Source organism: Mesorhizobium sp. W050 (genome assembly GCF_054719535.1).
In genome coordinates, this window is the sequence record NZ_JBTTIH010000001.1 from 4,840,415 (window position 1) to 4,897,754 (window position 57,340).

Consider the following 57,340-nt stretch of genomic DNA (forward strand, 5'->3'; position numbering starts at 1 on the left):
CGTCACCACAATGGCATTGGGCGTGCGGTCGGCCAGCGGTTCGAAGACGCTGCGCGACAGCACGTGGCCGATCAGCGCGGCATAAAAGAAAGCCGTGACGACGCCGAGCACCACTGCCGCCAGCAAGGTCAGCCACAATACCTGATAGCCGAAGGCCACGGTCAGGATCATCGTCTGGCCGCAAAAGGCGAACAGCGCGCCATAGGCGAGATTGGTCCGGTGCAGGATGCCGTTGGTCAGCACGTAGCCGAAGGCAAGCAGCGCATAGAGCGCGCCGGAATGCAGCCCGTTCAGCACCTGCTGGAAGAAATAGAGCATAGACAGCTTTCCGGGCGCCGGAGCCCGCGCCAAGGTTTGCATCGTAGAATCTAACTTGTCAAATGCGTTTTATGGGTTAGATTTCCGATATGACAGTATCTTGGACCCCACATCGCTTCACCGGCGGCATTCTTGCGCTCGATACGGCCAACACCGTGGTGTTGCGCAACGATCCGGAAAAGACCTTCGACCGTTTTGACGATCCGGCCGAGATCGCGCGCTTCGCCGATGCCGCAAGCGGCTTTCGCGGTGCCGAGCTTGGCGGCAGACCGCTGGAGGCGACCTCGCCGGACAGCATCGCCCCGGTGGTGCTGGCGATCCGCGAGACGACCGACCGCCTGTTTCGCGGCGCGGTGTCGAAAGGTGCGCTTGCCGCCGGCGATCTCGCCGCTTTTCTCAAGGCCTGCGCCAACGGCCTAGATCGGAGCCTGGCCGAAATCGGCGCACCGGGTAGACCGTTCGGCGACCCATCGACGCCGATCGCGTTCGAGGCGGCGCTGGCGGTTTCGGCCTTGTCGCTGCTGCGCGACGACACGGTCGCCAGGCTCAGGATCTGTCCCAATTGCAGCTGGCTGTTTCTCGACAGGAGCCGCAATTCCAGCCGCCTTTGGTGCGATATGGCTGTGTGCGGCAACCGCCAGAAAGCAAGCCGTCACTATCGCCGCCGCACGGCGGCACATGAGGTCAACAATGCCTAGGGTTGTTTTTCGTTCGATCCTTGTCGGTGCAGCGCTCATTGCAGCCGTTGCGCTTGGCGCCTGCCGCGACACCGGCGGCGACGGCAAGCTGTTCGAGGTTTCCGGCAAGGTCGTCGTCTTCAATTACCGTCTCGCCCGGGCGACCTATGTCGTGACGCTGCGGCCCCTGCAGCCGATGGGCGAAGGCCAGGTTGCGGTCGCCAGTTTCCAGAATCCGGCCGGCGGCCCTCCCCTGGTAGTCGAGCAGAAGGTGTGGCCGAAGCTCGACAAGGTCAGCCTGGAGAGCCCGGCGCTGACCTGTATCGTCAAGGACAAGCCCTATGCGATTTCGATCAGCATCAGGGGTCCTGACGGCACGTTCCTGCAGAAGATCGACACGACGCTGATGTCGAGCGAGGACCAGTCGATCCTTCCCGACCGGCCGCTGGTGGTCGACCAGCTCTATACGGCCAATCCCGATCTTGCCGGCCATCCCGACGGCAAGCTGCCGGGTGAGCCGAAGCCGGATTGCTCGAAAGGCTGACGCGTCTTAGCCCGGCGCGACTGCGTGGAAATTTTTGGTCGCCGGACAACCGCCGCGGACCGATTTCGTGCCGGATACGCGACGGCAGCGGATCGTTCGTTGCGCTTTGCCTGGCACTTTCGATTTCGTTTGACCTGCCTTGCAAGCGGAGAAAGACTGCGCCATCTCACTCCTACGTTGGCTGCGCGCCCCCGGTGCTGCCTCCGCAGAGGAAATGCCTGATGACGCTGCACGACGTCGCGCTCGACGACAAGTTCGATCTTGGTAAGGAGCGCATCTTCCTGTCCGGCGCACAGGCGGTCATCCGCATGCTTTTGATGCAGCGCGAGCGCGACCGCCGGGCCGGCCTCAACACGGCCGGCTTCGTGTCCGGTTATCGCGGCTCGCCGCTCGGCGGCCTCGATATGCAGCTGTGGCGGGCGAAAAAGCAGCTGGCGCAGGCCGACATCGTTTTCCAGCCCGGCCTCAACGAGGAGCTTGCCGCCACCGCCTGCTGGGGCTCTCAGCAGACGGAATTAATGGGCGAAGGCAAGCATGACGGGGTGTTTTCGGTCTGGTACGGCAAGGGACCGGGCGTCGACCGCTCCGGCGACGTTTTCCGCCACGCCAACCTCGCGGGATCGTCGAAGCATGGCGGCGTGCTTGCGCTGATGGGCGACGACCATATGGCCGAATCATCGACCAATGCGCACGCCACCGAATTCCTGTTCGTCGACACCATGGTGCCGATCCTCAATCCGGCCGGCGTCCAGGAGATCATCGACTACGGGCTCTACGGCTTTGCCATGTCGCGCTTCGCCGGCACCTGGGCGGCGATCAAATGCGTCAAGGACAACATCGAATCGACAGCCTCCGTCGATGCCGCGCTCGAGCGCCTGAACATCGTCGTGCCGGAGTTCGATATGCCGCCCGGCGGCCTCAACATCCGCGATGAGATCGACATGCTCGGCCAGGAGGAGCGGCTGCATGAATACAAGCGCGCCGCTGCGTCCGCCTTCATCCATGCCAACCGCCTGAACCGCATCGTCTATTCGGGTGGCCGGGCGCCGAAGCTCGGTATCATCACGCTCGGCAAGAGCTATCTCGATGTCCGCCAGGCGCTGGAAGATATCGGCATCGACGAGGCCGCCGCCGGCCGCATCGGCATCCGCCTGTTCAAGGTCGGTTGCCCATGGCCGCTCGACCTGCAGCATATCGCCGAATTCGCCCGCGGCCTCGACACCATCGTCGTCGTCGAGGAGAAGCGCTCGCTGATCGAGGTGCAGCTGCGCGAAAACCTCTACGGCACCGCCACCCAGCCGATGATCGTCGGCAAGAAGGACGAGCGCGGCGACTGGCTGTTCCCGGCCAAGGGCGCGCTCGACCCCAACGAGATCGCCATTGCGCTGGGCGAGCGCATCCTGCGCACAATCGGCCCTTCGGAAGAGATCACTGCCAAGGTGGCAAAGCTGCGCCAGTTCCAGGCGATGCTTGCCGACACCAGCGATATCGGTTCGCGCACGCCGTTCTTCTGCTCCGGCTGCCCGCACAATTCCTCGACCAAGGTGCCGGACGGCTCGATCGCCGCCGCCGGTATCGGCTGCCATTTCATGGCGCTGTGGATGGACCGCAACACGGTCGGCTTCACCGCCATGGGCGGCGAGGGCGCACAATGGGTCGGCCAGGCGCCATTCTCCAAGCGCGGCCACATTTTCCAGAATCTCGGCGACGGGACCTACAATCACTCCGGCACGCTGGCGATCCGCTTCGCGCTGTCGACCGATGCCAACATCACCTACAAGATCCTCTACAACGACGCCGTCGCCATGACCGGCGGCCAGCCGCATGAGGGCGGCCTGACTGTCGACATGATCGCCAGGCAGGTGCGCGCCGAAGGCGTCGAGCGCATCGCCATCGTCACCGACGAGCCGGACAAATATGCGGGGAAGGCCGAATTCCCCTCCGGCGCCACCATCCACCACCGCGACGACCTCGACCTCGTCCAGCGCGAGCTGCGCGACGTCAAGGGCGTCTCGGTGCTGCTCTACGACCAGACCTGCGCCGCCGAAAAGCGCCGCCGCCGCAAGCGTGGCACCTTCCCGGATCCCGACAAGCGGGTCTTCATCAACGAACTGGTCTGCGAGGGCTGCGGCGATTGCGGGGTGCAATCGAACTGCGTCTCGATCCAGCCGGTCGAAACCGAGTTCGGCCGCAAGCGCAGAATAGACCAGTCGAGCTGCAACAAGGACTTCTCCTGCGTCAACGGCTTCTGCCCGTCCTTCGTCACCGTGCACGGCGCCAAGATCAGGAAGGCCGAAGGCATTGCCGGGCGCTCCGACCCGCTTGACGGCGTGCCGGTGCCAGCCGAATTCCCGCTCGGTAGCGAGGGTTGGGCGGCGATCATCGACGGCGTCGGCGGCACCGGCGTCGTCACCATAGGTGCTGTGCTCGGCATGGCCGCCCATCTCGAGGACAAGGGCTGCGGCATGATTGACATGGCCGGCCTCGCCCAGAAGGGCGGTTCGGTGTTCACCCATGTCCGCATCGCCCGCACGCCGGACGACATCCACGCGATCCGCGTTTCGGCCGGCAAGGCCGACCTGGTACTCGGCTGCGACCTTGTCGTCTCCGGCGCCAAGAAGGTACTGGCCGCAGTGCGCGCAGGCCATACCATCTTCCTCGCCAACACTGCCGAGATCATGCCTGGCGAATTCGCCCGCTCGGCCGATTTCTCGCTGCCCATCGAGCGCCTGAAGAAGGCGATCCGCGCTGCCGCTGGCGACGACAAGACGCATTTCTTCGACGCCACGCGCACCGCCACCCAATTGTTCGGGAATTCGCTCGGCGCCAACATGTTCATGCTCGGCTTCGCTTTCCAGCATGGCGGGCTGCCGCTGTCCGCGCAAGCCGTTGAAAGAGCGATTGAATTGAATGGCGAGGCGGTGGCGATGAACATCGCCGCCTTCCGCTGGGGCCGGCGCGCCGCGCATCAGCCGGAGTTTGTGCGCGGCCTCATCGCGCAACCGAGCAAGGCCACTGAGATCGCCGAGACGCTGGACGATATCATCGCCCGCCGCGTCGCTTTCCTCTCTGCCTATCAGAACGCTGCCTATGGCAAGCGCTACGCCGAGAAGCTGGCGGTTTTGCGTGCTGCCGAGGCCAAGGCCTTACCTGGCTCGACCGCGGTGACCGAGGCCGCCGCCAGAAACCTGTTCAAGCTGATGGCGATCAAGGACGAATATGAGGTGGCGCGGCTCTACACCGACGGCTCCTTCGCTATGGAGCTGTCAAAACAGTTCCAGAGCTACGAAAAGCTCGAGTTTCATCTGGCGCCGCCGCTCGTGGGCAGGCGCGGCAATGACGGCAAGCCGAGGAAATCGAGCTTCGGCCCGTGGATGATGAAGGGTTTTCGCCTGCTGGCGGCGCTGAAAAGCCTGCGCGGCACGGCCTTCGACGTGTTCGGCTACAGCGCCGAGCGGCGCATGGAGCGGCAGCTTCTGGCCCGCTATGAGGCCGATCTGGAGCTTGTCGCCAAAGCACTTGCGCCAGGCAGGATCGAGGCCGCCATCGCCCTTGTCTCGGTGCCGGCGCTCATTCGCGGCTACGGCCATGTCAGGCAAGCCAGCGCCGAAAAGGCGGCGGATGAACGAAATCGCCTTCTTGAACGATTCAAGTTGCCGGTGCAGCCAAGCGCATTACAAGCCGCTGAGTAGCCAAAAGGGCCGGAAAAACAGGCCCTTCAGCGCGAGCTAAAGGTTTTTTAATGGGACTATGCCAAGGCTGTGGTTCAGTTGGGCGCCAGTAATGGGCAGAACAAAGACCGATAACATCCCTGTGGATGTTTATATCCAGTTTGTGCGCTCGTTGTTCGACAACGCGCATATGCTGGTCATTGGCGCGCTTTGCCACGCAACCGCCAGCCTTATGGTCTATTGGCGCAACGGCCAGCCTGTCTTCCTGGTTCTTGCCGGAGCACTGCTTGGCATCGGCGTTTGGCGGTATTTCAGCTTGCGGCGGTTCCATCGCCTGGGTGGTTCCATCCACGATGCCTTGGATGCGACACGATGGGAGCGCGAATATATCCTGAACGGCAGCATCCAGGGGCTGATGCTGGGCCTGTTCTGCTTCATTTCGATCTATGTCTACTCGGATGCGTATGCCGAGATCGCAGCGCTCGCCATAACGCTTGGCTCTCTGGTCACGGTCGTAGGCCGAAACTACGGCTCGCCCCGCATGGTCACGATCTTCGCGGTAACCTTCGTCGGGCCGATCGCAGCAGCCCTGATCCTCAGGTTTGACATCCCCAGTGTCGTGCTTGGGCTGCTCATCATCCCGTTCATGTTCATCATCAAGGGCAGTGCCGACCATGTGCGCAACGTGCTGTTCTCGGCCGTGGTCGGGCATAAGCAGGCGAGGCAAATCGCGCAGCGCTTCAACCGCGCACTCAACACCATGTCGCATGGCCTGGTTATGCTCGGACCCGACGGCAAGGTCGTGGTCGGCAATGCCGAAGCAGCGCATCTGATGTCGCTGCGCTCGCCCGACCAGCTGCTCGGGCGGTCGATCCATTCGCTGCTCCTGCGCGGCGTTGCGGGCGGCATGCTGGCGCCGAAAGACTGCCGCTATGTCGAAGCGCAGCTGACGCGCGCGTTGCGCGAAGGCCGTGACCGCAAGGTGCTGGTCTCCTTCTCCAATGGCCAGCACTACGAGTTCTCGGCCCGCGAGGGCAATCAGGATCTCGGCGTCATCACCTTCGAGGACGTCACCGCCCGCGTCGAGTCCGAAGAAAAGATCCGCTTCATGGCGCGCTATGACAGCCTCACCGGCCTGCCGAACCGCGCCTATTTCCATGAGCTCGTCGGCGAGGCCATGGCGTCGGGCAGCCGCGACCGGCTGTGCGCCCTGGCGGTGCTCGATCTCGACGATTTCAAGAGCGTCAACGACACACTTGGCCATCCGGTCGGCGATGGGCTGATCTATGCCGTTGCCGAGCGACTGGCGGCCGTCGCCGGGCAAGGCGTCAATGTCAGCCGCTTCGGCGGCGACGAGTTCATGATCTTCTTCGACCGCGTCGAGGATGAAAGCCATCTGACCGGCCTGCTCGACCAGATCTTTGCCGATCTGCAGGGCGAAGTCGATGTCGCTGGTCACAGCCTGCGCATCCAGGCAAGCGCGGGCACCGTGCTGTCCAGGGTCGAGGACACCGATGTCGACGCCATGATCGTCAAGGCGGATCTGGCGCTCTACAAGGCCAAGGAACTCGGCAAGAACAACTGGCGACTGTTCGAGGCGGCGATGGATGCGGCGTTCCGCAACCGCCAGATGATGAAGGCCGACCTGCGCACGGCGGTCGAAGGCAAGGCGCTGCGGGTGGTCTATCAGCCCATCGTGGCGATGAACACCATGCGCATCGCCAGCTGCGAGGCGCTGTGCCGCTGGGATCATCCCGACCTCGGGCCGGTTTCGCCCAGCGTCTTCATTCCGCTGGCCGAAGAAATGGGCATCATTTCCGAGATCAGCACCTTCGTGCTGGCGGCTGCCTGCGCCGAATGCGCCAAATGGCCCGCACAGACCAGCGTCTCGGTCAACCTTTCGGCCAAGGATTTCCGCAGCCGCGACGTCGTCCAGAAGGTTCGCGACGCGCTTGCCACTTCGGGGCTCGCCGCCGGCCGCCTCGAGATCGAAGTCACCGAAACCGCGCTGCTCGACGACAAATCGCTGACGCGCCAGTATATCGAGGAACTGAAGCAGCTTGGCGTGCGCATCGCGCTCGACGATTTCGGCACCGGCTATTCAAGCCTGAGCTACCTCCACAAGCTGCCGCTCGACAAGATCAAGATCGACCGTTCGTTCCTGATGGACGTGACCCAGAACAAGCGTTCGCTCGACTTGTTGAAGGGCATCGTGGACCTGACCCGCGTGCTCGGGCTGACCGTCACCATCGAAGGTGTGGAAACGTTCGAACAGCTGAAGATCCTGGTGCATTCGGTGAAACCCGACCTCGTCCAGGGCTTCCTCTTCGGCGCAGCTCTCAGCGCGTCCGGCATCGAAACGATGTCCAGTGTGACCTGGCCCTTCGCCGCGGAATTGCGGCCCGTCGCCAAACTCGCGACCACATGAAGCCCAACCTTTAAATCGCGCTTGGAAGCCGTCAAAAAAGCTGTGAATTGCCAAAACGTTAACCTATTGTTAACGTTAATATTCGGTAAACACAGACGATTAGAGTTTCATCTTCTTGTTCATTCGGTCGTCCGGTATGGTTTAGTTGCGACGGCACGAGGGTAACAATGGAAACTCAGCTAGCAGGTATGCCTCTGGTGGCTTCTAGGGCCACCGCTCAGTCTCCTTCGGTGTTTTCTCGTCATATCATGGACGTCCTGGAGCACGTCGAGTATCGCCTTTGCGACGGTGCCGAGGATTTGGAAGCCATCTATCGACTTCGCTACAAATCCTACCTTCATGCTGGCATGGTGAAGCCCGATGCCTCGCGTATGGTAAAGGACGACTTCGACGATCTGCGCAATTCCTACCGATTTGGCGTGTTCTTCGATGGTGTTCTGGTCAGCACCATCAGAATCCACTACGCCTGCGCGAAATACCCTGTTTCCCCCAGCACGGCCGTGTTCGGCGACACGCTGGCGCGGCGGCTGGCAGTTGGCGAGACGTTCGTCGATCCAAGCCGTTTCGCTGCCGATATCGAGTGGTCGACCAGCCTGCGCGTGCTGCCCTACGTGACGCTCAGGCTTGCGGTCGTAGCTTGCAGCCACTTCAAACCGACATATTGCCTGACGGCGGTCAAGGAAGAGCATGCCGGCTTCTATCATCGCATCTTCCGTTCCGAGCAGGCGGTGCCCCCCCGCATCTATCCCGGTCTCACCGTTCCCGTGCATCTGTTCCAGTCGAAGTGCTCCGAAAACATGCAGGCGACGCTGGATCGCTTCCCGTTCTTCAACTCCACGGCGTTCGAGCAGCGCATGCTCTTCCAACGCCCCAAGAGCGGCGAACTCGCACCGCTAACCATCCTGCCCACCGCCAAGTTTTTCCGCGAAGCCGCCTGACACCACTGAAGCCTGCGCAATTTGGCACGCGAGCTCTGGAGCTTTCCCGCCGCTTCCGCGTTCTGGATGACGCCGACGCGGCCATAGAAAGGAACCGACATGCATATTCCCGAGCTCGCGCTTACCCCGCTGATCTCGCTGATTGCCGGCGTGCTGATCCTGGTGATGCCGCGGCTGCTCAACTACATCGTCGCGCTCTATCTGATCGTCATTGGGCTGCTCGGGCTGTTTCCGCATCTGGCCGGTTGAAGCGCAAACCCTTAACGTTCGACGCCAGGCCGGCGACAAGAGCCCATACCGCCGGCTTTCAACATTCTTTGAGGCTGTTGTCGCTGGTCGTGCGGCAATAGCGCCATTGCTCTTGGCCTGGCTTTTCGCTATGTGCCTCAAAGATGTCTTCGAAGGGGTATTCCTATGGCTGATCACACGCCGACCGGTCCTGTCGAACTGGGCGCGAAGATGGACTATGCCGAACATGACCGCACCTATCATGGCTTTCTGGCGCTGGCCAAATACGGCTCGCTGTTCTGCGGCGCCCTGCTCCTGGCCATGGCTTTCGGCTTCTTCGCAGGCGGCTTCTTCTCCGCGACCATCCTGTTCGTGCTGATCCTCGCCCTCGGCGCCTTCATTCTCCGATAGTCTCTTCAGACCCTTGCCAAGGGCGTAGCCGGACATCCGGCCGCACTCTTTCGCAAAGCCGCACTCTTGCGCAAACAGGTTCCAGCCGAAAGGATCATGCGGTGGGACAGACGGTTTTCATCCCTCGCGAGCTCGATGCCAGCGAGCCTCGTGTCGCGGCCTCGCCCGATACCGTGAAGCGGCTGGCGGCGCTGGGCTTCGACGTCACCGTCGAGACGGGCGCCGGCACCAGGTCGCGCATTCCCGATGAGGAGTTCGCCAAGGCGGGCGCCGCGATCGGCAAGGCTTCGGATGCGAGCCGGGCGGATGTGGTGCTGAAGGTGCGCCGGCCGACCAACGCCGAGCTGAAGGGCTACAAATCGGGTGCGGCGGTCATCGCCATCATGGATCCCTACGGCAATGATGCCGCGGTCGCGGCGCTTGCCGAGGCTGGGGTCACCGCCTTCTCGATGGAATTCATGCCGCGCATCACCCGCGCCCAGTCGATGGACGTGCTGTCGTCGCAGGCCAATCTCGCCGGCTACCAGGCCGTGATCGACGGCGCATCGGAGTATGACCGCGCGCTGCCGATGATGATGACGGCGGCCGGCACCGTGCCGGCAGCGAAGATCTTCATTATGGGCGTCGGCGTTGCCGGCCTGCAGGCGATCGCCACGGCGCGCCGTCTCGGCGCCGTCGTCACCGCCACCGACGTTCGTCCCGCCGCCAAGGAACAGGTGGCGTCGCTCGGCGCAAAGTTCCTCGCCGTCGAGGACGAGGAGTTCAAGGCGGCCGAGACCGCCGGCGGCTACGCCAAGGAAATGTCGAAGGAGTATCAGGCCAAGCAGGCAGCGCTCACCGCTGAGCACATCGCCAAGCAGGACATCGTCATCACCACGGCGCTGATCCCCGGCCGTCCGGCGCCGAAGCTGGTGTCGGCGGCGATGGTCGCCTCGATGAAGCCGGGCTCGGTGATCGTCGACCTCGCCGTCGAGCGCGGCGGCAATGTCGAAGGCGCAGTTGCAGGCCAGGTGGTGACCACGGCCAATGGCGTGAAAATCGTCGGCCACCTCAACGTGCCCGGCCGCGTCGCCGCATCGGCCTCGCTGCTCTACGCCAGGAACCTGTTCGCCTTCCTCGAGACGCTGGTCGACAAGACCAGCAAGACGCTCGCCATCAACCGCGAAGACGATCTGGTCAAGGCGACGATGCTGACCGACGCTGGCCGCGTGGTGCATCCGGCCTTCGCCAAGGCGGCGGAACAGCCCCATGTCGAACCGGCGGCCATTCCGGCGGAGACCATGGTGGCTGATGCCACGCCGAAGAAGGCTGCACCGAAAAAGGCGTCCGACAAAGCCACTGCCGGCAAGTCCGCCGCCAAGCCGAAGGGGATCGCGTGATGGATCAGACCTTGCAGAAAGCCCTCGATCAGCTCGACCAGGCAAGTGCCGCCGTCCGGCTGGCTGTGCAGAACCTGGCCAACGCGCCCGGTGGCGCCGATGCGGCGGGCGATGCCGCGCACGCACTGTCCGGCGGCGCCATCGATCCCTTCGTCTTCCGCTTCGCCATCTTCGTACTTGCGATCTTCGTCGGATACTACGTCGTCTGGTCGGTGACGCCGGCGCTGCACACGCCGCTGATGGCGGTCACCAACGCCATCTCCTCGGTCATCGTCGTCGGCGCGCTGCTGGCCGTCGGCATCTCGGCCTCCGGCATTGCCACCGGCTTCGGCTTCGTCGCGCTGATGCTGGTCTCGGTCAACATCTTTGGCGGCTTCCTGGTCACCCAGCGCATGCTGGCCATGTACAAGAAGAAGGACCGGTAGAGAGCCATGAACGCCAACTTCGCGTCCTTCCTCTACCTGGTCTCTGGCGTCCTGTTCATCATGGCGCTGCGCGGCCTGTCGCATCCGACCACCAGCCGCCAAGGCAATCTCTACGGCATGATCGGCATGGGCATTGCCATTGCCACCACGCTGGCGCTGGCGACTCCGTCCGCCGGGCGCTTCGGCCTGATCGTGCTTGGTCTGGCCATCGGCGGCGGCGTCGGCGCCGTTACAGCGCGCCGCATCGCCATGACGTCGATGCCGCAGCTGGTCGCCGCCTTCCACTCGCTGGTCGGCCTTGCCGCCGTCATGGTCGCGGCAGCCGCCATCTACGCGCCGGAAAGTTTCGGCATCGGCACGAATGGCGACATCCACGCCCAGGCGCTGATCGAGATGAGCCTTGGCGTTGCCATCGGCGCCATCACTTTCACCGGCTCCGTCATCGCCTTCCTCAAGCTCGATGGCCGCATGTCGGGCAAGCCGATCATGATCGGCGGCCGTCACATCATCAACGCGGTCCTCGGCATCGCGCTGATCGTGCTGATCGTGCTTCTGGTCACCACCGAGGCCAAGCTGGTGTTCTGGCTGATCGTCGCGGCGTCGCTGGCGCTCGGCGTCCTCTTGATCATCCCGATCGGCGGCGCTGACATGCCGGTCGTCGTCTCGATGCTGAATTCTTATTCCGGCTGGGCCGCCGCGGCACTCGGCTTCACGCTTGGCAATCTGGCGTTGATCATCACCGGCGCTCTGGTCGGCTCGTCCGGCGCCATCCTGTCCTACATCATGTGCAAGGGCATGAACCGGTCGTTCATCTCGGTCATCCTCGGCGGCTTCGGCGGCGAGACCGCGGCGGTTGCCGATGACGGCATCGAACGCACGGTCAAGCAGGGCTCGGCCGACGACGCTGCCTATCTGATGATGAACGCACAGAAGGTCATCATCGTGCCGGGCTATGGCATGGCGGTCGCCCAGGCCCAGCACGCGCTGCGCGAAATGGCCGACAAGCTCAAGGCCAATGGCGTGGATGTCAAATACGCCATCCACCCCGTGGCCGGCCGCATGCCCGGCCACATGAACGTGCTGCTCGCCGAAGCCAATGTTCCCTATGACGAAGTGTTCGAACTGGAAGACATCAACTCCGAGTTCGCGCAGGCCGATGTCGCCTATGTCATCGGCGCCAATGACGTCACCAATCCGTCCGCCCGCGACGACAAGTCGTCGCCGATCTACGGTATGCCGATCCTCGACGTCGACAAGGCCCGCACCTGCCTGTTCGTCAAGCGCTCGCTCGGCTCGGGCTACGCCGGCATCGACAACACGCTGTTCTACAAGGACGGCACCATGATGCTGCTCGGCGACGCCAAGAAGATGACCGAGGAAATCGTCAAGGCCATGGATCACTGATCCCGCCGCAACTTTCCACTGGAAGGTTGTCGGTCCATCATCGGAAACAAAAAAAGCCCGGTTCGACCGGGCTTTTTATGTTGAAGACCGGTTCAGCGGCTGGTCAGGAAAACCGCTTCCTCGTCGTCGCGCTGCCTGCCGCCCAGTGCTGCCGCAGCGCTGGCGATGAAGGCGCCGATAACCAGCGACAGGGCGCCAAGCAGGGCGAAGGTGGCGCTGCCTTTCCGGGCGGCGTCGGCGGCCTTCTTGGCCTTGACCTTGGCGTCCTCGACCCTGGCCACCAGGGCGTCGACACGTGCCTTGGCGTCAGCCTCGGAGACACCGGTGCGGGCGGCGACCAGCTGCGACAGATAGGTCTTGTCGTCAGCCGAAATTTCGCCTGCCGCCGCACTGGCGATGAGGATGCGCGAGGCCTGTCCGACCGCCGCGGCATCGCTGTCCGGATTGGCCGCCGCGAGCCTGGCGGCATCAGCCGGACGGAACAGCGTATCCACAAGATAGGATGTCGCATTGTCGGCCGGTGCGCTGCCGGCATTGGCGGACGCGCCGGCCGAAGCACCCATGGCGGCGCCCGAGGCAACAGTAGAAGCCGCCTGCACGCCTGAACCAAGCACTGCCGACAGCGCCGACCCGAGAATGCCGACGACCAGCAATGTCGCCAGCGCCCAGGCGAGGAGGCCGTGCGCGGTGTCACGGAAATAGACCTCGTCGGTGTGGATGCCGACCCATTTGGTGCGCAGGCGTCCGGCAAGATAGCCACCGACCCCGGAGGACAGCCATTGCACGATGATGAGCCAGATCGCGCCGGACACCGCGAAGGTGGTCAGCGAGGCACTGGCGCCGGACCACGGCGAGACCATGGTCAGCCCCAGCCCCGAACCGAGCAGCATGAGGATGAAGGTCAGCGTCGAGGCCGCGAAGGCGCCGGCGATGATCGGACCCCAGCTGACGGCCGGGGCGGAGGATTCTGTTGAGGCGGATACGTCGACAGCCGATACGGTGGACTGCATCGACGCCTCCTACCGTACGAACAGCATGATGAGAATGATGATCGGGATCGGAATACCGAGCAACCAGAGCAAAATACCGCGTCCCATAAAGAGCCTCCCTGCGAGAAATTGATCGATGTCGTCACAATGTTCCTGAGCGATTTCCGTTCCGAAGGGCAATGAAATGATTTGCTTGCCGGGAACGGAACTATTTTCCGCGCGGCCCGAGGCACGACTGCGAAACTGTGGATTGGTTCACGGAGTTCCACATGGGCTGCCGTGTATTGTTGGCTCGGTGAGCCGGGGGTAGCATGAGCGATCCCGCCGTCGGATGTCGTCAACGGAGACGCTGATGCCCAAGACTGTCGCATCGCTGGCTTACAAAAAGGCGCAGCCCGGCCAGGCGGTGGTGATCGTGCACGGCATGGGCGAGCAGCGGCCGAGGGTACGCTGAGGGGATTCGTCCAGGCGGTCTGGAGCAGCGATCCCACCCGTGCTCCACCCTACGCCCAGATTCCCGATCCGGCCGTTTCCGGCGCCACGATCAACCAGAGCTGGATCACGCCCGACAGCCGGACCAAGTCACACGAGCTGCGCCGCATCACCACGCCCTACGACGTCGATGGCCGCCGTACCGATTTCTACGAGCTTTATTGGGCCGACATCACGCAAGGCACGACGCGCGGCCGGCTGGCCGCCTGGGTGACGAACCTGTTGTGGCGCAAGCCCGCCGACATTCCGCCCGACGCCCGCAAGCTTTACGTCGCCACACTTCTGATCGTTATCGTCATTCTGGGCGCAGCACTCGTGCTGGCAACATCGGTCTGGCAACAGGCCGTTACCTTGACGACCGGCCTGATGATCACCACCCTCGCTTCTTTTGTCATCTGGGCGGTGGATCAGTTCGCCCTGCCCTATTTCGGTGACGTCGCCGCTTATGTGCGAGCCGAGGCGGCGACGATCGAGAAGCGTGCGCTGATCCGCGACAGAGGCCTGACGTTGCTCAAGACGCTGATGAAGGACGATGCTTACGACCGCATCGTGCTGGTCTCGCACAGCCTTGGGTCGATCATCGCCTATGATTTGCTGCAGATCCTGTGGGCCGAGTTCCGGCCGCGAAGGCTGGAAGCGGTCCGCGACAAGGCCAAACTGGCGGCGGTCGAGGCCATCGACAAGGCAACGCTCGGCTCTGATGGGTCAGCGTGGCCAAAGAACCTTGAAGACCTCGCCGGATTCCGGCGCGGTCAATGGGCGCTCTACCAGCAGCTTCGGACCAAGGACGCCGACCACCCGCTGCCCTGGAAGATCAGCGATTTCGTCACGCTTGGCAGTCCGCTCTCCCACAGCGAATTCCTGGTGACCTACAATCTCGCGGAATTCAGGGGTGGCCTTGCCGAGCGCCGGCTTGCCCGCCGATTGCCGATGACGGGCGCCCCGGCGGCACCGTGCTTTACCGGGAAGGACACAGCCAAGGCAAGGCGCAGCGCGCGGTGCATCATGGCGCGGTGTTTGCGGCAACGCGCTGGACGAACGTCTACGACCGCGGCAATGGCTGGGCGACAGGCGATCCGATTTCCGGTCCGATGACGGAAAACTTCGGCCCCGGTGTGGAGAACATCCAGATCGAACTTCGCAGCTCACTTGACCGTATCTTCACCCACACGCTTTATTGGTCATCGACGGCAAACGGCGTCGAAATCGCCCTGCCGGCGGGCACCGCGCCGCGCTCGCATCTGCAAGTGCTGCGCGACGCGGTGGACCTTGGTCGGAAGCTGGAGCCAAAGGCCTGACCCGGAGTGGAGCTTCGGCGGCAAGGCCCCCGCCATCAAATGTCCAGATTGGCCACCGACAGCGCATTGTCCTGGATGAATTCGCGCCGCGGTTCGACCTCGTCGCCCATCAGCCGCGAAAACAGCGAATCCGCATCGGTGGCGTCATTGACCTTGACCTGCAGCAGCGAACGCACATTCGGGTCGAGCGTGGTTTCCCAGAGCTGCTCGGCATTCATCTCGCCGAGGCCCTTGTAGCGCTGCATGGTCAGGCCCTTGCGGCCGGTCGCAAACACCGCGTTGAGCAGCGCCAGCGGCCCCGAAATGGTTTCGGAGACATCCTTGCGGCGCAGCACCGGCGGCTCGCCATAGACTTCCATGAGGCGCGGGGCATAGCGGTCGAGCTGGCGTGCGTCGGCCGAATTTATCAGCCCGGCATCGAGCTGCGCGAATTCCTTGACGCTGCGCACCGTGCGTTCGAACACATAGCCGCCGACGCCTTCATTGGAGGTCGACAGCCGGCCGGTCCAGCCGCGCTCGGTGTCCTCGGCAATGATGTCGAGGCGCTGGGCGACGCGTTCGGCCATGGCATTGGCGCGGCCGAGGTCGTTTAGCACATCGGCGTTGAGCGCGCCGGCGATCGCCGCCTGTTCGACCACGCCCCTGTTGTAGCGCGTGTGCAGCCCGTTGATGAGCTGGCGCACGGCCAGTGCATCATCGATCGAGCCGCGCAGATCCTGTCCGGCCCGCGCCTCGCCGGAGGCAAGCGTCAGCGACGCCTCCTCCAGCCCGGAGCCGATCAGGAACTCCTCGAAGGCGCTCTCGTCCTTGATGTATTGCGAGCTTTTTCCGCGCGTCACTTTGTAGAGCGGCGGCTGGGCGATGTAGAGATGGCCGCGCTCGATCAGCTCCGGCATCTGGCGGAAGAAGAAGGTGAGCAGCAAGGTCCTGATATGGGCGCCGTCGACGTCGGCGTCGGTCATCAGGATGATCTTGTGGTAGCGCAATTTGTCGGCGTTGAACTCGTCCTTGCCGATCGAGGTGCCGAGCGCGGTGATCAGCGTGCCGATCATCTCGGAGCCGAGCATGCGGTCGAAGCGGGCGCGCTCGACATTGAGGATCTTGCCGCGCAACGGCAGGATCGCCTGGTTCTGGCGCGAACGGCCGCCCTTGGCCGAGCCGCCGGCCGAGTCACCCTCGACGATGAAGATTTCGGATTTCGCCGGGTCGCGTTCCTGGCAGTCGGCAAGCTTGCCGGGCAGAGAGGTGACGCCGAGCGAGCTTTTGCGGGTGATGTCGCGGGCCTTGCGCGCGGCTTCGCGCGCCGCAGCCGCCTGGATCACCTTGTCGATAACCACCTTGCCCTCGCTGGGGTGTTCTTCCAGCCAGGTGCCAAGCGCCTCGTTGACCAGGCCTTCGACCACCGGGCGGACTTCCGACGAGACCAGCTTGTCCTTGGTCTGGGAGGAGAATTTCGGGTCGGGAACCTTGACCGACAGCACCGCCGTCAGGCCTTCGCGGCAGTCGTCGCCGATCAGCGCCACCTTTTCCTTCTTGGTCAGGCCCGACGATTCGCCATAGCCGGTGATCTGGCGCGTCAGCGCGCCACGGAAGCCGGCCAGATGGGTGCCGCCATCGCGCTGCGGGATGTTGTTGGTGAAGGCCAGCACGTTCTCGTGGTAGCTGTCGTTCCACCACATCGCCACTTCGACGGTGATGCCGTCGCGCTCGGCCTTGATGGCGATCGGCTTGTCGATCAGCGGTTTCTTGACCCGGTCGAGATATTTGACGAACTCTTCCAGGCCGCCATCATAGTGCAACTCGTGGCGCACGAGATCGGCATGGCGGGCATCGGTCAAAATGATGCGCACGCCGGAATTCAGGAAGGCGAGCTCGCGCAGCCGGTGCTCCAGCGTGCCGAAGTCGAACTCGACCATGGTGAAGGTTTCGGACGACGGAAAGAAGGTGATCTCGGAACCGCTGCGGCCCTCATAGGTGCCGGGCTGCTTGTTCTGCTCATAGCTGCCGGTCGCCTTGAGCGGCGCATCGGCATTGCCATGCGTGAAGCTCATCTCGAAAATCTGGCCGTTGCGGCGGATTTTCAGCTTCAGCCAGGCCGACAACGCGTTGACCACCGAGACGCCGACGCCGTGCAGGCCGCCAGACACCTTGTAGGAATTCTGGTCGAATTTGCCGCCGGCATGCAGCTGCGTCATGATCACTTCGGCCGCCGAAATGCCTTCGCCAGTGTGAATATCGGTCGGAATCCCGCGGCCATTGTCGATAACGGTGACCGAACCGTCGGGATTGAGCGTCACCGTGACCAGGTCGGCATGGCCGGCCAGCGCCTCGTCGATGGCGTTGTCGACCACCTCATAGACCATGTGATGCAGGCCCGAGCCGTCGTCGGTGTCGCCGATATACATGCCCGGCCGCTTGCGGACAGCGTCCAACCCCTTCAAAACCTTGATGGAATCGGCGCCGTATTCGGCCTCAGCGCCGTTGGCGTTGTCGCTTTGATCGCTCATGAAAACCTGTCTGATTGATGCCGCTGCTCAGCGCGAAAAAATGGCTTCGAATCACGCCGCCTTGATGTCCTAGATATAGGCGCAAAAGGCGGTTTTTCCAAGGTTTGCGGGCATTTCAGGGCTGAATCCCGAGCTGGCAGCCGGCTATTTTTTCGCGGCTTTCAATTTGGCCAGAAGACGGCGCAGATATTTGATCGTGGGTTTGTCCCTCGGCGCCAGTTTGCCTGTGCGGTCAAGCTCCAGCGTCAGGTCTAGCGCCTGCGACAACACAGCCTTCGGATTCTTCGCCACATAGGCATAGTTGATATAGGCCTGTACCAGATCGAATTGCCAGATCGCATTGTCCGGATCGGACAGGGCCAACCGCTGGCGGATGGCCAGGCTGGCTTCGAAGGCCTTCTTCGAGCCCTCATAGTGGCGCTGCTTGGTCTCCAGCAGGCCTATTTCCTCGAACGTGATCGACAGGTCGCGCTGCCAGTCGGAATTGCCCGGGTCGAGATTTGCCAACCGGTCGGCAATGACGAGACTGTCCTGGTAGTTCTGCAAAGCACCGGCGATATCGCCCTGGGCATCAAACACGCCGGCAATTTTTTCCAGACAGACCGACAGGTCGCGCTGCCAATCGGTGTTGCCTGGGTCGCTGGCGGCAAGGTCTCGCGCCGTGGCCAGCGCCTGCTGGTAGGCCTCCAACGCGAATGGCCAGTCCTTCTGGTCGCCGTAAGCATTGCCGATCTTGGCGTAACCGACCGACAGGTCGCGCTTCAAATCGGTGTCGTTTGAGTCGCGGCGCACCAGCGCTTCGGCGATTATTTGGCTCTTGTTGTAGGCGTCGAGCGCGCCCGCAGCGTCGCCACGCTCGCGCAGGACGTCGCCGATCCTGGTGTAGCTGACGGAGACGGCGCGCTGATGCCTGGGGTCGTCGGGGTTGTTCTGCGCCAGCGCCAGCCGAATTCTCAGGCTCTCTTCGAATGCAGTCTGGGCGCCATCCAGCTGGCCGGCGGTACGGGCAAGACCGCCGATTTCGTCGTAGGTAATGGTCAGGTCGCGCAGCAGATAGACGCTGTTCGGCTCGGCATCGGCCAATTGCTGCTTGATGGACAGGCTTTGCTGGTAGGCCTGGGCTGCCGCACCCAGGTCGCCTTGCGTGGCCAGCACATTGCCGATCTTGTCATTGGCTATGGCGAGATCGCCGAGCCAGTCCTTCTTGTCCGGCACGTCTGTGGTCAGGCCCTGCAACATGTCCCTGGCCGCCTCATAGTTTTGCAGGGAGGCCGGCAGATCGCCTTGCGCCATCTTGATGTTGGCGAACTTGATATGGCCGATGGCGAGGTCGCGCTTGACGCTCGGATCGGTTTCCTGGCGCGCTCGCTGCTCAAGATTGGCGACCAGCGCCGCAAAGGCGCGGCCGGCGGCGTCGGTGTTGCCGACCGTTGTGTAGAGGATGCCGAGCTCTTCCAGCGTGCGGCTTTGGCGGTCGGCCTGTTCCAGGCTGAGCGAGGTCTGCCCGGCTTCGCCATAGAGCGCCAGCACCGTTTCATAGTCCTTGATGGCGGTGGCATAGTCCAGGGTGGCACGCGCCGCGCCGCCCGAGAGAAATCGCGTCGCGGCTTCGGACAGGGTGCGGCTGACGAAATTGGCCTTCAACGCCTGGCGCGAGACATTGTCGACGTCGGCGGCCTTGGCGAGGATCACGCGTGCACCATCGAAAGCGCCGAGCGCCAACTGTTCCTCGGCCTGGCGGCGCAGTTCGGTCACCTGCGGGTCGTCGGCGGCCAGCGTCTTCATCTCGCCGCGCACCTTGACGAAGGCGTCGGCCGCCTCGCGCAGCTTGGCGTCCAGGCTTTCGCCGGAGAGATGGCTGGTGTCGGAACTGATCAGCGCGCCATAGAGCGGCGCCAGCGGCATGTCGGCATCGCTGGCGACCCGTTCGACCGCGCCGCGCATTTCCGGCGTCACATCGGCCATGGCAAGCAACAGCCGCTCGCGCTCCGGCAGTTGTTCCTTGGCCGCCGAGGCGAAGAACAGCTTCGGCAGCCCGCTCTCGACGTAGGGCAGCTGTTTTCCGCGCGAAAGGTCGTAGACCTCCTGCTGCACCAGCGTCAGCACCGAGCGGATTTCGAGCCCGTCGGTGCCGAGGTATTTGATCAGCGCCGCTGTAAAGGGCGAATTCGCACCGGTACCGTCGGCAGCCGTCTCGCCGGGCGCCGCCGAAAAGGCGAACAGGATGTTTTCCGCCTTGCCGACGCGTCCGAGGCCCGGCTTGATCTTGTCCACCAGGTCCTTGACCAGCGATGTGGCGCCACGCCCGTCGCCGTTGCCGCCTGTGAACGGATCGCTGCGGCAGGCGTCGAGCACGATCAGCCCGACCTTCGCCGTGGCGGCAACCGCATCGCGCACTTCCTCCAACGGCAGGCTGGTCTTCTCCAGCTGGTCGAGCGAGGAGGCATCGGCATCGACCGGCAGAAGACGGTTGTCGCCGGAGATTTCGACGCCATGGCCGGAGAAATACACCAGCGCCACGTCGGCGCCCATGGCGTCCTCGCGAAAATCGTCGAGAGCCCGGCGCATGCGCCTGAGATCACGATTGGTCTCGACCACGACCTCGAAGCCGAGCTTCTTCAGCGCCACTTCCATCACCTCGCCGTCATTGACAGGATTGGCCAGCGGCCGCACCAGCCGGTAGTCGTCCTCGGCAATGACCAACGCCACGCGCCGCTCCGCCACCGCTGTGGCGGTGGTCGCAAGCATCAACAGCAAGGCAAACAACAGGCGCAAATCGAACCGCCCCCGGCTCAGTCACCTGCCGACCATTCCACCTCTTTATGGCATGAGCAAGCCGGGGCCGGCTGCGTTACGCAGCCCGCATCGGCTTCAGCGCCCCGCTCCAGCGCGAGAGCTCGTCCAGCATGGTCTTGGTCCCACCCTCTACCTGCTCACTAGCCTGGAAGGAGCCGTCGCTCTCCAGCAGTTTCTGATACATCGGCAGCGCGACGCCTTCCGAGATGGGCATGACGCCCACCGCGGTCAGCAGCGGCTTCAGCGCCTGCGCGGCGCGCAGGCCTCCGGAAATGCCGCCATAGCTGAAGATGGCGGCTGGCTTGTATTTCCATTCGCGCGCAAGGTAGTCGATGGCGTTGACGATCGCAGGCGCCACGAAATAATTGTACTCCGGCGCCACGAACACGAAGGCGTCGGCGGCATCAATGACCTTCGACCAGGCTTTGGTGTGGTCGTTCTGGTAATTGCCGAGCCTGGGGTGATGCGGCTCGTCCAGAACCGGCAGATGGAACGTGGCAATGTCGGTCAGCACCGGTTCGAATTTGCCGTGCTCGCGGGCAAAATCCTCCAGCCAGTGGGCGAAGACCGGCCCGGCGCGGCCCGGCCGCGTGCTGCCGATTATGATGTTCAGCTTGTGCTTCAAGCGGACTCTCCTGGGCGATTGGCAGTAGCTGTTGGTAACTGTCACCTATGGCAGAGTGTCCAACCGGACAAGCCGCAACCGTTTCACCGGCGGTCACGATCCGATGAACACACCGTCTGTCGGGCACACCGGGCGCTGCAGCGTTTCAGTTTGCCGTTCGGTCACATGGACGCCCGGATTGCCAGCCACTACATCTGAGCTATCAGCGGAGCACCTCATGGACACGCAGCCCGTCCCCTTCGTGCCGCCGGCGCCCAGGCCGCGCACGACGCCGCCTTCGACGCTGGAGATGATGCGGATCGTCTACCGCAATCCGCTCGAACTGTGGGGCGAGCACACCTACAACGAGCCCTGGATTTCGGCGAATGGCGTCGGCGGGCATCTGATCGTCGCCAACGATCCCGGCCTTATCCGCCACGTGCTGATCGACAACGCCAAGAACTACAAGATGGCGACGGTGCGCCAGATGATCCTGCGACCGATCTTGCGCGACGGGCTGTTGACCGCCGAAGGCGAGGTGTGGAAGCGCTCGCGCAAGGCGATGGCGCCGGTGTTCACGCCGCGGCATATCTTCGGCTTCGCCGAGCCGATGCTGCGCCGCACGATGCAGTTCGTCGCCCGCTATGACGAAGGCGGCATGACCGATGTCGCCCATGACATGACGCTGCTCACCTACGATATCCTGGCCGAGACGCTGTTTTCGGGCGAGATTGCGGGCGAGCCCGGCAGTTTCGCGCAGGAGATCGACCGCCTGTTCGAGACCATGGGCCGCGTCGATCCGCTCGACCTGTTGCGCGCGCCCGAATGGCTGCCGCGGCTGACCCGCATCCGCGGCCGCAAGACCATGGCCTATTTCCGCAAGATCGTCACCGATACGGTCAAGATGCGCGAGGAGCGGCTGAAGCGCGACCCCGACACCGCGCCGCAGGATTTCCTGACGCTTCTGCTGCGCGCCGAAGGCCCCGACGGGCTGACGCGGGCGGAAGTCGAGGACAACATCATCACCTTCATCGGCGCCGGCCACGAGACCACCGCGCGGGCACTGGGCTGGACGATCTACTGCCTCGCCGAAGCGCCGTGGGAGCGCGAAAAGGTCGAGCGCGAGATCGAGGCCGTGCTGGCGCGCGAACCCGACCCAACGAAATGGCTCGAGGCAATGCCGTTCACCCGCGCCGCCTTCGAGGAGGCGCTGCGGCTTTATCCGCCGGCGCCGTCGATCAACCGCGAGCCGATCGAGACGGAGACCTGGAACGATCTGGTGCTCCCCAAGCGCGCGGCCGTACTGGTGATGCCTTGGGTCGTCCACCGCCACAGAAAACTGTGGGACATGCCCGACGCCTTCATGCCCGAACGCTTCCATCCGGGAAACCGCGAGAAGATCGACCGCTTCCAGTATCTGCCGTTCGGCGCCGGTCCGCGCATCTGCATCGGCGCCAGCTTCGCCATGCAGGAGGCGATCATTGCGCTGGCCATCATGCTGTCGCGCTTCCGCTTCGATGTGACCGCCGAGACCAAGCCGTGGCCGGTGCAGAAACTGACGACACAGCCGCAGGGCGGCCTGCCGATGCAGGTCACGCGGCGCGTTTAACGGCGCAACGCCTTGTTACGCGATGCCGGCGGGCTTGCGCTGGAACTGGCCTGCGGCGCGGAAGCGCCAGAGATAGCTGGGCAGGATTGTGCCGATAGACTGCGGCTGGATGTCGAGGCCGGCAAGGTTCCGGTTGGCCTTGTTGGCCTCCTCCGACACAATGTTGGGCTGGCGCAGCAGCAGCACCTGGTCCTTGGTCAGCAACGGGTTGGGCAGCAGGCCGAGGATCGAGGCCTGCAGATTGGCCATCCACCACGGCACCGGCACCAGGAGCCGCTTGCGCTCGATGACGGTGAGCAGCTCTTCCATGCACTGCTTGAAGGTGAGCACTTGCGGCCCGCCGAGTTCATAGATCTGGCCGCCCTTGATCTTGCCCTCGACCGAACGCGCCACCGCTTCGGCGACATCGCCGACATAGACCGGCTGGAACTTGGTCTGGCCGCCGCCGATCAGCGGCAGCACCGGCGAATAGCGCGCCATGTCGGCGAAGCGGTTGAAGAAACTGTCCTCGGGTCCGAAATTGATCGACGGTCGGAAGATGACGGCGTCCGGGATCGTCTCCAGGACGGCCTTTTCGCCGAGCGCCTTGGTGCGGGCATAGTCGGACTCGGCGTTGAGGTCGGCGCCAAGCGCCGAAATATGGGTCAGTCCTGCGCCGACCGAGCGCGCGGCTTCGGCGACGGCGCGGGCGCCGAATTCGTGCACGGTGTTGAATTTCTGCCGGCCGCTTTCATGCGGGATGGCGACCAGATTGATGACATGGTCGGCGCCCTGCACGGCGCGGTCGACGGACCAGCGCACGCGCACATTGGCCTGCACCGGCTGGATCTGGCCGACATTGCCGAGCGGCTGCAGATGTCCCGCGAGATCGGGCCGGCGCACCCCCACCCTGATGCGGTAGCCGCGCTTGGCCAGCGCCCGCACGATGTGGCGGCCGACGAAGCCGGAGCCGCCGAAGACGACCACGAGCTTGGGGATCTGCAGGATTTCGGTCATGGCTGGCTCCGGCGCTCGAAAGCTTGGCTGAAGCCGTTTCATAGTCCGTTTTGGGCCAAAGGCAAAGGGTGACGCGTCGTCGCTGCCACCCTCTTATGGACCCTTCAGAACGCCTTGCCGAGGCGCGCGTCGACCGACTGGCGGTTGCCGCCGCGGATAACGAAGAACAGCAGGATCGCCGCCCATAGAAGCGACTTTTCAGCGCCGGAAAAGCCCTGGCCGACAGTGATCCAGTGGAACCAGACGGTGACCAGCAGCACGATCATGCCGGCAAAGGCGGCGGGCCGAGTCAACAGGCCGATGGCGATCAGAATGCCGCCGAAGAATTCGGTGCAGGACAAAAGCAGCGACCAGAACGCGCCGGGATAGAAGCCGAGGCCTTCGACCATCTCGGCGGCGCCGAAAGGGTTGGTGATCTTCTGCGAGCCGTGAATGGTGAGAAACCCGCCGGCGACGACGCGCAGAAGGGTTTCGGCGCCATCATGCAGCGACGAATACAGGCGGCCAAACACCGGAACGATAAGTTTGCCGCGGGAAGCGTCGGTGGTTGCGGACATCGTAGCTCCTGTTGTTGTGACGATCCCTTGCAAACGCCCGATGGTTCCCGGCAAGTCAAGTTAACAAAAGTTAACTTCTGGCATCATGTTTTAGCACACAGAGCACGAACGTAGAAAACCCCGCCGAAGCGGGGTTTTCCGGGTGACGCAACGGTCGAGACAGAGCGCAACGGGGCGGGTAACCTGAGACGGCATACGCCCGCCCGGGCCCTAAACGCATCCGACAGAAGACACCGACCGGGCAAACCCGACCCGGCAGCTATTGGTCGTTGCGATCGGTAGAAAGGTTCAGCCAGGTCGCGTAAAAGATTCGTTGTCGCAGGACTGCTTCAGCCCGAATAGCGCTCGGCGAATTCGGAAATGCGCTGCACCACGGCTTTGGGGGCGTTGATGCCGCGCGCCTGCGCCTTCTCCGCCGCTTCGGCCCGCGCCCGGCCCGGCACGTGCACGCCAAAGCGCCGGCGCAGCCGGTCGAGCTGGTTCTTCATGCGCTGCTCGAAATCCGGGTCGAGCAGCTTGGGCTCGACGGCGAGCACGAACAGGCCGGTTCCGGGGCTGTCCGGTCCGCCGGAGAACCAGGGCGCGTCGAGCGACCAGTTGGCGCCCGACAAGCCAGCCGCCAGCACTTCGACCATCAGCGCGATGTTGGCGCCACGCTGGCCGCCGAAGGCCAGCATGGCGCCCTTCATGGCCGCGGCCGGATCGGTGGTCGGATTGCCGCTGGCGTCCAGCGCCCAGCCTTCGGGGATCTTCTTGCCGTCCTCGGCCGCCTTGCGGATGTTGACGAAGGCGGTGGCGCTCGACGACTGGTCGATGACCAGCGGCGCGCCATCGGCGGCGGGTGCCGCAAACGACATCGGGTTGGTGCAATAGACCGGCTTGACCGAGCCCGAGCCTGCCAGCACCGCCGGCCCGTTGGTGGCGGCGAAGGAGACCAATCCCAGCTGCGCCAGACGCCCAGTGAAATAGCCTAGTGCGCCGCAGGTATAAGCGTTCTTCTGCGAGAAGATGGCGACGCCGAACAGCTTTGCCGCCTTGGCGAGGTCGTCGATGGTGCGGTCGAAGCCGGTATGGGCGAGGCCGCCACGCGCATCGGATTGATAGACGGCGAGCGCCGGCCTGGTGATCACGGGATCGGCATTGCCGTCGATGCGGCCGGCTTCCAGCGCTTCGAGGTAATCGATGAAATGGGTCAGCCCGACGGTCGAAAGCCCTTCCGCCTCGGCGGCAATGATCGAGGCGGTGAGCGACCTCGCCGCCTCCTCATTGGCGCCGGCGCCGAGCGCCGCCATGCGGCACAGTCCTGTTGCCTGGTCGAGAGAGAGTTGCATGGTGCGGACCCGATTGGTGGTGAGTGAGTAGGGAGTAGTCAGTAGGGAGTAGCGAAAGCAAGCGGTTTCCCGGTCATATGCTGACTACTCACTACTGCCTACTCACTATTCCCTAACCCACCTTGTTCGGAATCCGCGCCTCGATCTTGCTGAATGCAAACACCAGTATGCCGGTGATGATCATGTAGATCAGCGCCAAAAGCAGCAAGGGTTCGTAGGTGAGATAGGTGTCCTGCCGGACCTTGGACGAGACGGCGAAGATGTCGATGACGCTGATCGTCGCCACCAACGGCGTCGATTTCAGCTGCAGCACGGTTTCGCCGGTCAGCGTCGGCAGCGCCCGGTAGATGGCTTGCGGCAGCCAGATGCGGCGGAAAATCTTCCAGCGGCTCATGCCGAAGGCGCGGGCGGCTTCCAACTGCCCCTTCGGCACGCCGGCAAAGGCGCCGCGCATCACTTCGCCCTCATAGCCGGCGAAGGACAAGGTCAGCGCCAGCACTCCATAAGGCCAGGCTTGCCTCAGATACGGCCACATCCAGGATTCGCGGATCCAGGGAAATTGCGGAAACAGCGAGCCCAGCCCGTAATAGAGCAGCCATAGCTGGATCAGCAGCGGCGTGCCCCTGATGACGGTGCAGAATGTCCTGGCGGGGGCGGAAAGCCATAACGGGCCGGCGGCCTGCGCCAGCCCGAGCGGCACGGCGAGCAGGAAGCCGAGAAAGCAGGTAACGGCCAGGATCCACAGCGACCGCCAGATGCCGAGAAGCCCCATTTCGTAATATTGCGGCAGCCAGTCCCAGCGCATGAAGAAGGCCGCACCGAAAACCAGCGCGATTGCGACCAGGATCAGCACGATGCGATGCGGCTGCAGCCACAGCGACGTGCGCGCGGCAGCGTTGATGATGGTCGCTTCTCCGGCCATCAGCGCGCATCCTTGAGCGACGGCATACCGCGCCGCGACCAGGCCTCGACGCGGCCGATGAGCAGGTTGGAAACCAGCGACAAGATGAGATAGAGCACGCCCGCGGCGAAAAAGAAGGTGAAATAGGCTTTGGTGACCCCCGCAGCCTGCCGCGTCGCCAGCGCCAGCTCGTAAAAGCCGACGACCGCCAGAAGGGCCGTATCCTTGGTGGCGATCAGCCACAGATTGGCGAGCCCGGGTATGGCGAAGGGCAGCATCGCCGGCAAGGTGATGCGCCGCAGCATGAGCCCGGGTGACATGCCATAGGCGCGGGCGGCTTCGATCTGGCCCTGCGGTATGGCTAGGATGGCGCCGCGGATCACTTCGGTCGAATAGGCACCCTGGACAAAGCCGAGCACGGCGATGCCCGCGGCAAGGCCGCTGATGTCGACGCGCTGGTAGCCCATTGCCGTCAGCGCCTGGTTGATCAGGTCCGTCCCGGCATAATAGAGCAGCAGGATCAGCACCAGTTCGGGCACGGCGCGCACGATGGTGGTGTAAACCGCCAGCAGGTCGCGCACGACCGGACCGCCGTAAAGCTTGCCAAAGGCGCCACCGGTGCCGATCAGGAGACCGAGGACCGTGGCGCCGAGCGCGATCTCGATCGAATGGAGCAGTCCAAGCAAGAGCGTGCCGCCCCAGCCCGGCGGATTCGGCGAAAGGAGCTCTATGATGCCGGCCGCCGAGGCCGAAAGAAGTGCGTCGATCAGCGTCGCCCCCGGATGCTGGCTCTAACCGCCGACGGCAGCGCCGGCGGCAAGCATGTCTGGGAAAGATCGGGCAGGGAGGCATGGCGCTAACGCCATGCCCCCTAGCTCATGCGAGGATCGTCAGTTCGACTGCGCGCCGCCACCACCGTAAATGTCGAAATCGAAGTATTTCTTCGATATCTCGTCATATTTGCCGTTCGAGCGGATCGCCTTGATGCCGGCGTTGATCTTGGCCTTAAGGTCGGTGTCTTCCTTGCGCACGCCGGCGCCCACGCCCGGTCCGAGCACTTCATCGTCCGGAGCCACCATGCCCTTCAGATCGCAGCAGGCCTTGCCCTGGTCCGACTTCAGAAATGCGTCGAGCGCGATCGAATCCGCCTGGACGGCGTCGAGGCGGCCTGCGGCCAGATCGTTGTTGGCTTCGTCCTGCGTCTGGTATTCCTTGATCTCGGCAGCCGTGGGCCCGAAATGCTTCTTCGCATAGGCCGAATGGGTGGTCGACACCTGCACGCCGAGCACTTTGCCCTTGAGATCGTCCGGCGTGGCGCCGAATTTCTGGTCCTTCGGCCCGATGATGGCGGTCGGCGTGTTGTAGTACTTATCCGAGAAGTCGATGGTCTTCTCGCGTTCGGCGGTGATCGACATCGAACTGGCGATGACGTCGATCTTCTTGGTCGTCAGCGCCGGGATGATGCCGTCCCAGGCGACAGGCGTGATGACGCAGTCGAGCTTCTCCTCGGCGCAGACGGCGTCGATGAACTCGATTTCCCAGCCAACCCATTTGCCGGAAGCGTCCGGCGAGGTGAAGGGCGGATAGGGCTCGGCGGCGACACCGATCTTGACCGGATCGGCCTTGGCCACGCCCATGGCGGCAACGCCGAGCAGCAGCGCTGCGGCGAATGTTTTCAGAACAGTCTTCATGTCACGACTCCCAGTTTGTTGTTGGTTCCCGGTTTTCTTCCGTCCCGGCCTTCCTAGCCGATGTTGCGGATGAACTGCTTCAGCCTTTCGGATTTCGGTGCGCCGAATATCTGCTCCGGCGGCCCCTCTTCCTCGACCAGCCCGTTGCAGAGGTAGACGACATGGGTCGCGACCTCGCGGGCGAATTTCATTTCATGCGTGACCAGCACCATGGTGCGGCCCTCGCGCGCCAGGTCGCCGATCACCTTCAGCACCTCGCCGACCAGCTCCGGGTCCAGCGCCGAGGTCGGCTCGTCGAACAGCATGACGCGCGGGTTGATGGCCAGGGCGCGGGCGATCGCCGCGCGCTGCTGCTGGCCGCCGGAGAGATAGGCCGGATAGACGTCGCGCTTTTCGGCGAGGCCGACGCGCGCCAAAAGCTTTTCGGCTTCCCTGATCGCCACGTCGCGCCTGACGCCCAGAACATGCACCGGAACCTCGATGACGTTCTCGATCAGCGTCATGTGGCTCCACAGGTTGAAGTTCTGGAACACCATGCCGAGCTTGGCGCGGATGCGTTCGATCTGCCGGCGGTCGGCAGGCACGGTGTGGCCGTGGCTGTCGGCCTTGAGTTTGATCTCCTCGCCATTGACGCGGATGATGCCGCTGGTCGGATTTTCCAGGCAGTTGATGCAGCGCAGCAGCGTCGACTTGCCGGAACCCGAGCCGCCGATAATGGCGATCACCTCGCCGTCGCGCGCCGACAGCGAAACGCCTTTCAGCACATGCAGCTGGCCGAATTTCTTGTGCAGGTTCTCGACATGGATGGCCTCGGCGGCGCCGTCCTGCGCCTTGCCGGATTGGAATGCGGCGGTTCCCGCCGCGCTCACCGGGGAACCTCTGCCACAGGGTCCACGGCAGATCGTCGAACGTCTATCCGGCTAATCAACATACGCTGTAATGCCCACTCCAGACTTCAGCATGGACCCAACAGCGCGAGCCCGTCAATCCCGCTCATTACGGCACTTGCGGCCTTATTGTGCAAGTGTATAAATAGCCTCCGATGAAATTTTTTCCATTTTTTTCACCTTGAAGACGGCATTGAAAAGGGCACTGATGAGCGCTTTCGGATCACAGTCCATGGCGGCGCCGTTGCGGCGCGTGCTGATGCGGTCGGCGGCCAATGCCATGCGCGGTGCCGACCGGGCTACCTGGCACTATGGCCCGGGTTTCGACCCGGCGAAAGCGGCGGCGCAGCACGCGGCTCTCGCTGAGCTGGTGACGGCGTCCGGCGCCGAAATCGAATGGATCGATGACAAGGCCGACGGGCTGTCGGATTCCGTATTCACCCACGATCCGTCACTGATGACCGACCGCGGCGCGCTGATCCTGTCCATGGGCAAGGCATTGCGCGCCAGGGAGCCATCACTGCATGAGGAAACCTACACACGCCTGGGTATTCCCATCCTCGGCCGCGTCGAGGCGCCCGGCCAGGTCGAAGGCGGCGATTGCGTATGGCTGGATAAACACACGCTGGTAATCGGGCGCGGGGTGCGCTCCAACCAGGAAGGCATACAGCAGGTTTCCAACCTGCTGACGCCGCTCGGCATTTCCGTCTACGGCTTCGATCTGCCGCTGTGGCAGGGCGAGGAGGCGTGCCTGCATCTGATGTCGGTGATCAGCCCGCTGGCCGACGACCTGGCCCTGGTCTATTCACCGCTTTTGCCGGCTCCGTTCTATCAGTTGCTGAAGGCGCGTGGCATCCGGCTGGTCGAGGGCGACGCCGAAGAGTTTGCCGCTTCGAACGGCCTCAGCCTGAACGTGCTGCCGACCAGCCCGCATAAGGTCATTGCCGTCGCCGGCTTTCCCAAGACCAAGGCCGCGATGGAAGCCGCCGGCTGCACGGTTCAAATCTTCGAGGCGGATGCCCTCTGCATCGCCTGCGAAGGTGGGCCGACATGCCTGACGCGGCCCATCCTGCGGCAATGAATGAGCGCCGCAAGTTCCGCCGCGAGGGCGAGGAGCGGCGGCGGCAGGATCTGATTGACGCGACCCTGGACAGCGTGGCCGAACATGGGCTGGAGGGCGCCAGCCTGCGCACCATCGCACTGCGCGCCGGTGTCACCGCCGGGCTGATCCGGCACTATTTCCCCGGCAAGGAAGACTTGCTGCAGGAAGCGTACGCGGCGCTGATGGGCCGCATGACGGAGCAGGCGAAGGCGGCATTGCTCATGGAAGACGCCTCGCCGCGCCGGCGCCTTGCGGCCTTCGTTGCCGCCAACCTCAACGCGCCGATCATCGATGCACGCGTGTTTTCGCTGTGGGCAACATTCATCGGCCGCGCCGGCGCGGATCCGAGCCTGGCTCGCGCCCACCGCGAAGGCTATCTCGGCTTTCGCAACGAGGTGGAAGCGGTCGTCGCCGAAGTGCTCGGCGCCGAGCAGCGCAGGCCGGACGCGAATGAGCTGCGCCGCCATGCCATTGCGATCAACGCGATCATCGACGGGCTCTGGATCGAAGGCTGTCTGGCCGCAGAGATGTTCTCGCCTGGCGAATTGGCGGCGATCGGCGTCAAAGCCATAGAGGCCGAGCTCGGCCTCGCGCCGCGAAAGGGAGAGAAGCCATGACCACCATCGGCGAAGCGCTGATCACGCTGCTCGAAGCGCATGGCGTTGACACCGTTTTCGGCATTCCTGGCGTCCACACTGTCGAGCTCTACCGCGGGCTGGCGCGTTCAAAGATCCGCCATGTCACGCCGCGTCACGAACAGGGCGCCGGCTTCATGGCCGACGGCTACGCCCGCGCCAGCGGCCGGCCGGGCGTCGCTTTTGTCATCACCGGACCGGGGCTGACCAACACCATCACCGCAATGGGCCAGGCGCGCGCCGATTCGGTGCCGATGCTGGTGATTTCGGGCGTCAACGCGATGCCGACGCTGGGAAAGGGGCTGGGCTTCCTGCATGAGCTGCCGGACCAGCGCGGCATGATGGAGAAGGTGGCGCTGTTTTCGCAGCGTGTCACCGAGGCCAGCGAATTGCCGGGCGCTTTGGCGCGGGCCTTCGCGCTGTTTTCGTCGTCGCGGCCGGGCCCCGTCCATATCGAGATCCCGACCGACGTCATGGTCAAACCGGCCGACGGCATCGCTGCTTCGCTCACCAATGCAGCGCCGCCGGCGCCGGATGGCGCGGCAATTGCCGAGGCAGCCAAACTGATCGCAGCCGCGCGCCGACCGCTGATCCTTGCCGGTGGCGGCGCCAAGCGCGCCGAACAGCCACTGCAGCGCCTGGCCGAGCGGCTCGGCGCACCTGTCGTCCAGACCGCCAATGCGCGCGGTCTGCTGCACGCGCATCCGCTTTGCGTGCCGGCCAGCCCCAGCCTGAAGGCGGTGCGTGCGCTGATGGCAGACGCCGATCTGGTCATCGCCGCCGGCACCGAATTCGGCCCGACCGACTATGACGGTTACAGCGACGGCGGCTTCGTGCTGCCCGCCAATCTGATCCGCATCGATATCGGCGCCGACCAGCTCGCCCGCCGCCCGGTGAGCGTCGGCATCCAGGCCGATTGCGCGGAGGCGCTTGGTGCACTGCTAGGCGCGCTCCATCCTGATCATGCCGCAGCGAAGGACGGCGAGAGCCGCGCAGCCGCGTCGAGAAAGGCGGCCTTTGCCGAACTCAGCCCGGCCTATGCCGCGCAGGTGCGTGCGGTGGAAACCATCCGCGACGCACTGCCGGGCGCCATCATCGTCGGCGATTCCACGCAGCCGATCTACGCCGCCAATCTCTATTACGACCATGACCGGCCAGGCGGCTGGTTCAACGCCGCCACCGGTTTCGGCGCGCTCGGCTACGGGCCGCCGGCGGCGATCGGCGCAGCGCTCGCCATGCCCGGCGTGCCGGTGGTTTGCCTCACCGGCGACGGCGGCTTTCAGTTCACTTTGCCGGAGCTGGGCGCGGCGCTCGATGCACCCGCACCGGTCATCTTCGTCGTCTGGAACAACAGAGGCTATCGCGAGATCGAAACGTCGATGCTCGATGTCGGCGTCGAGCCGGTCGGCGTGTCCCCGGCGCCGCCGGATTTCTGCAAGCTGGCCGAGGCCTATGGTATATCAGCCGAGCGGCTTGCCGGTACTGCCGGTCTCGCCGATGCGCTCAAGCGCGCACGCGCAACCAGACTGCCGCACGTCATCGAAATCACCATCGACTGACGCCTGGCCGCGCGCCGGATGTCCATGCGCGGGGGTCGGAAGGGGCGGTCGGCGACTTCGAGCGATGCAAAGACGCAACAACTGCCATGTCGAGATGTCGGTTGAGTGATCGTGCAAAAGGCGCGACGCTCTGCGTCGGCGCGGCACCACAAGCGACATAATCATAAGAAACGACAGGAGCGTCCAGGATGACGGAAACAGTTCAGGGCAAGCATATCGTGGTGACCGGTGGCACCGGGGCGCTGGGTGCCGCGGTCGTCGGCAAATTGCTGGCGGACGGCGCGATCTGCCATGTGCCCAATGCCCACGCGTCGGCCCCCACGCATTTCCCCTTCGCGGCCCATGATCGCGTCCGGCTGGCGCATAATGTCGATCTCGCCGATCCCGCCAAGGTCGATGCCTTCTATGACAGCGTTCCCGAATTGTGGGCCTCCATCCATCTGGCCGGCGGCTTTGCCATGGCCCCCGTCGAGAAAATCGAATCCGCATCCTTTGCCGAAATGATGGACACCAACGCCCGCACCGCCTTTCTGTGCTGCCGCGCGGCGGTGCGCTCCATGCTTGGCTCGGCCACTGCAGGCCGCATCGTCAATGTCACGGCGCGTGCTGGGCTCGATCCGCGCCGAGGCGCCGGCATGGTCGCCTATACCGCCAGCAAAGCGGCGGTGGCGGCGATGACCGTGGCGATGGCGGAAGAGCTGAAGCACAAAGGCATACTGGTCAACGCGGTGGCGCCCTCGACGCTCGATACGCCAGCCAACCGCGCCGACATGCCGGACGCCGATTTCGGCAGATGGGTCAGCCTCGAAGCCGCCGCCGAGGCAATCGCCTATCTGGCATCACCGGCCAATCTGGCAATGAGCGGAACGCTGGCGCCGCTCTACGGCCGCGCCTGAAGTTCCGCCGCGCAGAGCGGCTCATTTGGTTTGGCTTCCGATGGCGGCCTTTGCCGACCTCGCCTGATCTACAGCGGAGGTTGGCCATTCAATCATGGCGACCCGCCGACGCCTCCACGGCATTAGAAGGGCTGCGACTACGTCAGGTTCGAGACCCCCGCTTCCACGACCTCGACTGCGTCGCCGATGGCGATCGTGCCGGCGTTGTTGGGAATGGCATTCTGGCCGAAAATGATGCCGCCATTGGCGGAGCGGTGGATTTTGCCAAGCGTCTGCAACGGCTCGCGCGGGTCCGGCTGCTCGCCGCTCAACGGATCTCGGGTCGTGATGACGCACCGCGAGCAAGGCTTTGCGATGCGCAACTCGACAGCGCCGATGCGGATCGTCTTCCAGCTGTCTTCGAGCCATGCGCCGTCTGCGTCGACGACGATGTTTGGCCGGAACCGCGCCATCTCGATGGGCCTGGCAAGATGGCTGTTCAGATGGTTCAGCGAGCCTGTCGTGGCGATCAGCAGCGGAAAACCGTCGGCAAAGCCGACGAAATCGCCGGGCTGGCCGAATTCCGCATCGACCGGCCGGTTTTGCGGATCGTCGAAATAGACGAGATCGACGGGCCGGCCAAGAATAGCCGAGAGATAGGCGCCGGCGGCCGGATCGCCCGGCCGCGCGGCAGCCATATCCTTCCAGATCTTGACTTGCCGGAGCGCGGTGCCGGGAGCCGGAGCCTCGACGAAGTGCGAGCCATGCCTGTCATGTTTCAACAGGATGCCCGTTCCGCGATGCTCGACGTCGATCGTCGTCATATCAGGTATCTGGCGAATGGTGAGGAACTGCCCATCCTTGTCGACGACCATCCAGCGGCGGTCGCCTTCCATGCCCATTGTCTCGATGTCGGCGCTCGGCACGGCATGGCCGCGCAGGCTCTTGACCGGATAGCGATAGAGTTCGGCGACCTTCATCCCGCATGCTTCTCTGTTGCCCGAAGGGCCTTCCGTGTTTACGTCTGCAACGACGGCCGAGCCTACAACCGCGCGTGCGGAATTGAAGGGGTTGCACGGTCTTAGTCTTGTGCCAATCGCGCAGCCGAGCATGAAAAACCCGCGAGCCTTGCGGCCCGCGGGTTTTCTTGTTCAGGCTGCGCGCGAGGCGCAGCCGAGGCCTAGCTTGCGCGAAGCGGCTTACGCGCTGCGCGCGAAGCGGCTTAGCTGCCCTGCTTCTTCAGCGCGGCGCCAAGGATGTCGCCCAGCGAAGCGCCGGAGTCGGTAGAGCCGTACTGTGCGACGGCTTCCTTCTCTTCGGCGATTTCCAGCGCCTTGATCGAGACCTGCAGCTTGCGGGTCTTCTTGTCGAAGGCGATGACGCGGGCGTCCAGCTTCTGGCCGACCGAGAAGCGCTCGGGGCGCTGCTCGTCACGGTCCCGGCTGAGGTCGTTGCGCTTGATGAAGGTCTCGATGCCGCTGTCGACCAGCCGCACTTCCAGACCGCCATCCTTGATGCCGGTGACTTCGCAGGTGACGACGGCGTTCTTGCGCAGTTCGCCTGAAGTCGCGGCTTCGCCGACCGTATCCTTGGCCAGCTGCTTGATGCCGAGCGAGATGCGCTCCTTGTCGATGTCGACGTCGAGCACCTGCGCCTTGACCATGTCGCCGCGATTGTACTCTTCGATGACCTGCTCGCCCGGACGGGTCCAGTCGAGGTCGGAGAGGTGCACCATGCCGTCCACGTCGCCTTCGAGGCCGATGAACAGGCCGAACTCGGTCTTGTTCTTGACCTCGCCCTCGACCTGGCTGCCGACCGGATGGCTCGCGGCAAAAGCCTGCCACGGGTTTTCCAGCGTCTGCTTGAGGCCGAGCGAGATGCGGCGCTTGGCCGGATCGACCTCGAGCACCACAACGTCGACTTCCTGCGTCGTCGACAGGATCTTGCCGGGGTGCACGTTCTTCTTGGTCCACGACATTTCCGAAACGTGGATGAGGCCTTCGATGCCCGGCTCCAGCTCGACGAACGCGCCGTAGTCGGTGATGTTGGTGACGGTACCCTTGATCTTCTTGCCGATCGGGAACTTGGTGCCGATCTCGGACCACGGATCGCTCTCGAGCTGCTTCATGCCGAGCGAGATGCGGTGGGTTTCCTGGTTGATGCGGATGATCTGCACCTTGACCGTCTGACCGATGTTGAGGATTTCGGTCGGATGGTTGACGCGGCGCCACGCCATGTCGGTGACATGCAGCAGGCCATCGATGCCGCCGAGGTCGACGAACGCACCGTAGTCGGTGATGTTCTTGACGACGCCTTCGACAACCTGGCCCTCTTCGAGGTTCTGCACGATTTCCGAACGCTGTTCGGCGCGGCTTTCCTCGAGCACGGTGCGGCGCGACACAACGATGTTGCCGCGGCGGCGATCCATCTTGAGGATCTCGAAGGGCTGCGGGTTGTGCATCAGCGGGGAGACATCGCGGATCGGGCGGATATCGACCTGGCTGCGCGGCAGAAAGGCCACGGCGCCGTCGAGGTCGACAGTGAAGCCGCCCTTGACCTGGTTGAAGATGACGCCTTCGACGCGCTCACCCTTGGTGAACTTCTCTTCGAGCTTGACCCAGCTCTCTTCGCGGCGGGCTTTGTCGCGCGACAGGACGGCTTCGCCCAGCGCGTTTTCGATGCGCTCGACCATGACCTCGACCGTGTCGCCGACCTTGAGCGTCGAGTCCTTGCCCTTGACGCCGAATTCCTTCAGCGGCACGCGGCCTTCGACCTTGAGGCCGACATCGATGATGGCCATGTCTTTTTCGATCGCCAGGATCGTGCCCTTGACGACCTGACCTTCGCCGGAGTGACCGGTGGTAAATGATTCTTCGAGCAGGCTCGCGAAATCGTCGCGAGTGGGATTTGCAGCTGACATATTTTCTCCTGGAGTGCCCCGCATCTGAAGCGGGACGGGCGCCGTGGGTTAGCGTTGCGTTGGCCTGCCGACGTTCCGGGCTACAAAAGCCCTGGGCCGCCTAAGCGGCAATTCCGGCGCATGAAGAATGCTGGCAGGCTGGTTCGTGCCCGATATGGGTATCTTCGCTTCCGGCAATCGGTGGCAGCGGGAAAACCCTGGATCAGGCTTTATCTCTCTTGGCCAAGGCGTCGTCGATGATCGCTTTGGCCGCCAGAAACGCGGCCTCTATAGCCATTTCGGAGGTATCAAGCAAGTGCGCGTCGGCGGCGGGCTTCAGCGGCGAGTCGGCCCTGCCCATGTCGCGCTCGTCGCGGCGCATGATATCGGCAAGGATTTCGGCGAAATTGGCAGTGCCGCCGATGCTCTCGATTTCCGCCAGCCGGCGCTGCGCCCGCACCTGCGCACTCGCCGTCACATAGAGTTTTATGTCGGCGTCAGGGCACACGACCGTGCCGATGTCGCGCCCGTCGAGCACCGCGCCCGGCGGCGTTTTGGCGAAATCGCGCTGCTTTTCGACCAGGATGCGCCGAACGGTAGGGTAAACCGCTACCTTCGAAGCCGCTTCGCCGACAGCATGCGCCGACAAGACCGCCCGGTCGAGCTTGGCTAGATTGACCTGGCGGGCAGCGGTGTCGGCGGCCGAGACATTGTCGAGCGGCAGCGCGTGCCGGATCAACGCATAGGCGACGGCGCGGTAGGTGAGGCCGGTGTCGAGCAGGTTGAGGCGGTAGTGGTCGGCCAGACGTCGGGCCAGCGTGCCTTTGCCGGCGCCGGCGGGACCGTCGATGGCGATGGTGAAGGTCATTGGCGGGCCAACACGAAAGACAGACGCCGCGATCCTTCGCGCCCCCCTCTGTCCTGCCGGACATCTCCCCCTCCAGGGGGGAGATCAGAAGCTTCTGCGCCCCACTCTTTCCTGCAATTTCGAAAACTGGCGAAAGCCGCTGTGACGGCCGATCTCCCCCCTTGAGGGGGAGATGTCCGGCAGGACAGAGGGGGGCGCTGTCCCGCCGACATCTCTGCTTGCTTTGCGCTTGGCATCAACCTACCCAATCTCCGCGCCCAGCCCCGTCATCAGCCCCATGAACTCCGGGAAGCTCGTCGCGATCATTGCGGCGTCGTCGATGGTTACCGGCTTTTCCGTTGCCAGCCCCATCACCAGGAAGCTCATGGCGATACGATGGTCGAGATGCGTCTGCACCGTCGTGTCCTGGCCATTGGGATGGCCGCCCAGCCCCTTGCCGCCGGGCTTTCCGCGCACCGCGAGCGAAGCTTCGCCTTCGGTGCAGTCGACGCCGTTGAGCTTCAGCCCATTGGCAACCGCTGCCAGTCGGTCGGATTCCTTCACCCGCAGCTCTTCCAGCCCCTGCATCAACGTCTCGCCTTCGGCGAAGCTCGCGGCAACCGCCAGCACCGGATATTCGTCGATCATCGACGGCGCCCGCTCGGGCGGCACGGTGACGCCCTTGAGCTCGGAGTAGCGCACGCGCAGATCGGCAACATCCTCGCCGCCGGCATTGCGCGGGTTCAAGATGTCGATCTGGCCGCCCATTTCCTGCAACGTTAGAAGCAGGCCGGTGCGGGTGGGGTTCATCAGCACGTTCTCGATGACGATGTCCGAACCCGGCACGATCAGTGCCGCGACCAGCGGGAAGCCGGCCGAGGAGGGGTCGCCGGGCACGGCGATGGTCTGCCCCGTCAATTTGCCCTGGCCCTCGATGAAGATGTGGCGCACGCCGCGCTCGTCGGTCTCGACCGAGAGATTGGCGCCAAATCCCCTAAGCATCTTTTCGGTATGATCGCGCGTCATCACCGGTTCGATCACGGTGGTGATGCCGGGCGTGTTGAGGCCTGCCAGCAGCACGGCCGACTTCACCTGCGCCGAGGCCATCGGCACGCGGTAGGTAATGGGTGCGGCGTGTTTCGGCCCATGCAGCGTGATCGGCATGCGGTCGCCCGGCGTCGCCTTCAGCACCTGCACGCCCATCTGGCGCAAGGGTTCGAGCACGCGGCCCATCGGCCGTCCCGACAGCGATGCGTCGCCGATGAAGGTCGTTTCCATGTCGTAAGTGCCGACGAGGCCCATTGTGAGGCGGGAGCCGGTACCGGCATTGCCGAAATCGAGCGGGCCTTCCGGCTGCAGCAGCGCGCCATTGCCGGTGCCGCGGATCACCCACTCGGCGCCGCGCTTCTCGATATGCGCGCCCATCGCCTTCATGGCGGCCGCCGTGCGCATCACATCCTCGCCTTCGAGCAAGCCGGTGACGCGGGTTTCGCCGGAGGCAAGGCCGCCGAACATGATGGAACGGTGCGAAATCGACTTGTCGCCCGGCACGCGAGCGGTGCCGGAAAGGGCGGATGATTTGCGGGCGGTGGCCGGCTTGGCAGCGGCGGCGTGAGACATGGAATTTCCCTGGACGGAATGCCGGCGCACCGGCGCTTTTCATTTGTTGCGGCGGTCTCGTATCACGGCGGGCACGAATGGTCATCCCCATGGTCGTCGCTTGGCGCGAGGCCTTTCAGTGCTTGGTTTTGTGACGCCGGCTTTTCGCTTTGACAGCGCGGTAAACTGTGGTTAAGGGGACCACTCTTTTACTGACGAGGCTTGACGTGGCAAAAAACGAACTTGGCACAAAGCGTGTCGACCCTGAAACGGGCCGAAAATTCTACGACCTGAACAAGGACCCTATCGTCTCGCCCTATACGGGCAAGACGTATCCGCGTTCCTATTTCGAGGACGGCAAGATCGCCGCCCTCGAAGAGGAAGAGGAAGTGGCCGAGAAGGAAGTGGACGCCGAGGAAGAAGAAGGCGTTGAAGTCGTCTCGCTTGAAGAGGCCGACGAAGACGTCAAGGCCGGCGACGAGCTTCCCGATCTGGGCGACGACGAGGACGATGTCGATCTAGGCGACGATGAGGACGATACTTTCCTTGCCGACGAAGAGGAAGAAGACGACGACGTCGCCGACATGATCGGCGTCGGCGATGACGACGACGAAGTCTAGGAACGCTTCGAACGCATGCATTTAGCGGCGTTGACGGGCTATGACGAAAAAGCGGCCCTCGAAGGCTTGATCTTCAGGGAAGGCGGGGTTAGAAGCCGCCTGCACTAAACGGCGCGGTCCTGAAACCCGCGCCGGACCTCTCGCCGGCAACGGCGACGGCTGACTGCCGGAGTGGGGCCATAGCTCAGTTGGGAGAGCGCTTGAATGGCATTCAAGAGGTCGTCGGTTCGATCCCGATTGGCTCCACCAAACAGTCTTTTTCCGACGCTCGGTTTCGCGGCATTCGTGCTTGTCGCCTGCCAGTCGGCGCCTGAACCATCATCGCCGCCGCCAGCGCCCGCACCTCAGCCCATGGCGCCTGCCGCGATCTCTGCTCCTGATGGTGCGGCGGTCCTCGATCCATCCGTGCGGGTTATGCCGCCCGGCGAAGGCGTCCCGGCCAAATATGTCGCGTTTTCCGGCATATGGGGCGGACAGCTGGACGGGATGTATGACGGCAAGCTCGCCGTGCTGACGATTACGCGCGGCGGCAATGTCACCGCCACCTATGCCTGGGGCGATGTCGCCGACAACAAACCGGGCGTGGCCGATGGCGAAGGCAAGATTTTCGGCAACACGTTGAAACTGCGGCGCCTTCCCAATGGCGCGGACGTCAGCGCGGTCATTCAGGCGGACGGAACGCTGGCCGTCACCTATGGGCTTGCCGACCGAACCTATACGGGCACGTTCACCAAGCAATAATCGCGAGAGCTAATCTTCCGGGGGAGCCACGGCTGGCCCCTTCCCTTGATCAGTGCAATCCGAATTCGCGCAGCAATTCTTCACGGTAGCGCACGAAGCGGCTCTCGCTGCGCTCGCGCGGGCGTGGCAGGTCGATGTCGATCAACCGCGCCGCGCCGCCTTTCTCCTTGGGCAGGATCAGCACCCGGTCAGCCAGATAGATCGCCTCCTCCAGATCGTGGGTGACCATCACCATGGTGACGTTCTCCTCGCTCCAGATGCGCGCCAGTTCCTCCTGCATGCCGATCTTGGTCATGGCGTCCAGGGCCCCCAGCGGCTCGTCGAGCAGGAGGATCTCGGGCTGCACGGTGAGCGCCCGGGCGATGCCGACGCGCTGCGCCATGCCGCCGGAAAGCTGGCTCGGAAAAGCATCGGCGAATTCGGCAAGGCCGACCAGGGCGACGTAGAAGCGGGCGCGTTCCTCGGCCTGCCTCTTGGGAACACCGCGCACTTCGAGGCCGAACGCGACATTGCCGAGCACGCTCAGCCACGGCAGCAGCCGCGGCTCCTGGAAGATCACGGCACGCTCGGCGCCGACGCCATGCACCGGCTGGCCGTCGATCGCGACACCGCCGCTGTCGGCCGCCTCCAGCCCGGCCAGAATACGCAGCAGCGTGGTCTTGCCGGAGCCGCTGGCGCCGACAATGACCAGGCATTCCCCCGAACGAATGTCGAGGTTGAGCGTCCGCAGCACGGCAAGCTGGCGCCCGCCGAGGCTGAAGGATTTGGAGAGGTCGCGGATCGAGACCTCTCCGCCACGGTTGGAACCGGCCATCTTGTCTCTCAGCTATTTCAAAGCTCAGTTGATCTTGGTTTCGCCGGGCCGGTACAGGATGTCGGCGGCTTTCAGCTTGCCCTGGGCCAGACGGCCGTCGCGCTCCAGCACGGCGACCCAGAAGTCGATGTCGCGGTCGGTCGCCTGTGCACCTTCGCGCAGACCAAAGCCGGTCCAGTAGCGGGCGAGATCGCCGTTTTCACCGCGCTTGTCGAGGATAGTGGCCAGCACCTTGCGGGCTTCGTCCGGGTTCTGGCGCGACCAGTCCGAGGCGCGCGCCGACTGTTCGACGAAGTTGCGCGCCCCATCCGGGTTGGCGGCAATGAAGTCGCGCCTGAGTACGACGAAGCCGCCGGCGAGTTCGCCGAGCACCTGCGTGTCGTCGAACACGCCGCGCACGCCGCCATTGGCGACCAGCGCGCCGGCAAAGGTCGCCTGCCAGTAGCCGAGGCCGGCAATGTCGACCTGGCGCGAGCGCAGCGTCTGCTCAAGCTGCGGGCCGGGCACGACAATGAGGTTGGCGGCGGTCGGCGGCAGGCCGACGCTGTGCAGGGCCTCACGCACCGTATAGTCGAGATGAGCGCCGAGCGTGTTGACCGAGATGGTCTTGCCGGCAATGTCGGCGATCGATTTGATCGGGCTGTCTTCCAGCACGTAGAAGACGCTCTTCACATCCTTGTTGATGCCGTTGCTCGGATACGCCGCGACGAAGTCGTTGCCGCCCGAGATTGAGTTGATCACCGCCGCGGTGGCGGCCGAGCCGATGTCGACGCTGCCGGAAGACAGCGCAAACAGCGATTCCGGTCCACCCGAGGAATAGCCGACATTCTCCAGCTCGACGCCGAGCCCTTTGAAGTAGCCAAGCTCGTCGGCCAGCTCGTGCGGGGAGATGCTGCCACGGCTGGCGAGGTAGCGGAACTTGACGGCTGCGGCTTGCGCAAAGGCCATGCGCGGCAGGCCGGCGGCGATGAGGCCGGCGGCAAGCGGCGCGCCGGCAAGCAGCGAACGGCGGGTGATTTTCATGATCGGGTCCTTCCTGGAGGTAAACGGTGAGGGGCGGACTGCTCAGTTGACAGGATTGCTCCAGCGACAGAGCCGCCGCTGCAGGGTGACCAATGCCTGGTTGGCGATCAGGCCAAGCCCGGCGAGGATGACGATTGCCGCAAACATCAGCGGGATCTGGAAATTGTACTGCGCGTTCATCACCTGGAAGCCGATGCCCTTGTTGGCACCGATCATCTCGGACGCGATCAGCAGCAGCAGCGCGGTGGTGGCGCTCAGCCGCAAGCCGACGAAGATCGACGGCACGGCGCCCGGCAGTACGACGCGGCGAAACACGGTGAGCCGGCTCGCACCATAGACGCGCGCCATTTCAAGCAGCTTGGGATCGACTTCCTTGACGCCGCTGGTGGTATTGAGCAGCAGCGGAAACAGCGTCGCCCAGAAGATGACGAAGATCTTCGAGGTCTCGCCAAGTCCCAAGAGCAGGATGAACACCGGATAGAGCGCCAGCGCCGACGTCTGCCGGAACACCTGCAGGATCGGATCGAGCGCGGTTTCGACCGGGCGCACCTGGCCCATGAACAGGCCAAGCGGAATGGCAACGGCGACAGCCGCCGCAAAGGCGATGCCGGCGCGTTGCAGGCTGATGGCGATGTCGCCGAGCAGGCTGCCGCCGGCAAGCCCCTTCCAGAGTGCGACGACGATCATGTCGATCGGCGGCAGCACCGCCGCGTTGACCCAGCCGACGCTGCTCGCCACCTGCCAGAGCGCCAGGAAGCCGGCAAGCACGCCGTAGCGCTTCAGGAAGCGAACAGCCGCCTTGCTACCGAGGTTCAGGAAGTCGGTGCCGAGCCCGGTTTCGCCACCACTGCGGCGAACCGTGATCTGCCGATCGATGTGCTGCAGCGTCATTGCTTCACCCCTTCGATTGCCAAGGTCATTCGGCGGCAAGGACGGTCGAGCGGGCGACGGTCCATGGATTTTCCGGGCGCCTGAGGCCGAGATTCTCGCGCAGCGTGCGGCCTTCGTAAGCCGTGCGGAACAGGCCGCGCCGTTGCAGTTCGGGAATGACCAGGTCGACGAAATCGTCGAGCCCGCCGGGCAGCCAGGGCGGCAGGATGTTGAAGCCGTCGGCCGCGTCGCTGGTGAACCATTCCTCCAGCTGATCGGCGACCTGCCTGACGCTGCCGACGATGGTGTAGTGGCCGCGCGCCGTCGCTACCCATTGGTAAAGCTGGCGGATGCTGAAATTGTGCTCGTCGGCAATCTGCCGGATCAGCGCCTGGCGGCTTTTCATGCCTTCGGTTTCCTTGCTCGGCGGCAACGGGCCGTCGAGCGGATAGCCCCTGATGTCGAGCGTCTGGCCGGCCAGCCCGTTGAGCAGGGCGACACCGTCCTCGGGCAGGATAAGGTCGTTAAGCTGTTGGTATTTGGCACGGGCCTCGTCCTCGGTGCGGCCGACGAAGGGCGCGACGCCCGGCATGATCAGCACCTGGTCGGGATCGCGGCCGACTTCAGCCACGCGCGCCTTGATGTCGCGGTAGAATTCCTGCGCCGTCTCGAGCTTCTGATGGGCCGTGAAGATGACCTCGGCCGAGTGCGCGGCAAGCCCACGGCCGTCTTCCGACTGCCCCGCTTGTACGACAACCGGATGTCCTTGCACCGGGCGCGGCACGTTGAGCGGACCCTTGACGCTGAAATGCTCGCCCTTGTGGTCGATGTCGTGCAATCTGTCCTTGTCGTAGAAACGGCCCGACTGCTTGTCGCGGATGAAGGCGTCATCCTCCCAGCTGTCCCACAGCGCCTTGACCGTCTCGACATGCTCATGCGCCCTGGCATAGCGCTCGGCATGGCTGGGCTGGACGTCGCGGTTGAAATTGCGTGCCGTTTCGTCGCCGGCCGAGGTCACCACGTTCCAGCCGGCGCGGCCGTTCGACAACAGGTCGAGCGAAGCAAATTTGCGCGCCAGCGTGTAGGGCTCCTCATAAGTGGTGGACGCCGTTGCGATGAAGCCGAGATGCGTCGTCAGCGGCGCCAGCGCCGCAAACAGCGTCACCGGCTCGAAGCCGGCGATCTTGGCGTTGCCGCCCTCGCGGGCGCCGAGGCCGACGGTCAGGTTGTCGGCCAGGAAATAGGCGTCGAACAGGCCGCGCTCGGCGGTCAGCGCCAGCTGCTTGTGGAACTCGAAATTGGTGGCGCCGTCGGCCGGCGCATCGGGATGACGCCAGGCGGCGATATGCTGCCCGCCGCCGGGCAGGAAGGCGCCGAGCTTGATCTGCCGCGGCCTGCTATCGGACTTGCTGGTTCGGGTCATTGCAGGCGTCCTTCTGGTCTATGCGGGATGGACTATTGCGTCGCGGATCATGGTTTCAGGCGGCAAGGACGACGCTGTAGGGCACGCCGGCCACCCGGCATGCCTCGGCAACCGCCTGCCGGGCTCGCGCCTTGACTGCCTCTGACACCAGCACGCCATCGGCAAAGTCCTTGTCCGAGGCGTAGATCGCGGTCGGCAGGGTCTGCGCCTCGAAGAAGCCGAACAACGGCCGCAACTGGTGTTCGACGACAAGCGAATGACGCTCGCCGCCGCCTGTTGCCGCCAGGATGATCGGCTTGCCGCGCAGCGACGACGGGTCGAGCAGGTCGAAGAAGTGCTTGAACAGCCCGGTGTAGCTGCCCTTGAAGGTCGGGGAGCCGACCACCAGCACGTCGGCGCCGAGCAGCTGCTCGATAATACCGCGCGCCGCCGGATCGAGATCGCCAAGCTGTCTTGCAGGCGCAAAGGACGGGCCGAGATCCTCGATGTCGAAAACGCTCAAAGCCGAGCCGGCCCGGCTCGCCACCTCACCGGCGATGTGGCTGACGAATGCCTTCGTCTTGGACGGACGGGTCAGGTTGCCGGACAACCCCACCACCAGCTTTTTTGACATCCGAGGCTCCTTCTCGCAAACGCACTATCCGCATTAAGCCTACCGATTTTGTAGAATTAAATGAGCGAGAAGATTTCAAAACCGGGCTCTGAAGCGAATGGAGTTTGCGGTACATCGCCTTTGGTTGGTTCATTTGGCCCCAAAAGCGCCGCGGCAGATGCTGACGCGGTCGCGCAAGGCATCGCCGGGGACCATGGCCTTGGTCCTTTGCGCACCGATGGGTATCGTCGCGAAACCGTCAAGGGCCGGCGGCATTGACACTGCGTTGTGTGAGTGTCGATTGAACCCGATCGCGTGGGCGACGAAGTACGCAACTGGAATCAAAGAACAGGATGCGCGCATGAAGAAGATCGGCTTTCTTTCCTTCGGCCATTGGTCGCCCTCGTCGCAATCGCAGACGCGCTCGGCGTCCGACGCGCTGCTGCAGTCGATCGACCTGGCCGTCGCCGCCGAGGAGCTGGGCGCGGACGGCGCCTATTTCCGCGTCCATCATTTTGCCCGCCAGCTCGCTTCGCCGTTTCCGCTTCTGGCCGCGGTCGGCGCCCGCACCAGCCGCATCGAGATCGGCACCGCCGTCATCGACATGCGCTATGAGAATCCGCTGTATATGGCCGAGGATGCGGGTGCTGCCGACCTGATCGCCGGTGGCCGGCTGCAGCTTGGCATCAGCCGCGGTTCGCCGGAGCAGGTGATCGACGGCTGGCGCTACTTCGGCTACGTGCCGCAGGACGGCAAAAGCGATGCCGACATGGCGCGCAACCATGCCGAGGTGTTTCTGGACGTGCTGCGCGGCGAAGGTTTCGCGCAACCCAATCCGCGGCCGATGTTCCCAATCCTCCGGGAATGCTGCGGCTCGAGCCGTTCTCGGCCGGCCTGCGCGACCGGATCTGGTGGGGTGCCGCTACCAACGCCACCGCCGAATGGGCGGGCAAGCTCGGCATGAACCTGCAAAGTTCGACGCTGAAGTTCGATGAGAGCGGCCAGCCGCTCCACATCCAGCAGGCCGAACAGATCCGCGCTTATCGCGCGGCGTGGAAGGAGGCCGGCCATGCGCGCGAGCCGCGCGTGTCGGTCAGCCGCAGCATCTTTGCGCTGGTGAACGACCGCGACCGCGCCTATTTCGGCGGCGGCAGCAGCGAAGATCATTTCGGCTATATCGAGCCTGAGAAGCTTGCCGTCTTCGGCCGCTCCTATGCCGCCGAGCCCGATGTGCTGATCGATCAGCTGAAAGAGGACGAAGCGATCGCCGAGGCCGACACGCTGCTTCTGACCGTCCCCAACCAGCTCGGCGTCGAGTACAACGCCCACGTCATCGAGGCGATCCTGAAGCACGTCGCGCCGGCTCTCGGCTGGCGCTGACAAGAGGCGCCAGCCGCCGGGGAAACAAAGAGATTGAGCGTTTCGCCGCCAAACGGTGAAACGCTCAAGAGAAGAGGCGGCTAGGCATCCGCCTTGAAGGTCTGCTTCTGCTGGCCTAGCCCCTCGATGCCCAGTTCCACCACATCGCCGGGCTTCAGGAACACGGGCGGCTTCATGCCCAGCCCAACGCCGGGCGGCGTGCCGGTGGAGATGATGTCGCCGGGGTGGAGCGACATGAACTGGCTGAGATAGGAAACGAGATAGGCGACGCCGTAGACCATGGTCCTGGTCGAGCCGTTCTGCATCGTCTTGCCGTTGACCGTCAGCCACATTTTGAGGTTCTGCGGATCGGCAACCTCGTCCTTGGTGACAAGCCACGGCCCGGTCGGACCGAACGTGTCGCAGCTCTTGCCCTTGGTCCACTGGCCCTGGCGCTCGGCCTGGAAGGCTCGCTCGGACACGTCATGGGCAACGGCATAGCCGGCGACATAATCCAGCGCCTCGGCTTCGGTGACGTATTTGGCTTTTCTGCCGATGACCACGGCGAGTTCAACCTCCCAGTCGGTCTTTTCCGAGCCGCGCGGGATCAGCACATCATCGTCGGGACCGACGATGGCCGAGCTCGCCTTCATGAAGATGATCGGCTCCGGCGGCACGGCGGCGCCGGTTTCGGCGGCGTGGTCGGAATAGTTCAAGCCAATGCAGATGAACTTGCCCGTGCCGGCGACGCAGGCGCCAAGCCTCGGGCTTCCGGGTACGGCCGGCAGCGACTTCGGGTCGAGCTTCGATAGCGCATCGAGCGACGCCGGATCGAGCGCCTTGCCGGCAATGTCGGCGACATGACCTGAAAGATCGCGGATCGTGCCATCCGCATCGAGCAGGCCGGGGCGTTCGCTCCCTATCTCGCCATAGCGCAGCAGTTTCATCTTGCTCTCCAAATTGCGGCCCAAGGCCGTTTTCAAAACTCGTTCCGCCAAGCGATGACTGGGTGGACTCTGGCTATCGGACCCGACCTAGGGCAAGCCGGACTTTAGAACTGTTCGAGCCTGGACCTGCGGATCGAGGCTATTGCTCAGATCGACCAGCCGCCGTCGATATTATAGGCCTGGCCTGAGGTGTACGTGGCGCCGGCGAGGTAAACCGCAAGGTCGGCGATTTCCTCGGGGGTGCCGAGACGGCCCATCGGCTGGCGGGCGATGAAGGCCGCCCGGGCGGCGTCATAGTCGCCCTGCGCATGCATGCGGTCCTGCAGCGACGGGCTTTCGACTGTGCCGGGGCAGATGGCGTTGCAGCGAATGCCCTTGGCGACATAGTCGGCGGCGACCGCCTTGGTCAGGCCGATCACGGCCGCCTTGGTGACGCCGTAGGCGAACCGGTTGGGCACACCCTTGCCGGCGCCGGCGACGGACGACATGTTGATGATCGAGCCATCGCCGCGCTCCAGCATGCCGGGCAGTACGGCCCGAATGGTGCGGATCATGGCGCGGACATTGAGGTTGAAGGCGAAATCGAGATCGGCGTCCTTCATCTCGAGGATAGACCCGGAATGGACGAAGCCGGCGCAGTTGAACAGCACGTCGACGCAGCCGATTTCGGCGAAGCCGGATGCCACCGCATCGTCGTTGAGAACGTCGAGCTTGCGGGTCTTGATGCCGGAGGTCTTGGCGAGTTCGGCCAGCAGCGCCTCGTTGATGTCGGTGGCGTGCACGATGGCACCTGCCTTGGCGAAGGCCAATGCGCTCGCTCTGCCGATGCCTTGTGCCGCCGCGGTGACGACAACGACCTTGCCTGCTAGATCCGCCATGCGTTTCTCCTCGCCCTCTTTGGCCACTGCTCGGCCCGATTTACTGCCGGCTGACTGGGGCGTCCCGTGCCAGACAGGCGCGACTATGCGGCCTGCACAATCCATCAGTCCTTAAATAACAAATGTTTTTTCTGGTTAAAGAACACATGTCCAAGCGTCAAGCCCGAACGCGATCACCTTCGCGACGGCCGATGTAATACACATCGCTTGCTCTGATGCAACAACATGTATGACAACCGGACAACGAGTCACGCTGCCATTGTTTACTCAAGCACAGCGCGCTCAGGGGCATTAGTCGCCGTATGGCACCCAGACGTTCTTCACTTCGACGGCGCGGCGCAGCAGGGCATCGCCGGCGGCCTCGTCGGAGGCCCAGTCGAGGCTGCGGCCGTTGCCGGTCCAGACGCGCTTGAGATTGCCGACGGAATCGGCCTCCGCTTTGGCGCAGGTGTCGGCATCGGCGAACAACCACAACCCGTCGACGTCGTCATGCTTGGCCAGCACGCCGGCAAGCTCCGCCGTGCGGCCGGTGACGATGTTGATGGCGCCGGCCGGAACGTCGGAATATTCGATCACCTGGTAGAGATCGGTGGCAAGCAGCGGGTATTTTTCCGACGGCACGGCCACCACGGTATTGCCCATGGCAAGCGCAGGTGCGGTCAGGGAGATGAAGCCGAGCAGCGGCGCGCTGTCCGGGGCGACGATGCCGACGACGCCGACCGGCTCGTGCAGCGCCAGCGTGACGGCGCGGGCCGGTGGCTGATGCACCCTGCCCTCGAACTTGTCGGCAAGGCCGGCATAGAGGAAGAGCCGCTCGATGGACTGTTCTACTTCCTCCCGCGCGGCCTTGGCGTTGGCGCCGGTCAGTTCGGTGAGGCGGGCGGCGAACTCGCCGGTGCGGCCGGACAGGTTTTCGGCAAGATAATAGAGCACCTGGGAACGATTGTAGGCGGTCGCCTCCGGCCACGCCTTGCAGGCGCGGGCGGCGGCAACGGCGTCGCGGATGTCCTTGCGGCTGCCGAGACCGACTTCGCCGGCGAGCTTGCCCTTGGCAGTGGCTATCGCCAGCGAATAATTGCCGTCGGGCCGCACCTGCTTGCCGCCGATGAACAGCTTTGCGGTACGATCGATGGCGCCGCCATCCGATTGCTCGACGGGCTGCGCCGAAGACGCCGTCGGCTTGATCACCGGGCCGAGCGGCAGCTTTGCCGAGAGATACTCGAACATGCCCTCGCGCCCGCCCTCGCGGCCAAAGCCGCTTTCGCGATAGCCGCCGAAGCCGCAGGCGGCGTCGAACATGTTGGTGCCGTTGACCCAGACGACGCCGGCCTTCAGCTGCGGCGCGACATGCAGCGCGAGGTTGATGTTTTCGCTCCACACCGAGGCGGCCAGCCCATAGCGCGTGTTGTTGGCGAGTTCGATCGCTTCCTCGGTGTTGCGGAAGGTCATGGTGGCCAGAACCGGGCCGAACACCTCTTCCTGCGCCAATATATTTGCCGGCGAAACACCCGTGGCGAGCGTCGGCAGATGGTAGTAGCCGGAAGACGGCAGCACCGCGTCGGGCTGCCAGCAGACGGCGCCCTGTCTGGCGCCTTCTGCGACCAGGCCCTTGACGCGGTCCAGCTGGATGGCGTCGACCAGCGGGCCGATATCGGTGTTCTTGTCGAGCGGGCTGCCGACGCGAAGCCGGCTCATCCTGACCTTGACCTTGGCGATCAAGGCATCGGCAATGCCTTCCTGCACCAGAAGCCGTGACCCGGCGCAGCAGACCTGGCCCTGGTTGAACCAGATGCTGTCGACCAGTCCTTCGACGGCGCTGTCGAGATCGGCGTCCTCGAAGACGATGAAGGCCGACTTGCCGCCGAGTTCCAGAGACAGTTTCTTGCCCGATCCGGCCGTGGCTTTCCTGATGATCTTGCCGACTTCCGAGGAGCCGGTGAAGGCGATCTTCTGGACGCCGGGATGGTTGACGATGGCGACGCCCGCTTCAGGTCCACCCTGGACGATGTTGACGACTCCCTTCGGCACGCCGGCGCGCTCGCAGATTTCGGCGAACAGGATGGCGGTGAGCGGCGTGAACTCGGCCGGCTTCAGCACCACCGTGCAGCCGGCGGCGAGCGCCGGCGCGATCTTCCAGGCCAACATCAGCAGCGGGAAATTCCACGGAATGATCTGGCCGACGACACCGACGCCCTTGTGGCCGGGGAAATCCTTGTCTAGAGCCTGCGCCCAGCCGGCGTGATGGATGAAATGGCGGATGGCCAGCGGCACGTCGATGTCGCGGCTTTCGCGGATCGGCTTGCCATTGTCGATTGACTCAAGCACTGCGAACAGGCGCTGATGACGCTGCATCGCGCGGCCGATGGCGTAAAGCACCTTGGCGCGCTGGTAGCCGGAGGACGCCGACCATTTCGGCAACGCCTTGGTGGCTGCGGCAACGGCTGCGTCGATATCGGCGGCGCCGGCATCGGAGATCTTGGCCAGCAGCTTGCCGGATGAGGGTTCGCTGGTCTCGAAGGTCTTGCCGCCGCCTGCTGCCTTCCAGCCGCCGTCGATGAACAGCGCCTTGCCGAAATCGCGTCCGGCAAGCCAGGCATCGGCCTCGGTGCGGGCTTCCGGCGCCGGGCCGTATTCCATGGCGTGATAGCGTTCGAGAATGTTCATGACGCGCTCCAGATAATCGTCTTGGCAGGCGCTCTGTGGCGCCCCCCTCTGTCCTGCCGGACATCTCCCCCACAAGGAGGGAGATTAGCCTTCGCGCCTGTCGGCTCTGAAACGTCGACAATTGGCGAAATCGCCGACGTTAGCCAATCTCCCCCCAAGTGGGGGAGATGTCCGGCAGGACAGAGGGAGGGGCGAAGGAACACGACGTTCAAGGCCTTCATCCGCCTCACGCCATTGCGTGGCGGTGATTGGCCGAATAATGCCCGGTCAGATGGTGCTCGAGCTGGCGCTCGATGTCGGTGAGGAGGCTCGAGGCGCCGAAGCGGAACAGGTCTGGCTCCAGCCATGGCCGGCCGAGCTCCTCCTTCATCAGCACCAGCCAGTCGAGCGAAGCCTTGGCTGTAGAGATGCCGCCGGCCGGCTTGAAGCCGATGAGAAAGCCGGTCTCCTCGAAATAGGCTCGGATGGCGCGCACCATGGCAAGGCCGACGGGCAGCGTGGCGTTGACGCTTTCCTTGCCGGTCGAGGTCTTGATGAAATCGGCGCCGGCCATCATCGCCACCATCGAGGCCAGCATGACATTGCGCAGCGTGGCGAGGTCGCCGGTGCCGAGAATGACCTTGAGATGCGCATCGCCGCAGGCTTCGCGCATCGAGACGATCTCGTTGTAGAGCTCCTGCCACTTGGCGCCGAAGACCAGGCCGCGCGGGATGACGACGTCGATCTCGTCGGCGCCGTCGCGCACCGATGCCTCGATCTCCTGCAGGCGGGTCGACAGCGGCGCAAGGCCGTGCGGGAAAGCGGTGGAGACGGCGGCGACATGGATGCCGGTGCCGCGCACGGCATCAACAGTCGTCGCGACGAATGGATGATAGACGCAGACCGCCGCCGGGCGGATTTTTTCGCCCTCGATGCCAAGCCCCTCGACGATGTCGCGGCGGAACGGGTTGATCGCCTTGGCGCACAGGCGGCGCACGCGCTCTTCGGTGTCGTTGGAATTCAGCGTCGTCAAATCCATGCAGGAGACCGCGCGCAGCAGCCATGCGGCCTGGTTGTCAGCCTTGATCGAGCGCCGCTTTGTGAGGCTGGCGACCCTGCGTTCCAGCGCCGAGCGGTTGACCGAGCGCACCGATTCCATGAAGCCGAGATCGAGCCGCATGCCGGTGTTGCGGGCGATGCCATGCGATTGCGGCACGGGCGTGTTGGCGGCCGCACGTGCCGGCAGCGGCGTGACCTTGGACGCGCCGAGATCGGCTTCGCGGATTGTGCTGCTCATCTCCTGCCCTTTCGCTCGACGATTTTACGTCGTGGTGCGTGTCGTTGCTCCCGGACCGCATCACGGTTTTTAGGCGACGCACACCGAAGATAGCCCGTGAAGCATCGCTTCACGAGTCCTTCAAGCGGTCATAGCGGAAAAAGGCGGCGAAAGCAGCTGAATCTGACCGCATGGTCAAAATTCCAATCGAGAAGCAGGCGCCGAAGCGCCGGCTGATGTCAGCCGACGAAAGCGCGCTCGACGACGAAGGTCGAGGGATGGCTGAGCGAGCCCTCATGGAAGCCGAGGCTTTCGGCCATTTCCTTGACGTCCTTCAGCATATGCATCGAGCCGCAGATCATGATGCGGTCCGTCTCCGGATTGAGCTTCTCGATGCCGAGGTCGGCGTAGAATTTGCCGGAGCCGATCAGCGCCGTGATGCGGCCCATGCGCGCCGATTCTTCGCGGGTCGTTGAGTTGTAGAGCGTGACCCGGCCGCCGGTAAGTTCGCCGATCAGCGGATCGTTCTCGAGCGCCGCCACCAGCTCCTGGCCATAGGTCAGTTCGGCATTGTCGCGGCAGGTGTGGGTCAGGATGACCTGATCGAATTTTTCGTAGGTATCGGGGTCGCGCAGAAGGCTGGCGAAGGGCGCAATGCCGGTGCCGGTCGAGATCATGAACAGGCGCTTTGCCGGGGTCAGCGCGTCGACGACCAGCGTGCCGGTCGACTTCTGGCGCATGATGACGGTGTCGCCAACCTGGATCTTCTGCAGCTCGGAAGTCAGCGGGCCGTCCGGCACCTTGATCGAGAAGAATTCCAGCTCTTCGTCCCAGGCCGGGCTGGCGACCGAATAGGCGCGGTACACCGGCTTTTCGGCATTGGGCAGCCCGATCATGACGAACTCGCCGGAGCGGAAGCGCAGCGACTGCGGACGGGTGATGCGGAACGAGAACAGGCGGTCGGTGTAATGCTTCACCGAGACGACGGTTTCGGCATAGACATTGGCCGGAATCGGAAACTGCAGCGGACGGGCGCCGGCTGTGTTGAGTGCGGATGTGGTGTTCATCAAATCCAACTCTGTCTTGCCCACGCCTGTGCGGGCGCCAAACCGTTTCCTGCGCGCACAGACCATTCAGGTCCCGGCGAGCCGTTCACACACTCCAAAGCAGTGAGCTCTTGTGTCCCAAATTTATTAGTATACAAACGATATTTGTGTCAAGATACCACGCTAAAACAGCTTTCCAAACTGCGGCATATTCGTAGTTCCGCCATTTCGGATTTCGACAATGAAAGAGAATTTTTCGGTGCAACAACCGGATTCCCTGGGTCACGTCGTTGCCGGCATCGATGTTGGCGGAACCTTCACCGACCTCATTTTGATCGACGGAAATGACGGCGGAAAGGTGCATATCGCCAAGACGCCGACGACGGTCGACAACCAGGCGTTCGGCGTGGTTTCAGCGCTGGGCGCCACAGGCTTTGCCATAGACGGCATCGACCTCATCGTGCATGGCACGACCACCACCACCAATGCGGTGCTGGAACGCAGGCTGGCGAAAACTGGCATGATCACCACGCGCGGTTTTCGCGACGTGATCGAGCTTGGCCGCCGCACACGGCCGCAGCCCTATGGCATGACCGGAAGCTTCGTTCCGATCATCCCGCGCGATCTCCGGCTCGAAGTGTCGGAGCGCGTCGAGGCGTCGGGCGCGGTGCGCACGCCGCTCGACGAGGCCGAGATGCGCGACGCCGTGAAGACGCTGATCGGGGCCGGCTGCGAGTCCCTCGTCATCCATTTCCTGCATTCCTACGCCAACCCTGGACATGAGCGGCGCGCGGCCGAAATCGCCGCCGAGCTTTGGCCGAACGGCTACATCACGACTGGCCATGCGCTGCTGTCGGAAGCCCGCGAATTCGAGCGCGGCGTTACCGCCGCGGTCAACGCCTCGGTGCAGCCGATCCTCGAGCGTTATGTCGAGCGGCTGCGCAAGGAATTGGCCGCCAAGGGCTATGCCCGCGACTTCCTGATCATGAACGGCAATGGCGGCATGATCTCGGCCCGTTTCGTCACGCGCGAGTCGGCCAAGACCGTGATGTCCGGCCCGGCCTCCGGCGTCATCGCCGCCGCCTATACGGGCAAGCGCGCCGGCTTTGAAAACCTCGTCACCTACGACATGGGCGGCACCTCGACCGATGTGGCGCTGATCCGCAACGCCGAGCCGGCGGTCTCCAACGAGATCGAGATCGAATATGCGATGCCGATCCACGTGCCGATGGTGGCGGTGCATACGGTCGGTGCCGGCGGCGGCTCCATCGCCCGGGTCGATGCCGCCGGCCTGATCCAGATCGGCCCGGAAAGTGCCGGCGCCAATCCCGGCCCGATCTGCTACGGCCGCGGCGGCCTGGAGCCGACCATCACCGACGCCAATCTGGTGCTCGGGCGGCTGGCGCCGAAGAAGCTGCTGGCGGTCGAAAATCCGGTCACCGTCGAGCGGGTCACCGGGATCTTCGAAGACAGAATAGGCAAGGCCGCCGGCCTCTCCGGCGTCGAAGCGGCGGGCGCGGTGCTGCGCCTCGGCAACATGAAGATGGCCGGCGCCATCCGCATGGTCTCGGTGTCGCGCGGCCATGATCCGCGCGATTTCGCGCTGTTCGCCTTCGGTGGCGCCGGGCCGCTGCATGCCTCCGCCCTGGCGCGCGAACTCGGCCTGCCCCGCGTGCTGGTGCCGGCGCGTCCGGGCATCACCAATGCGCTCGGCTGCGTCGTGGCCGATCTGCGTCACGACTTCGTCAACACGATCAACCAGCCGGTCGCCGTGCTCGATGAAGCCAGGCTTCGCGAGGTGCTGGAACGTCACCGCGGGGAAGGCGAGGAACTGATCGGCAAGGAAGCGGTGAAGCCGGAAACGATCCGCGTCACCCATTCCGCCGACATGCAGTTCGTCGGCCAGACCCACATCATCAACGTGGCGCTGCCGTCGTCGTCGGTGACAAGGCAGGAGTTGCAGGCGCTGTTCGAAAAAGCCTATTTCGCCCGCTTCAAGGTCGAACTGCCGGAGATCCGCGCCAATCTGGTCAACCTCAACACGTCGGTGACGGGCGTGCGGCCGGCGATCGACCTGTCACGGCTGATCGACCCGGCCGGGCGCGCTGGGACACTTGACGAGGCGCGGCGCGAAATCAGGCCGGTCTGGTATGCCGGACGCTGCCACGATACGCCCATATACGCACGCGAAAAATTGCCGCTCGATGCCGTTATCCAAGGGCCGGCGATCCTCGAACAGATGGACGCCACCACCGTGCTCGAACCCGGCGACCGTGCACGTTCTGACGCCGACGGCAACATCATCATCCACATTGGCGAGGCCTGAGATGCAAAAGCTCGACGCCATCACGCTTTCGGTCCTGCAGGCAGCCTTGCAGCAGGTCTGCGACGAGATGGATCTCACTTTCTCCCGCGCTGCCTTCTCGCCTGTCATCGCCGAGGCCAATGACCGCTCCGACGGCATCTACTCGGCCGTCGATGGTTCGTTGATCGCACAAGGCAGCCAGGGCCTGCCGGTGTTCGTCGGCGTCATGCAGTATTCGACCAGGACGGTGATCGAGATGATCGCCGACGGCCGCTGCCTGCCACCTGAGCCGGGCGACATCTATATCGTCAACGATCCCTATCTCGGCGGCACTCATCTGATGGATGTGCGCTTCGCCATGCCGGTCTACCGCGACGGCAAGATATTTTGCTGGCTATCGAATACCGGCCACTGGCCCGATATCGGTGGCTCGGTGCCGGGCGGCTTCTCCGCTTCCGCGACCGCCGTCGAGCAGGAAGGCCTGCGGCTGCCGCCGGTCAAGCTGTTCAAGAAGGGCGTGCTGGACACGGAAATCTACGCCATCATCTGCTCCAACATCCGCGTCGCCGATCAGCGCATCGGCGATATAAGAGCGCAGGCCGCAGCACTGCTGATCGGTCAGGACCGGCTCAATGCAATCCTCGATCGTTACGGCGACGAAACTGTCGTCGGGGCGATCGCCGAACTGCGTCGCCGCGCCGCCGAGCAGATGCGCGCCAACATCTCCGCCATTCCCGACGGCACATACAGTTCGAAGGCCTTTGTCGACTCGGACGGCGTGGTCAACGAACCGCTGACCATCGCGCTCGCCGTCGAGAAGCAGGGCGACACGCTGACCTTCGATTTTACCGGCTCGTCAAAACCATGCGCGGGGCCGATGAACAGCGTGCTGGCGACGACATTGTCGTCGGTCTATCTCGCCATGCGCCATATTTTCCCTGATGTGCCGATCAGCGCCGGCGCTTTCGAGCCCCTGATCGTCAAGCGGCCGGAAGGCACGTTCCTCGACGCCAAATACCCGCGGCCGGTCTCGGGCTGCGCGGCTGAAGTCTCGCAGCGCATCGCCGAGGCGGTGTTCGCGGCGATGGTGCAGGCGCTGCCGGAAAAGGTGACGGCTGCACCCGCCGGCTCCAGCGGCAATTTCGCGCTGGGCGGCAACGATCCGGCACGTGGCCGCGACTATGTCATGTATCAGATCTCCGGCGGCGGCTATGGCGGCAATTCAGGCCATGACGGCCTGACCAATGGCTGCTCGACCATCGGGATTTCGAAATCGCCGCCGGTCGAGATCATGGAGCAGGCCTTTCCGGTTCTCTACCGCCACTATGCCTTGCGCGAAGGCTCGGGCGGCGCCGGCAAGCAGCGCGGCGGTTTTGGCCTCGCCTATGAGGTCGAGATATTGCGAGGCGAGGCGCGCGCGTCCTTCGTCATGGACCATGGCCGTTTCGGCCCGCAAGGCGCGCTCGGCGGCAAGGACGGCGCGGTGAACACAGTGACCGTGTTCCGCGGCGGCGAAGCCCACGTACCGCCGCATCTGTCCAAGGAGCAGGACATCGCGCTCAGGGCCGGCGACCGCGTGCGCGTCGGCACGCCGGGCGGTGGCGGCTATGGCGATCCGCGTGAGCGCGACCCGAAACTGGTCGCCGAAGACATCAGGCTTGGTTACTACACCGATGAACAAGCCAAAGAGCTGTTCGGAACCTGACAGCCGACAGGCCCGAGCCGCGTCAGGTCTGCAGCTTGGCCTTCAGCGCATCGGCGAATTTCTGCGCGATCTTCTTGAAGCCGGCGGGATCGGGATGCAGTTCGTTGGCCCAGTCGGCCACCTTCAACGTTCCCTGCGTGTCGACCAGATGGAAATTGTTGTTGGGATCGTCGGCCAGGCGCTTCACCACATCGCGGAACGCCGCCAGCGCGTCGTGAACGATGACCGTGCCCTTGGCGACCGTCCAGTTGCAGAAATCGAGCGACGGTTTCAGCCACGGGCCGACACAGGACGGATGCGCTCCGTTCGGGATCGGAAAATCATAGCAATGGCCAAAGATCGGCACGCCTGGCGCGACGCGGTCGCGCAGCGCGAACAAATCGAGATAGCAGGCCTCGACCATGCCGAGCGCCTTGGTGAAGCGGTTCTTGTTCAGCCCGGGGGCGTGGCCGTCATTGAAGTCGAGGAAGATGCAGAACTGGTCGCCGGCAATGTCGTTGC

At 64.1% G+C, this 57,340-nt stretch carries 49 protein-coding genes, 1 tRNA gene and 1 pseudogene (2 of these 51 cut by a window edge); 24 read left to right on the forward strand and 27 right to left on the reverse strand.

The window, feature by feature from the left end; translation table 11 throughout:
- Positions 1-318: the start of a branched-chain amino acid ABC transporter permease gene (locus ACYG9Y_RS23250; protein WP_023671347.1), read on the reverse strand. It extends 588 nt beyond the left edge of the window; the window shows 318 of its 906 coding nt (coding positions 1-318); it begins with the start codon at positions 316-318; the stop codon falls past the left edge of the window.
- Between the two features lie 89 nt (positions 319-407).
- On the opposite strand from ACYG9Y_RS23250, the gene ACYG9Y_RS23255 reads away from it, so the two are divergent.
- The 10 genes from ACYG9Y_RS23255 to ACYG9Y_RS23300 all read left to right on the forward strand — a co-directional run bounded on the left by ACYG9Y_RS23255 (position 408) and on the right by ACYG9Y_RS23300 (position 12,423).
- Positions 408-1,016 carry a CGNR zinc finger domain-containing protein gene (locus tag ACYG9Y_RS23255; protein WP_023739657.1) on the forward strand — a complete coding sequence of 203 codons (609 nt, stop codon included), beginning with the start codon at positions 408-410 and terminating at the stop codon, positions 1,014-1,016.
- The gene (locus ACYG9Y_RS23260; RefSeq protein ID WP_023729725.1) at positions 1,009-1,539 is read left to right on the forward strand and encodes a hypothetical protein; all 531 of its coding nucleotides are present in this window, start codon (positions 1,009-1,011) and stop codon (positions 1,537-1,539) included. Before ACYG9Y_RS23255 ends, ACYG9Y_RS23260 begins: the two co-directional genes overlap by 8 nt.
- 221 nt (positions 1,540-1,760) lie before the next feature.
- Complete coding sequence (locus tag ACYG9Y_RS23265) at positions 1,761-5,231, forward strand: indolepyruvate ferredoxin oxidoreductase family protein (protein ID WP_023739658.1); 3,471 nt, start codon at positions 1,761-1,763, stop codon at positions 5,229-5,231.
- A gap of 91 nt (positions 5,232-5,322) precedes the next feature.
- Entirely contained in the window at positions 5,323-7,638 is a 2,316-nt protein-coding gene (locus tag ACYG9Y_RS23270) for a putative bifunctional diguanylate cyclase/phosphodiesterase (protein WP_023739659.1), read from the forward strand.
- A 167-nt stretch (positions 7,639-7,805) separates the two neighbouring features.
- Positions 7,806-8,576 (forward strand): N-acyl amino acid synthase FeeM domain-containing protein, encoded by a 771-nt coding sequence (locus ACYG9Y_RS23275; protein WP_023683521.1) that lies wholly within the window; start codon positions 7,806-7,808, stop codon positions 8,574-8,576.
- Between the two features lie 99 nt (positions 8,577-8,675).
- Positions 8,676-8,825 carry a DUF3096 domain-containing protein gene (locus ACYG9Y_RS23280; protein ID WP_023671341.1) on the forward strand — a complete coding sequence of 50 codons (150 nt, stop codon included), beginning with the start codon at positions 8,676-8,678 and terminating at the stop codon, positions 8,823-8,825.
- 165 nt (positions 8,826-8,990) lie between these two features.
- Positions 8,991-9,215, forward strand: a complete 225-nt coding sequence (locus tag ACYG9Y_RS23285) for an aa3-type cytochrome c oxidase subunit IV (protein WP_023671340.1) — start codon at positions 8,991-8,993, stop codon at positions 9,213-9,215.
- A 101-nt stretch (positions 9,216-9,316) separates the two neighbouring features.
- Positions 9,317-10,594, forward strand: a complete 1,278-nt coding sequence (locus ACYG9Y_RS23290; protein ID WP_023739660.1) for a Re/Si-specific NAD(P)(+) transhydrogenase subunit alpha — start codon at positions 9,317-9,319, stop codon at positions 10,592-10,594.
- Positions 10,594-11,019, forward strand: a complete 426-nt coding sequence (locus tag ACYG9Y_RS23295) for a proton-translocating transhydrogenase family protein (RefSeq protein ID WP_032885960.1) — start codon at positions 10,594-10,596, stop codon at positions 11,017-11,019. Before ACYG9Y_RS23290 ends, ACYG9Y_RS23295 begins: the two co-directional genes overlap by 1 nt.
- 6 nt (positions 11,020-11,025) lie before the next feature.
- Entirely contained in the window at positions 11,026-12,423 is a 1,398-nt protein-coding gene (locus tag ACYG9Y_RS23300) for an NAD(P)(+) transhydrogenase (Re/Si-specific) subunit beta (RefSeq protein ID WP_023671337.1), read from the forward strand.
- Positions 12,424-12,515: 92 nt separating this feature from the next.
- On the opposite strand, the gene ACYG9Y_RS23305 is transcribed toward ACYG9Y_RS23300, so the two are convergent.
- Positions 12,516-13,433 (reverse strand): hypothetical protein, encoded by a 918-nt coding sequence (locus tag ACYG9Y_RS23305; protein ID WP_023739661.1) that lies wholly within the window; start codon positions 13,431-13,433, stop codon positions 12,516-12,518.
- A gap of 681 nt (positions 13,434-14,114) precedes the next feature.
- Here ACYG9Y_RS23305 and ACYG9Y_RS23310 point away from each other — a divergent pair.
- On the forward strand, positions 14,115-14,999 hold the full coding sequence (locus tag ACYG9Y_RS23310) for a hypothetical protein (RefSeq protein ID WP_023739663.1): 885 nt from the start codon (positions 14,115-14,117) through the stop codon (positions 14,997-14,999).
- On the forward strand, positions 14,996-15,202 hold the full coding sequence (locus ACYG9Y_RS23315; RefSeq protein ID WP_023739664.1) for a hypothetical protein: 207 nt from the start codon (positions 14,996-14,998) through the stop codon (positions 15,200-15,202). Before ACYG9Y_RS23310 ends, ACYG9Y_RS23315 begins: the two co-directional genes overlap by 4 nt.
- Before the next feature lie 35 nt (positions 15,203-15,237).
- On the opposite strand, the gene gyrB is transcribed toward ACYG9Y_RS23315, so the two are convergent.
- From gyrB to ACYG9Y_RS23330, 3 genes are all read right to left on the reverse strand, one after another.
- Positions 15,238-17,709, reverse strand: coding sequence for a DNA topoisomerase (ATP-hydrolyzing) subunit B (gyrB, locus tag ACYG9Y_RS23320; protein WP_023725945.1), 2,472 nt, complete (start codon positions 17,707-17,709; stop codon positions 15,238-15,240).
- Positions 17,710-17,853: 144 nt separating this feature from the next.
- Positions 17,854-20,484 (reverse strand): caspase family protein, encoded by a 2,631-nt coding sequence (locus ACYG9Y_RS23325; protein WP_023739665.1) that lies wholly within the window; start codon positions 20,482-20,484, stop codon positions 17,854-17,856.
- 76 nt (positions 20,485-20,560) lie between these two features.
- Positions 20,561-21,130, reverse strand: coding sequence for an NADPH-dependent FMN reductase (locus ACYG9Y_RS23330; RefSeq protein WP_023739666.1), 570 nt, complete (start codon positions 21,128-21,130; stop codon positions 20,561-20,563).
- Between the two features lie 217 nt (positions 21,131-21,347).
- Between ACYG9Y_RS23330 and ACYG9Y_RS23335 the strand changes: the two genes are divergently transcribed.
- A complete protein-coding gene (locus tag ACYG9Y_RS23335) occupies positions 21,348-22,718 on the forward strand; it encodes a cytochrome P450 (RefSeq protein WP_023671330.1) in 1,371 nt (456 codons plus the stop codon).
- 15 nt (positions 22,719-22,733) lie between these two features.
- Here ACYG9Y_RS23335 and ACYG9Y_RS23340 read toward each other — a convergent pair whose 3' ends face one another.
- The 7 genes from ACYG9Y_RS23340 to ACYG9Y_RS23370 form a co-directional block, all read right to left on the reverse strand.
- Complete coding sequence (locus ACYG9Y_RS23340; protein ID WP_023732640.1) at positions 22,734-23,714, reverse strand: complex I NDUFA9 subunit family protein; 981 nt, start codon at positions 23,712-23,714, stop codon at positions 22,734-22,736.
- A gap of 104 nt (positions 23,715-23,818) precedes the next feature.
- Positions 23,819-24,271, reverse strand: a complete 453-nt coding sequence (locus ACYG9Y_RS23345; protein ID WP_023700422.1) for a DoxX family protein — start codon at positions 24,269-24,271, stop codon at positions 23,819-23,821.
- Positions 24,272-24,600: 329 nt separating this feature from the next.
- The gene (locus ACYG9Y_RS23350; RefSeq protein ID WP_023739667.1) at positions 24,601-25,602 is read right to left on the reverse strand and encodes an Ldh family oxidoreductase; all 1,002 of its coding nucleotides are present in this window, start codon (positions 25,600-25,602) and stop codon (positions 24,601-24,603) included.
- 112 nt (positions 25,603-25,714) lie between these two features.
- Complete coding sequence (locus ACYG9Y_RS23355) at positions 25,715-26,524, reverse strand: ABC transporter permease (protein WP_023739668.1); 810 nt, start codon at positions 26,522-26,524, stop codon at positions 25,715-25,717.
- The gene (locus ACYG9Y_RS23360; RefSeq protein ID WP_196814080.1) at positions 26,524-27,237 is read right to left on the reverse strand and encodes an ABC transporter permease; all 714 of its coding nucleotides are present in this window, start codon (positions 27,235-27,237) and stop codon (positions 26,524-26,526) included. The genes ACYG9Y_RS23355 and ACYG9Y_RS23360 overlap by 1 nt, the downstream gene beginning before the upstream one ends.
- A gap of 156 nt (positions 27,238-27,393) precedes the next feature.
- Positions 27,394-28,194, reverse strand: a complete 801-nt coding sequence (locus tag ACYG9Y_RS23365) for a transporter substrate-binding domain-containing protein (RefSeq protein WP_023671323.1) — start codon at positions 28,192-28,194, stop codon at positions 27,394-27,396.
- A gap of 53 nt (positions 28,195-28,247) precedes the next feature.
- Positions 28,248-29,063 (reverse strand): ABC transporter ATP-binding protein, encoded by an 816-nt coding sequence (locus ACYG9Y_RS23370; protein ID WP_023739669.1) that lies wholly within the window; start codon positions 29,061-29,063, stop codon positions 28,248-28,250.
- A gap of 226 nt (positions 29,064-29,289) precedes the next feature.
- On the opposite strand from ACYG9Y_RS23370, the gene ACYG9Y_RS23375 reads away from it, so the two are divergent.
- The 4 genes from ACYG9Y_RS23375 to ACYG9Y_RS23390 all read left to right on the forward strand — a co-directional run bounded on the left by ACYG9Y_RS23375 (position 29,290) and on the right by ACYG9Y_RS23390 (position 33,273).
- Positions 29,290-30,162, forward strand: a complete 873-nt coding sequence (locus ACYG9Y_RS23375) for a dimethylarginine dimethylaminohydrolase family protein (RefSeq protein ID WP_023714557.1) — start codon at positions 29,290-29,292, stop codon at positions 30,160-30,162.
- Positions 30,132-30,800: a TetR family transcriptional regulator C-terminal domain-containing protein gene (locus ACYG9Y_RS23380; protein WP_023739670.1), complete on the forward strand. Its 669-nt coding sequence runs from the start codon at positions 30,132-30,134 to the stop codon at positions 30,798-30,800. Before ACYG9Y_RS23375 ends, ACYG9Y_RS23380 begins: the two co-directional genes overlap by 31 nt.
- Positions 30,797-32,377 carry a 5-guanidino-2-oxopentanoate decarboxylase gene (locus ACYG9Y_RS23385; RefSeq protein WP_023739671.1) on the forward strand — a complete coding sequence of 527 codons (1,581 nt, stop codon included), beginning with the start codon at positions 30,797-30,799 and terminating at the stop codon, positions 32,375-32,377. The genes ACYG9Y_RS23380 and ACYG9Y_RS23385 overlap by 4 nt, the downstream gene beginning before the upstream one ends.
- 188 nt (positions 32,378-32,565) lie before the next feature.
- Positions 32,566-33,273 (forward strand): SDR family NAD(P)-dependent oxidoreductase, encoded by a 708-nt coding sequence (locus ACYG9Y_RS23390; RefSeq protein WP_023739672.1) that lies wholly within the window; start codon positions 32,566-32,568, stop codon positions 33,271-33,273.
- Between the two features lie 137 nt (positions 33,274-33,410).
- Here ACYG9Y_RS23390 and ACYG9Y_RS23395 read toward each other — a convergent pair whose 3' ends face one another.
- The 4 genes from ACYG9Y_RS23395 to aroA form a co-directional block, all read right to left on the reverse strand.
- A complete protein-coding gene (locus ACYG9Y_RS23395) occupies positions 33,411-34,232 on the reverse strand; it encodes an MOSC domain-containing protein (RefSeq protein ID WP_023739673.1) in 822 nt (273 codons plus the stop codon).
- A 242-nt stretch (positions 34,233-34,474) separates the two neighbouring features.
- Entirely contained in the window at positions 34,475-36,172 is a 1,698-nt protein-coding gene (rpsA, locus tag ACYG9Y_RS23400; RefSeq protein WP_023671316.1) for a 30S ribosomal protein S1, read from the reverse strand.
- Positions 36,173-36,374: 202 nt separating this feature from the next.
- The gene (cmk, locus tag ACYG9Y_RS23405; protein ID WP_023739674.1) at positions 36,375-37,019 is read right to left on the reverse strand and encodes a (d)CMP kinase; all 645 of its coding nucleotides are present in this window, start codon (positions 37,017-37,019) and stop codon (positions 36,375-36,377) included.
- Positions 37,020-37,259: 240 nt separating this feature from the next.
- Positions 37,260-38,618 carry a 3-phosphoshikimate 1-carboxyvinyltransferase gene (gene aroA / locus ACYG9Y_RS23410; RefSeq protein ID WP_023739675.1) on the reverse strand — a complete coding sequence of 453 codons (1,359 nt, stop codon included), beginning with the start codon at positions 38,616-38,618 and terminating at the stop codon, positions 37,260-37,262.
- Positions 38,619-38,824: 206 nt separating this feature from the next.
- Between aroA and ACYG9Y_RS23415 the strand changes: the two genes are divergently transcribed.
- From ACYG9Y_RS23415 to ACYG9Y_RS23425, 3 genes are all read left to right on the forward strand, one after another.
- Positions 38,825-39,217, forward strand: a complete 393-nt coding sequence (locus ACYG9Y_RS23415) for a TIGR02300 family protein (RefSeq protein ID WP_023683538.1) — start codon at positions 38,825-38,827, stop codon at positions 39,215-39,217.
- 173 nt (positions 39,218-39,390) lie between these two features.
- A tRNA-Ala gene (locus ACYG9Y_RS23420) sits at positions 39,391-39,466 on the forward strand.
- Positions 39,467-39,568: 102 nt separating this feature from the next.
- The gene (locus tag ACYG9Y_RS23425) at positions 39,569-39,958 is read left to right on the forward strand and encodes a hypothetical protein (RefSeq protein ID WP_023683541.1); all 390 of its coding nucleotides are present in this window, start codon (positions 39,569-39,571) and stop codon (positions 39,956-39,958) included.
- Positions 39,959-40,007: 49 nt separating this feature from the next.
- Here the strand turns inward: ACYG9Y_RS23425 and ACYG9Y_RS23430 are convergent, their stop codons facing one another.
- The 5 genes from ACYG9Y_RS23430 to msuE are packed head-to-tail and all read right to left on the reverse strand — an operon-like array spanning position 40,008 to position 44,701.
- Positions 40,008-40,772, reverse strand: a complete 765-nt coding sequence (locus ACYG9Y_RS23430) for an ABC transporter ATP-binding protein (RefSeq protein WP_023671311.1) — start codon at positions 40,770-40,772, stop codon at positions 40,008-40,010.
- A 24-nt stretch (positions 40,773-40,796) separates the two neighbouring features.
- Positions 40,797-41,795 carry an ABC transporter substrate-binding protein gene (locus ACYG9Y_RS23435; protein WP_023739676.1) on the reverse strand — a complete coding sequence of 333 codons (999 nt, stop codon included), beginning with the start codon at positions 41,793-41,795 and terminating at the stop codon, positions 40,797-40,799.
- Positions 41,796-41,837: 42 nt separating this feature from the next.
- Positions 41,838-42,686: an ABC transporter permease gene (locus ACYG9Y_RS23440; RefSeq protein WP_023711343.1), complete on the reverse strand. Its 849-nt coding sequence runs from the start codon at positions 42,684-42,686 to the stop codon at positions 41,838-41,840.
- A 25-nt stretch (positions 42,687-42,711) separates the two neighbouring features.
- The gene (locus ACYG9Y_RS23445; protein ID WP_023739677.1) at positions 42,712-44,088 is read right to left on the reverse strand and encodes an LLM class flavin-dependent oxidoreductase; all 1,377 of its coding nucleotides are present in this window, start codon (positions 44,086-44,088) and stop codon (positions 42,712-42,714) included.
- 55 nt (positions 44,089-44,143) lie between these two features.
- Positions 44,144-44,701, reverse strand: coding sequence for an FMN reductase (gene msuE / locus ACYG9Y_RS23450; RefSeq protein ID WP_023683545.1), 558 nt, complete (start codon positions 44,699-44,701; stop codon positions 44,144-44,146).
- 60 nt (positions 44,702-44,761) lie between these two features.
- On the opposite strand from msuE, the gene ACYG9Y_RS23455 reads away from it, so the two are divergent.
- Both ACYG9Y_RS23455 and ACYG9Y_RS23460 read left to right on the forward strand, forming a co-directional pair.
- A complete protein-coding gene (locus ACYG9Y_RS23455; RefSeq protein WP_155923605.1) occupies positions 44,762-44,959 on the forward strand; it encodes a hypothetical protein in 198 nt (65 codons plus the stop codon).
- A gap of 82 nt (positions 44,960-45,041) precedes the next feature.
- Positions 45,042-46,060 (forward strand): annotated as a pseudogene (locus ACYG9Y_RS23460) (LLM class flavin-dependent oxidoreductase).
- Between the two features lie 80 nt (positions 46,061-46,140).
- On the opposite strand, the gene ACYG9Y_RS23465 reads toward ACYG9Y_RS23460, so the two are convergent.
- The 5 genes from ACYG9Y_RS23465 to ACYG9Y_RS23485 form a co-directional block, all read right to left on the reverse strand.
- Entirely contained in the window at positions 46,141-46,986 is an 846-nt protein-coding gene (locus ACYG9Y_RS23465) for a fumarylacetoacetate hydrolase family protein (RefSeq protein WP_023739678.1), read from the reverse strand.
- Between the two features lie 146 nt (positions 46,987-47,132).
- Positions 47,133-47,864: an SDR family oxidoreductase gene (locus ACYG9Y_RS23470; protein WP_023739679.1), complete on the reverse strand. Its 732-nt coding sequence runs from the start codon at positions 47,862-47,864 to the stop codon at positions 47,133-47,135.
- 291 nt (positions 47,865-48,155) lie between these two features.
- Complete coding sequence (locus tag ACYG9Y_RS23475; protein WP_023739680.1) at positions 48,156-50,528, reverse strand: aldehyde dehydrogenase family protein; 2,373 nt, start codon at positions 50,526-50,528, stop codon at positions 48,156-48,158.
- A 226-nt stretch (positions 50,529-50,754) separates the two neighbouring features.
- Positions 50,755-51,804 carry a deoxyribose-phosphate aldolase gene (gene deoC, locus ACYG9Y_RS23480; RefSeq protein WP_023739681.1) on the reverse strand — a complete coding sequence of 350 codons (1,050 nt, stop codon included), beginning with the start codon at positions 51,802-51,804 and terminating at the stop codon, positions 50,755-50,757.
- Between the two features lie 218 nt (positions 51,805-52,022).
- On the reverse strand, positions 52,023-52,850 hold the full coding sequence (locus ACYG9Y_RS23485) for a ferredoxin--NADP reductase (RefSeq protein WP_023683551.1): 828 nt from the start codon (positions 52,848-52,850) through the stop codon (positions 52,023-52,025).
- A gap of 220 nt (positions 52,851-53,070) precedes the next feature.
- On the opposite strand from ACYG9Y_RS23485, the gene ACYG9Y_RS23490 reads away from it, so the two are divergent.
- Together ACYG9Y_RS23490 and ACYG9Y_RS23495 are read left to right on the forward strand one after the other, a co-directional pair.
- Positions 53,071-55,155 carry a hydantoinase/oxoprolinase family protein gene (locus ACYG9Y_RS23490; protein WP_023749332.1) on the forward strand — a complete coding sequence of 695 codons (2,085 nt, stop codon included), beginning with the start codon at positions 53,071-53,073 and terminating at the stop codon, positions 55,153-55,155.
- A gap of 1 nt (position 55,156) precedes the next feature.
- Positions 55,157-56,839: a hydantoinase B/oxoprolinase family protein gene (locus ACYG9Y_RS23495; RefSeq protein WP_023739683.1), complete on the forward strand. Its 1,683-nt coding sequence runs from the start codon at positions 55,157-55,159 to the stop codon at positions 56,837-56,839.
- Between the two features lie 22 nt (positions 56,840-56,861).
- Here the strand turns inward: ACYG9Y_RS23495 and ACYG9Y_RS23500 are convergent, their stop codons facing one another.
- Positions 56,862-57,340 carry the 3' portion of an SGNH/GDSL hydrolase family protein gene (locus tag ACYG9Y_RS23500; protein ID WP_023689203.1) on the reverse strand. It continues 412 nt past the right edge of the window, so only the last 479 of its 891 coding nucleotides appear in the window; the start codon falls outside the window, past its right edge; its stop codon occupies positions 56,862-56,864.

Coding starts and splice junctions, on each gene's coding strand:
- msuE (WP_023683545.1), bottom strand. CDS start 44,701: ATGTCAAAAAAGCTGGTGGTGGGGTTGTCCGGCAACCTGACCCGTCCG.
- ACYG9Y_RS23390 (WP_023739672.1), top strand. CDS start 32,566: ATGACGGAAACAGTTCAGGGCAAGCATATCGTGGTGACCGGTGGCACC.
- ACYG9Y_RS23475 (WP_023739680.1), bottom strand. CDS start 50,528: ATGAACATTCTCGAACGCTATCACGCCATGGAATACGGCCCGGCGCCG.
- ACYG9Y_RS23375 (WP_023714557.1), top strand. CDS start 29,290: ATGAGCGCTTTCGGATCACAGTCCATGGCGGCGCCGTTGCGGCGCGTG.
- ACYG9Y_RS23305 (WP_023739661.1), bottom strand. CDS start 13,433: ATGCAGTCCACCGTATCGGCTGTCGACGTATCCGCCTCAACAGAATCC.
- ACYG9Y_RS23395 (WP_023739673.1), bottom strand. CDS start 34,232: ATGAAGGTCGCCGAACTCTATCGCTATCCGGTCAAGAGCCTGCGCGGC.
- ACYG9Y_RS23430 (WP_023671311.1), bottom strand. CDS start 40,772: ATGGCCGGTTCCAACCGTGGCGGAGAGGTCTCGATCCGCGACCTCTCC.
- ACYG9Y_RS23385 (WP_023739671.1), top strand. CDS start 30,797: ATGACCACCATCGGCGAAGCGCTGATCACGCTGCTCGAAGCGCATGGC.
- ACYG9Y_RS23380 (WP_023739670.1), top strand. CDS start 30,132: ATGCCTGACGCGGCCCATCCTGCGGCAATGAATGAGCGCCGCAAGTTC.
- ACYG9Y_RS23270 (WP_023739659.1), top strand. CDS start 5,323: ATGGGCAGAACAAAGACCGATAACATCCCTGTGGATGTTTATATCCAG.
- ACYG9Y_RS23495 (WP_023739683.1), top strand. CDS start 55,157: ATGCAAAAGCTCGACGCCATCACGCTTTCGGTCCTGCAGGCAGCCTTG.
- cmk (WP_023739674.1), bottom strand. CDS start 37,019: ATGACCTTCACCATCGCCATCGACGGTCCCGCCGGCGCCGGCAAAGGC.
- ACYG9Y_RS23335 (WP_023671330.1), top strand. CDS start 21,348: ATGGACACGCAGCCCGTCCCCTTCGTGCCGCCGGCGCCCAGGCCGCGC.
- deoC (WP_023739681.1), bottom strand. CDS start 51,804: ATGAGCAGCACAATCCGCGAAGCCGATCTCGGCGCGTCCAAGGTCACG.
- ACYG9Y_RS23490 (WP_023749332.1), top strand. CDS start 53,071: ATGAAAGAGAATTTTTCGGTGCAACAACCGGATTCCCTGGGTCACGTC.
- ACYG9Y_RS23455 (WP_155923605.1), top strand. CDS start 44,762: ATGAGCGAGAAGATTTCAAAACCGGGCTCTGAAGCGAATGGAGTTTGC.
- ACYG9Y_RS23285 (WP_023671340.1), top strand. CDS start 8,991: ATGGCTGATCACACGCCGACCGGTCCTGTCGAACTGGGCGCGAAGATG.
- ACYG9Y_RS23345 (WP_023700422.1), bottom strand. CDS start 24,271: ATGTCCGCAACCACCGACGCTTCCCGCGGCAAACTTATCGTTCCGGTG.
- ACYG9Y_RS23440 (WP_023711343.1), bottom strand. CDS start 42,686: ATGACGCTGCAGCACATCGATCGGCAGATCACGGTTCGCCGCAGTGGT.
- ACYG9Y_RS23465 (WP_023739678.1), bottom strand. CDS start 46,986: ATGAAACTGCTGCGCTATGGCGAGATAGGGAGCGAACGCCCCGGCCTG.
- ACYG9Y_RS23435 (WP_023739676.1), bottom strand. CDS start 41,795: ATGAAAATCACCCGCCGTTCGCTGCTTGCCGGCGCGCCGCTTGCCGCC.
- ACYG9Y_RS23315 (WP_023739664.1), top strand. CDS start 14,996: ATGACGGAAAACTTCGGCCCCGGTGTGGAGAACATCCAGATCGAACTT.
- ACYG9Y_RS23470 (WP_023739679.1), bottom strand. CDS start 47,864: ATGGCGGATCTAGCAGGCAAGGTCGTTGTCGTCACCGCGGCGGCACAA.
- ACYG9Y_RS23355 (WP_023739668.1), bottom strand. CDS start 26,524: ATGGCCGGAGAAGCGACCATCATCAACGCTGCCGCGCGCACGTCGCTG.
- ACYG9Y_RS23280 (WP_023671341.1), top strand. CDS start 8,676: ATGCATATTCCCGAGCTCGCGCTTACCCCGCTGATCTCGCTGATTGCC.
- ACYG9Y_RS23425 (WP_023683541.1), top strand. CDS start 39,569: ATGGCGCCTGCCGCGATCTCTGCTCCTGATGGTGCGGCGGTCCTCGAT.
- ACYG9Y_RS23350 (WP_023739667.1), bottom strand. CDS start 25,602: ATGCAACTCTCTCTCGACCAGGCAACAGGACTGTGCCGCATGGCGGCG.
- rpsA (WP_023671316.1), bottom strand. CDS start 36,172: ATGTCAGCTGCAAATCCCACTCGCGACGATTTCGCGAGCCTGCTCGAA.
- ACYG9Y_RS23485 (WP_023683551.1), bottom strand. CDS start 52,850: ATGAACACCACATCCGCACTCAACACAGCCGGCGCCCGTCCGCTGCAG.
- ACYG9Y_RS23300 (WP_023671337.1), top strand. CDS start 11,026: ATGAACGCCAACTTCGCGTCCTTCCTCTACCTGGTCTCTGGCGTCCTG.
- ACYG9Y_RS23260 (WP_023729725.1), top strand. CDS start 1,009: ATGCCTAGGGTTGTTTTTCGTTCGATCCTTGTCGGTGCAGCGCTCATT.
- ACYG9Y_RS23340 (WP_023732640.1), bottom strand. CDS start 23,714: ATGACCGAAATCCTGCAGATCCCCAAGCTCGTGGTCGTCTTCGGCGGC.
- ACYG9Y_RS23295 (WP_032885960.1), top strand. CDS start 10,594: ATGGATCAGACCTTGCAGAAAGCCCTCGATCAGCTCGACCAGGCAAGT.
- ACYG9Y_RS23275 (WP_023683521.1), top strand. CDS start 7,806: ATGGAAACTCAGCTAGCAGGTATGCCTCTGGTGGCTTCTAGGGCCACC.
- ACYG9Y_RS23255 (WP_023739657.1), top strand. CDS start 408: ATGACAGTATCTTGGACCCCACATCGCTTCACCGGCGGCATTCTTGCG.
- ACYG9Y_RS23265 (WP_023739658.1), top strand. CDS start 1,761: ATGACGCTGCACGACGTCGCGCTCGACGACAAGTTCGATCTTGGTAAG.
- ACYG9Y_RS23365 (WP_023671323.1), bottom strand. CDS start 28,194: ATGAAGACTGTTCTGAAAACATTCGCCGCAGCGCTGCTGCTCGGCGTT.
- ACYG9Y_RS23445 (WP_023739677.1), bottom strand. CDS start 44,088: ATGACCCGAACCAGCAAGTCCGATAGCAGGCCGCGGCAGATCAAGCTC.
- aroA (WP_023739675.1), bottom strand. CDS start 38,618: ATGTCTCACGCCGCCGCTGCCAAGCCGGCCACCGCCCGCAAATCATCC.
- gyrB (WP_023725945.1), bottom strand. CDS start 17,709: ATGAGCGATCAAAGCGACAACGCCAACGGCGCTGAGGCCGAATACGGC.